The sequence below is a fragment of the Acidovorax sp. AC410 genome, from assembly GCF_979253235.1.
Genome location: NZ_CEEDCG010000001.1, coordinates 5,813,157 through 5,867,385, shown reverse-complemented (window position 1 = coordinate 5,867,385; position 54,229 = coordinate 5,813,157). Strand labels below are relative to the sequence as shown.

Below are 54,229 nucleotides of genomic sequence, written 5' to 3'. Positions count from 1 at the left end.
GGCGGCCACGCATGCCAGGGCCCAGAGGGCGATGGCCAGTTGCACCACGTTGCCGCCGTAGCGCACCAGCAGCCTGTCGATCTTGCCCATCGTTTCCCCCTTTGTTATGTGTCTGTTTTCCGGGGTTGTACCTCTTTTTCGGGGAGCTGATGTGACTATTTTTAGAGTGTGCTCACCGCTTCCTGCCGCCGAAGACGCTGCCCAGCACGCCACGCAGGATTTCCTTGCCCAGCGAGGTGCCCATGGTGCGCACGGCCGACTTGGCCATGGTCTGCGCCAGGCCATCGCGCTTGCCGCCGCGCGGGCCGGTGGAGCCGAACAGCACGTCGTTCAGGCCGCCCAGCAGGCCGCCGCCTTCGTCGGCGGGCGCTGCCACGGCGCCGCCCTTGCCGGCAGGGGCCTGGGCGGTGCCGGCATCGGCCGTGCGGCCCTTGAGCTTTTCATAGGCCGATTCGCGGTCCACCACCTTTTCGTACACCCCCGCCACGAGCGAACTGGCCATCAGCGCCTGGCGCTGCTGCGGCGTGATGGGGCCGAGCTGGCTGCCCGGGGGCAGCACAAACACGCGCTCGGTCACGCTCGGACGGCCCTTGGCGTCGAGAAAACTGATCAGTGCCTCGCCCACGGCCAGTTCGGTGATGGCGGTCTCGATGTCCAGGCCCGGCTTTTGCCGCATGGTGGTGGCCGTGGCCTTTACGGCCTTCTGGTCGCGCGGCGTGAAGGCGCGCAGCGCATGCTGCACGCGGTTGCCCAGTTGGGCCAGCACGCTGTCGGGGATGTCCAGCGGGTTCTGCGTCACGAAATACACACCCACGCCCTTGGAGCGCACCAGGCGCACCACCAGTTCGATGCGCTCGACCAGCACCTTGGGCGCTTCGTTGAACAAGAGGTGGGCCTCGTCGAAGAAGAACACCAGCTTGGGCTGCTCGGGGTCGCCGATCTCGGGCAACTGCTCGAACAGCTCGGACAGCATCCACAACAGGAAAGTGGCATACAGGCGCGGCGAATTCATGAGCTTGTCGGCCGCCAGGATGTTGACCACGCCGTGGCCGTCCACCGTCTGCATGAAGTCCTGGATGTCGAGCATGGGCTCGCCGAAGAACTGCGTGCCGCCCTGCTGCTCGATCTGCAGCAGCCCGCGCTGGATGGCGCCCACGCTGGCCGCGCTCACGTTGCCGTACTCGGTCGTGAATTCCTTGCTGTTGTCTCCCACATACTGCAGCATGGCGCGCAGGTCCTTGAGGTCCAGCAGCAGCATGCCGTTGTCGTCGGCGATCTTGAACACCAGGTTGAGCACGCCCAACTGCGTCTCGTTGAGGTTGAGCATGCGCCCGAGCAGCAGCGGCCCCATGTCCGACACCGTGGCACGCACCGGGTGGCCCTGTTCGCCGAACACGTCCCAGAGCGTGGTGGGGCAGGCCAGGGGGGCGGGCAGGTCCAGCCCCCGCTCCTTGAGCGTGGCGGCCAGCTTCTCGCCGATCTTGCCGGGCTGGCTGGCGCCGGTGAGGTCGCCCTTCACGTCGGCCATGAACACCGGCACGCCGATGCGCGAGAAATTCTCGGCCAGCGTCTGCAGTGTCACCGTCTTGCCGGTGCCCGTGGCTCCCGTGATCAGCCCATGGCGGTTGGCCAGGCCCGGGAGCAGGTGGCATTCGGTGGTGTCGTGCTTGGCAATCAGGAGTGGTTCGGCCATGGTCGGTTCCCGCATCGTTGTGTGTACTGATTCGATAGCATAGAGGACAAAAGAGGGGGAGGTTCCGTGATGGTGATCTGCGAGCAGAAATGGAGTGCGCTTTTTCATGCCGTGCGGCAAAGGTGGGCAGGCCTGTTGGTCGTGAGCGTTTGCAGCTTTGCCTCCGGTGGAGTTGAGGCTGGTAGCCCTGGGCACCAGGGGCCGCGGCTGGACAGCATTGCGTATGTGCTGTCCAACCCCGAGATCGTCTTTGCTGCGGGGGACGGAGTTTTTAGGTCGACCGATGGTGGTGCCTCCTGGGTGGGGCTGAAGACTCCCGCCGCGGTGGGTGGGGTTGTGACCGATCCGCACCAGCCCGGACGGGTCGTTGCCGTTCCGCGCGGCATGACCCCTGGGGCTGGTGACTACCTGGAGTCGCTGGACAGTGGCGAGACTTGGTTGCACAAGAGCATCGTGCCAAGGTCACTGGATGTCCAGGGATTGGCCTCTCCCCGCTTGCTCATGCATCCGTCACGGCCCGGTGTGTGGCTCGCCTATGGCTATGGAATGGACAGGCTGTGGGTGACACAGAACGCCGGGACATCGTGGGAGGCCAGCCCCGATCTGGATCTTGCGCGGACAAGGGTCAACCTGGCCGTCACGCGGGAAGCGTTCTACGTACATTCATCCGTGGAGGTCTGGCGATCGGAAGATGGCAAGGACTGGGGCCCGACAGGATTCCCTGACGGCCAGGAGCTGTGGGCCATGAAGGCCCTGTCGGGGGATCGCGTGGCTGTGGCATCCCCCCAGGGTTGGTGGCTGAGGTCCGCTTCCGGCGTCTGGGGGCCTGGGCCTTCTTCCCCCAAGGGCCATTCTGCAAACCCGCTGCCTGCCGGGCAGACAGGCCCCCACCCGAGTGCCATGGGCCGCCATTGCGCGCCCGTGCAGTCACCTGCCGATGCTGCATACCTGATCGCGAACTGCTCGGTAGGCAGTTCCATGTCGATTCCGTTCAGTACCCGGTTGCATAGCTTTGATTCCGGTGCGAGCTGGTCGCGTATCGGCGGGGAGGGGCTGCCCGACAGTTGGTATCCGAGCGTGATTGCGCCGCATCCGCGCGATTCGAGGATATTGCTCATGGCCTGGGCATCGGGCCGTGTCTTCCGTTCGCACGACCATGGCGCGACGTGGGTGGCTTCGGATGCGGGAGTGCGCATTCCGCGTTCCGTGGAGTACATGGATGAGGGGTCCATCGACGCGATCCCGGCGCTGGAGTACCCGCGTGAGACCCGGATCAACCAGGCGGTCATTGCCGACGACCTGGCAGCCGTTCGGCAACTTGCGGCGGCTGGCGCCGATCTGAACGAGCGCGGGCCTGCAGGGCTTTCGGCGATGGAATGGGCGCTCATGCTCGGAGCGCATGTGGACAGACCCAGGCGAGGGGACACGATGTACTGGGCGCTGCGCGGGCTGGGTGCGGCCGTGCCTTCCCAAGAGCATGCCAATGCCAAAATCGTATGGCGGGCCGTGGAACATGGGCAATTCGGCCGTGTCCTGGAGGAACTGCTCCGATCTGGCTGGCGGCTGACCGCGAAGCTGGGGAAGGAGCCGGACACATTGTTGGGTGATCAGGCGCAGCATCGCTGCCGCAATGTCTGGGAAGGGGCGGGTCCCAAGCCTTGTTCCTCCATGTTGGCAGGGCGGCCCCTGGAGGCCTGGATCGATTTGCATCTGTCACGGGTGCCGCCTGGAGAAAGTGCGCAACTGGTACTGGATCTGGCCGCTCTGGGTCAGATGCCCCTGGCCGAGCGGGTGGCGTCCGTGGATGCCGGGCGCTACCGTGCTGGCAGCGACGTCGTGCGGCTGATGCAGGAGCTTCCCACCCAGGCATCTTCGCTGCGCCGCCAGATTCTTGTTGCCTACCGAGGGCGTTATGGCGATGTGGGCGTTGGGGGGGCACTGTACCGGGGGCTGAAAGACGAATACCGAACCGGAGACTGGGTGCCCGATGTGCTGCGGCATGATCGCAGCACCATCGATCCGAAGAACGCCGAGATCCTCGTTCATGCGTTGCTGGGTTCGCTGAACCGGCCCGACTGGGTGAAGGCGATCTGGGCCGGCAAGGCGGGACCCCGGCTCACCGGCGAGGGCCGGCAGGCAGTTCTGGCTTCGGTGGTGCTCAGTTGTGATGGAGCCCTGGTGGCTGCGGCCGCAAAGGCAGGATTGCCCTTGGCCCGTACCCACTTCGATACCGGTGAAAGCCCGATGAGGGCTGCGCTCGGGAAATGCACCGAATGGGATCCCGCCTGGCTGGACCCGCACCTGGATCAGTTGCACCGAGCGGGTTTGCGCTTGCGTGCCTATGAACTTTGGGATCTCTCGCCCGACGAGGCGGCGGCTTTGCGCCGGTTCCCGGGACGGGCTGACTACCGGAGCCTGGGGGCCTGCGTGGTGGCAAGGCCCGAGGAACCGGCTGCGCAGGCTGCAGCCCCCGGCGCTGCGTGGGCTCCCCTGGGTCTGTCGTTGCCAGATGGTCCCCGGCGTTCGGACGAGTCGGTTCGGTGCCTCCCGGTGGGCTCCGGTGCGGGGGTGGGGCTGCAACTGGCGCCGCAGCCGCCAAGCGGGCATGCCGTGGTCCAGGAGGTCATCGCCGGCTATCCTGCGGACCTGTCCGGTATCCGCCCAGGCGACAGGATCGCTGCTGTGGACGGCATTTCCACCCAGGGAATGCCGGTACGCCAGGTCCTCCTGCGTCTCAAGGGACAAGCCGGCTCGAAGGTGGCCCTGGCGGTCATCCGGGAGGGTGGTCGGCGTACGACTCACAGGGTGTTTCGGCAAACCCTGCCCGACAAGCCGCCGATGGCCATTGCCGAAAAGTAAAATCACTCCCAACAGACTCCATCAATACAAAAAGGACTTCCCGTGGCAGGACACAGTAAATGGGCGAATATCCAGCACCGCAAGGGGCGGCAGGATGAAAAACGCGGCAAGATCTGGACCCGCATCATTCGCGAAATCACCGTGGCGGCCCGTTCGGGCGGCGGGGACCTGTCTGCCAACCCCCGCCTGCGCCTGGCGGTGGACAAGGCCAAGGCGGCCAACCTGCCGGCCGACCGCATCAAATACAACATCGACAAGGCCACAGGCAACGCCGAGGGCCTGACCTACGAGGAAATCCGCTACGAAGGCTATGGCATTGGTGGTGTGGCCATCATGATCGACACCATGACCGACAACCGTGTGCGCACGGTGGCCGAGGTGCGCCATGCGTTCAGCAAGCACGGCGGCAGCATGGGCACCGAGGGTTCGGTGGTGTTCCAGTTCAAGCACTGCGGCCAGCTGATCTTTGCGCCGGGTACCGACGAGGACAAGGTCATGGAGGTGGCGCTGGAAGCCGGCGCCGAGGACGTGCTGACCGATGAGGACGGCGCCATCGAGGTGCTCACGGCTCCGGCCGATTTCGAGGCCGTGAAGAATGCGCTGGAAGCCGCCGGCCTGACCCCCGAGGTGTCCGAAGTCACCATGCGCGCTGAAAACACCATCGAGCTGGAGGGCGAGGACGCCGTGCGGATGCAAAAATTGCTCGATATCCTGGAAGACCTGGACGATGCCCAGGAGATCTACCACAACGCTGCGCTCTGAAACGCTGCCACGATTGAATTCACAACACTGTCTCTGTAACGGTGCCCGGCACCCCGCGCAGACAGGTTCTAATAGGCTGGTATGAAGGTTCTTGTAATTGGTGGCGGCGGCCGTGAACACGCAATGGCCTGGAAGCTCAGCCAGTCTCCCAAAGTCACGAAGGTGTATGTGGCGCCCGGCAACGGCGGCACAGCCCTGAACTCCAAGCTGGAGAACGTGGCCATCACCGACGTGCGCGAGCTGCGCGTCTGGGCGCTGGCCGAGAAGATCGGCCTGACGGTGGTGGGCCCTGAGGCGCCGCTGGCCGCTGGCGTGGTCGATGAATTCCGCGCGCACGGCCTGCGCGTGTTCGGCCCCACGCAGGCGGCAGCGCAGCTTGAAAGCTCCAAGGCCTTCTCCAAGGCCTTCATGCGCCGCCACGGCATCCCCACGGCGGACTACGACACCTTCACCGATCCGGTGGCGGCCCACGCCTTCGTGGACCGCCTGGGTGCGCCCATCGTCATCAAGGCCGATGGCCTGGCGGCTGGCAAGGGTGTGGTCGTGGCCATGACGCTCAAGGAAGCCCACGATGCCGTGGACTTCATGCTGGTGGACAACAAGTACGGCGTGACCCACAACGAGGGGGGCGCCCGGGTGGTGATCGAGGCCTTCCTCGAAGGCGAGGAAGCCTCCTTCATCGTGCTGTGCGATGGCAAGAACGTGCTGGCCCTGGCCACCAGCCAGGACCACAAGCGCCTCAAGGACGGCGATGAAGGTCCCAACACCGGCGGCATGGGTGCGTATTCGCCCGCGCCCGTGGTCACGGCCGACGTGCATGCCCGCGCCATGCGCGAGATCATCCTGCCCACCATCCGCGGCATGGAAAAGGACGGCATCCCCTACACCGGATTCCTGTATGCCGGGCTGATGATCGACGCCAAGGGCCAGCCCAAGACGCTCGAATTCAACTGCCGCATGGGCGACCCCGAGACCCAACCCATCCTGATGCGCCTGAAAAGCGACCTGGCCGACGTGCTGGGTGCCGGCGTGGACGGCAAGCTCGACCAGATCGAGCTGCAATGGGACCGCCGCACCGCGCTGGGCGTGGTGATGGCCGCCCACGGCTACCCCGAGAACCCGCGCAAGGGCGACACCATCACCGGCCTGCCGGCCGATGCGGACGATGCCGTGGCCTTCCATGCGGGCACGGCCCTGCAGGACGGCGTGGTCAGTGTCACCGGCGGCCGCGTGCTGTGCGTGACGGTGCTGGCCGACAGCGTCAAGCAGGCACAGCAGCGCGCCTACGATGTGGCGCGGGGCATCCAGTTCGACGGCGCCCAGTACCGCCGCGACATCGGCTTTCGCGCTGTCAAGGCCTGATGTCCTCAGGCCATTCGCTGAACGCCGCCGACACGGTGGCGCGGGTGCGCAGCTACCTGCAGGGGCTGCAACTGCGCATCACCGATGCGCTGGAGGCGGTGGAAGGCGAGGGCGGGGCCTGCTTCCTGGCCGATGCCTGGCGCAAGGAGCCCGGCGAGACGCTGCAGGGCGATGGTGTGACGCGCATCCTCGAAGGCGGGCGCGTGTTCGAGCGCGCGGGCTGCGGTTTCTCGCATGTGCGCGGGCCGCTGCTGCCGCCATCGGCCACCCAGCACCGGCCCGAGCTGGCGGGCGCGCCGTTCGAGGCCATGGGCGTGTCGCTGGTGTTCCACCCGCGCAATCCCTATGTGCCCACGGTACACATGAACGTGCGCATGATCGCCGCAGGCCACCCCGGCCAGCACCCGACCTGCTGGTTCGGCGGGGGCATGGACCTCACGCCGTACTACGGTTTCGAAGAGGATGCGGTGCATTTTCACCGCAGCTGCCGCGATGCGCTCGCGCCCTTTGGCGATGACAAGTACCCGCGCTTCAAGCAGTGGTGCGACGAGTACTTCTTCCTCAAGCACCGCAGTGAGCAGCGCGGCGTGGGCGGCGTGTTCTTCGACGACTTCTCCGAGCTGGGCTTCGAGCAGAGCCTGGCCATGACGCAATCGGTGGGCGATGCCTTCCTGTCCGCCTACCTGCCCATTGTCGAGAAGCGCCAGGGCATGCCCCATGGTGAACGCGAGCGTGAATTTCAGCTGTACCGCCGGGGCCGTTATGTGGAGTTCAACCTGGTGTGGGACCGGGGCACGCATTTCGGCCTGCAATCGGGCGGGCGCACCGAGTCCATCCTGCTGTCCATGCCGCCCCTGGTGTCGTGGTCGTACCAGCGCCAGGAGGGTGCCGATTCGCCCGAGGCCGCACTGGCAGAGCGCTTCCTGGTGCGGCGCGACTGGCTCGCGGATACGCACTGAAACGGCCATTGTCCGCAAAAAGCTATAATTTCAATAGCTGCACGCGCTTTTGGCGCCAGCAGCGAAGGGCTCCAACGCCCTTTATCGCCTGAGCGCCACCGCGCAACACCCGAGGCCCAGCCCACTGGCTGCACGCCCGGTTGCGCGCTATATTGATTCCATTCCTCATAAATCACCGCCTGATGACCACCTCCACCAAATCGGAAACCGCCGCCAAGAAAGACGTCACCAAACTCCAGCGCGCCATCGTCGATGGCCTGGAAGACGTCAAGGCGCAAGACATCCAGGTCTTCAACACCGAGCATCTCTCGCCGCTGTTTGAACGGGTCATCGTGGCATCGGGTACCTCCAACCGCCAGACCAAGGCGCTGGCCGCCAGCGTGCGCGATGCGGTGAAGGAAGCCGGTTTTTCCAAGCCGCGCATCGAAGGCGAAGACAACGGCGAATGGATCATCGTGGATTGCGGCGCTGCCGTGGCGCACATCATGCAGCCTGCCATCCGCCAGTACTACCGCCTGGAAGAGCTGTGGGGCGAGATCCCCGTGCGCCTGAAGCTCGGCGCTGCCAAGCCGGTATCGTCGGCCGCCACCGAGCTGGCCGAGAAGAAGTCGGCCCAGAAGGCCGCGAAGTCCGATGCCAAGTCGGCCGCCAAGAGCGGTACCTCGGCGCGCCCCGCGGCCAAGAAGGCGGCGGCACCTGCCAAGTCGGCAGCCCGCCCCGCCGCCAAGTCGGCAGGCAGGCCCGCACCTGCGGCGGCCAAGCCAGCAGCCAAGGCCCCCGCCAAGGCACCGAGCCGCGCACCCGCAAAGTCCGGCGCTGCCGCCAAGGCCGCACCGGCAAAGACGCCTGCAGCCAAGAAGCCCGCAGCTACCAAGGCCCCGATCAAGACCATCGTGGTCAAGCCATCGGTGCCGCGCAGCAAGGCCAATGCCGAGGCCGCCAAGCCCGCTTCGCGCGGTGGTGCACGGCCAGCGGCCAAAGCCCCCGCCAAGAGGGCGCCCGGGCGCAAGTGAGGCGATGGAGTCGGGCTTCGGCCCGCCTCCCGCAACAATCTCCTGGCGCCTGAATTGCCATGAAACTGCTGATCGTGGCCGTGGGCCAGCGAGTGCCCGACTGGGCGCAGACCGCCTACGACGACTATGCCAAGCGCTTCCCGTTCGAGATCAAGGTCGAGCTCAAGGCAGTGAAGACCGAGCCGCGCGGCTCCAAGACCCTGGAGACCTTGTACGCCGCCGAGCGTGAGCGCATCGAGGCCGCCATCCCGCGCGGCACCCGCATCGTGGCGCTCGACGAGCGCGGCACGAACCTCACCACCAAGGCCCTGGCCGAGCGGCTCAAGGGCTGGCAGTTGGGCGGGGACGACGTGGCCCTGGTCATCGGCGGGCCCGACGGGCTCGACCCGGCCTTTCGCCAGGCGGCGCACGAGCGCATACGCCTGTCCGACCTGACCCTGCCGCACGCCATGGTGCGCGTGCTGCTCATCGAGCAGCTGTACCGTGCCTGGTCCGTGAATGCGGGCCACCCCTACCATCGGGAATGATGCCCCGGGCGTGATTTGCTACCGATAGCGTAGCAAGGGATGATAGGAATTCGCGGTTCTACTGCACGTTCTTGGTTATCCTTGATCCCACCATGCCGGACTTCATCTACCTCGCCTCCCAAAGCCCCCGCCGCCGCCAGTTGCTTGACCAGCTGGGCGTGCGCCATGAACTGCTCGTGCCCAATGTGGACGGCGACATGGGCGAGGATGCCGAGGCCATCGAGGAGGTGCGACCCGGCGAAGTGCCTACGGCCTACGTGCAGCGCGTGACCGGGCTCAAGCTCGATGCGGCCATGGCGCGCCGCGCGCGCCGGGGCTTGCCCGAGGCCCCCATCCTGTGCTCCGACACCACGGTGGCCCTGGGCCGCGCCATCTACGGCAAGCCCGACGATGCCGCGCATGCCGGGCGCATGCTGACCGAACTGGCCGGCCGCACACACCGTGTGCTCACGGCCGTGGCGCTGCAGATGGGCACTCGGCGCGTGGCGGCGCTGTCGGTCTCGCGCGTCACCTTCGCGGCGCTCACGCCGCAGCAGGTCGAGGACTACGTGAACACCGGCGAGCCCCTGGGCAAGGCCGGTGCCTATGGCGTGCAGGGCCGCGCCGCAGCCTTCATTCCCCAACTGAGCGGCAGCTATTCGGGCATCATGGGCCTGCCCATGTACGAGACGGCGCAGCTATTGCGCGCCGCCGGGTTCCCTGTTTGAAGAACAACAAGCGTTGACGACCATGCAACAAGACATCCTCATCAACTGGTCGCCGCAGGAGACACGCGTCGCCATCGTGGAGCACGGCGCCGTGCAGGAGCTGCACATCGAGCGCACGCTGGAGCGCGGCCTGGTGGGCAACGTCTACCTGGGCAAGGTCTCGCGCGTGCTGCCGGGCATGCAGTCGGCCTTCATCGACATCGGCCTGGAGCGCGCCGCCTTTTTGCATGTGGCCGATGTCTGGCAGCGCCAGCCCGATGGCGAGCCACCCGCATTCGCGCGCAAGGGCGAGCCGCAGGTGCCCATCGAAAAGCAGGTGTTCGAGGGCCAGTCGCTCATGGTGCAGGTCATTAAGGACCCCATCGGCACCAAGGGCGCGCGCCTGTCTACGCAGATCAGCATTGCCGGGCGCCTGCTGGTGTTTTTGCCGCAGGACGACCATGTGGGCGTGTCGCAGAAGATCCCCTCGGCCGAGCGCGATGCGCTGCGCGCCCGCCTGCAGGCCCTGGTGGGCGACAAGGCCTCGGGCGGCGGCGGCGGCTTCATCCTGCGCACCAATGGCGAGGATTCGACCGATGCCGAGCTGGCCGAGGACATCGCCTACCTGCGCAAGACCTGGGCACGCATCAAGGAGGCATCGCTGCGGCTGCCGCCCATGTCGCTGCTGCACCAGGACCTCGACCTGCTGCAGCGCGTGCTGCGCGACCTGGTGGGCGACCACACGCAGACCATCCGCCTCGATTCGCTGGAGCAGTACCAGCGCCTGCGCGCCTTCGGGCAGGAATTCATGCCCGCGGCAGCGCCCAAGCTGCAGCACTACAAGGGCGAGCGCCCCATCTTCGACCTGTACTCCATCGACGAAGAGGTGGCCAAGGCCCTGGGCCGGCGCGTGGACCTCAAATCGGGCGGCTACCTCATCGTCGACCAGACCGAGGCGCTCACCACCATCGACGTGAACACCGGCGGCTACGTGGGCGCGCGCAACTTCGACGACACCATCTTCAAGACCAACCTGGAGGCCGCCCAGGCCATTGCCCGCCAGCTGCGCCTGCGCAACCTGGGCGGCATCATCATCGTGGACTTCATCGACATGGTGCAGGGCGGCCACCAGGAGGCCGTGCTCTCCGAGTTCAAGAAGCAGCTCGGGCGCGACCGCGTGAAAACCATGGCCGGCGGCTTTTCGCAACTGGGCCTGGTGGAGATGACGCGCAAGCGCACCCGTGAATCCCTGGCCCACATGCTGTGCGAGCCCTGCGAGGCCTGCCAGGGCAAGGGCAGCGTGAAGACCGCGCGCAGCGTGTGCTACGACATCCTGCGCGAGATCCTGCGCGAAGCGCGCCAGTTCAACCCGCGCGAGTTCCGCGTGGTCGCCTCGGCGCGCGTGGTGGAGCTGTTCCTCGACGAGGAAAGCCAGCACCTGGCGGGCCTGTCGGACTTCATCGGCAAGCCGATCTCGCTGCAGTCCGAAAGCGCGATGGGGCAGGAGCAGTACGACATCGTGCTGCTGTGAGACTCAAAGGGGTGCTGCCCTGACCCCAGCCGCCCTGCCACTGGCGTGTCGGTATCCTGGTCACATAGGCTTTTTCACCGTTCAAACACAACATTCCCGGAGGGACTTCATGGTAGCGATGCGCGTAGGAATTTTGGGACTTGCCCTCTGTTTGACCGCATGTGCCAATCGACCGGCGAGCATCCAGCCATCGTTTGTTTCCCATGAGCGCTTCATCGCGCTGGAGTGCCCCGCAATCGGGGACCGCCTGGTGGCTGCGCGCAGCGATCTGTGGCGCTACTCGCAGATGCAGGAGCAGAAGGCCAACAACGACGCCGTGGGTGTGTTCTTGCTGGGCGTGCCTTTCAGCAAGATGTCCGGAGACCATGAAGCCGATGTCGCACGCGCCAAGGGCGAGATCGAGGCGCTGGAGACCGCGCAGATCAAGAACCGGTGCGGCACTTCTGCCGCTACCCGCATCCAAGCGGCGCCAGCACCACAAGCTCCTGTGGCAGGTCCGCCATCCTCAGTTCAAACCCAGCTCGAAGCCCTGCGGCGCATGCACGCCGATGGCTTGATCACCCAGCAGGAATACGACGCCAAGCGCAAGAAAGTCCTGGACGGACTTTGACTTCACCAGGTGGCCAAAGCCTGCCTGCCTACATCTCGTCGACGATCTTCTTTCGCTTGCCTTCGTACTCTTCGGGGGTGATGAGTTTGCTGTCGAGCAAGGATTTCAGTTGGCGCAGGCGTGATTCAGCTGAGTTGGGTGCCGCATTGGCGCCCGCTGCAACGGACTGCGGACTGGCGGGCACTGGCTGCGCTCCAGCGGAAGCGATTGCGAATGCGGGGAGGTCGGGCAATTTCCCCTGGGCAGTTGATCGGGTGACCATTGCGGAGAGCGAAGTGACAGCTTCGCGCCCCCAGGCTTCTGCTGCGGATTTTGCATCCCGACCACCCGCAAAGTAGGCATTCAATTTGAAAAAATCGCCGAAGCGGTACTTGGTATAAAACACGCGAATCATCGGATCTGGGAATACGTGCCCGCTGTCATAGGCCCAGCGCACCAGTTCTTGGAAAGGCTTTTCCGTTGAAACGTGAAAAGAGCCAGCTGACTGGGCGGCGATGACAAAGCACTCCGGCATGTCCGTAGTCTGATTCAAGGTGCTCTTGACCAAGAATGATGTGATGCCCTTACATGGGTCGTCGGGCCACCGGCTGACATTCAAACTCGAAGCGGGGGCGCTGAAGATCACAGCCGCGGACACTGTTTTTTCTTGCGTCTGCACAGCTACCAGTGTCTGGAGTTGTGGGTTTATGCCTGTACTCGTGCCTATGAACTCCGAAGTCTTTGCAGCCAGGGACCACTGGCCACTCGGAAGCTGCATCGACAATTTGCCGATGGTCAATGTGCGATCTTCAATGGTTTGCCCCACAACGGCTCTTTTGAAATCGATTGCATGCGCGGCGGAAAAATGAGCCGCCAGGACAATGGCAGCACCGAAGGCAAGACAGGGCTTTTTCATGCAGAGAAGTCTACCGTCAGATTCAGCGGCAGGCTCCCGGCATCGAAGGGCGATTTCTGTGCGGCCATGCTTGAGCGCCCCTTCCTCCGCCTCGATGGCGACTACATCTCGTCGACGATCTTCTTTCGCTTGCCCTCGTATTCCTCGGGGGTGATCAGCTTGCTGTCCAGCAAGGACTTCAGCTGGCGCAGGCGGGCCTCGGCCGAAACTGGGGCGGCAGCGGCCGCGCCGCTGGCCATTGGTTGTGCGGCGACAGGTGGTGTGGCGCCTGAAAGGGACGCGAATGCTGGGAGCTCGGGCAACTGTCCCACGGCAGTGGCCCGGGTGATCATGGCGGTGAGCGACGAGGCCGCCTCGCGCCCCCAGGCCTCTGCGGCAGGTGCGGAGCCGGGGCCTCCCGCGAAGTGCGCGTTGAGCCTGAAGTAATCGCCCTTGTGGTACTTGGTGTGGTGCACCTGAACCATGGGAACGGGGAGCGCATAGCCGTTGTTGTGGGCCCAGCGTGCAACCTCCCTGTGGGTGTCTGACAAGGCTTCAAAAGCGCCTGCCTTCACGTTGGCAACGACAAAGCATTCGGGCATGGCCCAGGTCTGGTTCAACGTGCTTTTGACGATGTAGGATGTCACGTTCTTGCAAGGCTCATCGTTCCACTGGGTAACGGCATAGCTCCAAGCGGGCCCGCTGAACGAGATGACGGTGGAGATGGTCTTGTCCTGCACCTGCACCACTGCGAACCGGTGCAATGGTGGTGCAGGCATGTTGGGCTGTGATCCGCCACCCACTTGCGCCTTCGCGGCCAAAATCCAATCGCCGCTCGGGAGCTTCATCGACAGTTTTCCGGCGGTCAACGTGCGATCTGCAATGACCTGCCCTACGACCGCGTTCTTGAAATCGGTCGCATGCACGGTGGAAAATTGAGCCGTTAGGACGATGGCAGCGCCGATGGCAAGACAGGGCTTTTTCATGCAGGCAAGTCTACCGTCAGATTCCGCAAGGGCCTTCCCATGTTGGCGGGCATTTCCTGCACAACCATGACCGAGCGACTCTTCCTCCGCCTCGATGGCGACACCGTGCACGGGCCGGAAAGCACCGTGCCTGCCGATACGCTGCGCGTCTTTTCGGTGGGCGCGCGCCTGGCGCCCCATGTCTCCCAGATCCTGCGGTACCGTGAAACCTTTGCGGAGGGTGCCGAGGTGGCCGAGCGCGTGCTGCCCGATGGGGCCGTGCGCCTGGTGGTCCATCTGGGGGATGGCACGCCAGCAGGCCCGGCGGGTGGGCCGCAGGGCAGCGTGGCCATCGGTGCCGCCGCAGCACCCGTGCTGCTGCGCTGGCGCGGTGGCAGCCGCATGCACAGCATCTCGGTGGCGCTGCACCCTGGTGCCGCATCGGCCTTGCTCGGGGTGCCGGCCGGAGAGCTGCAGGGCATGGCGGTGCCGCTGGAGGCGCTGTGGGGCAGGGACTTCGCCGAATTGCGCGAACGCATGGTCGAGCAGCGGGACGATGGGACGCGGGTGGCCGTGCTGCGGGCTGCGCTGGCGCAACGTCTTGCGCGCGTGGAGTCTCCCGCCAACCCCTGTGCCCTGCAGGCTGCTGCGTTGTTGGCCGCGTCGGCTGGCCGGATGCGCCCCAGGGACGTGGCCCGTACCGTGGGTGTGGGTGAGCGGCGTCTGCAGCAGATTTTTGGTGCCGAGGTGGGCATGTCCCCCAAGGCCTGGAGCCGGCTGGCGCGACTGCATGCTTGCCTGCGCGCGCTGCGCGGCGGCCCGGCAGTGCCGCATTGGGCATCGCTGGCAGTCGATGGCGGTTTCTACGACCAGGCGCACCTGGCCAACGAGTTCCAGGCACTTTGCGGGCTCTCGCCCACCGAGTTCCTGCAGCGCCGCATTGCGCTTTCTTCCAAGACATAGACCGCTGGCGTCGGTACCGTGGCATCCATGGAAAGAAAAGGAGGACGTACCGCATGAACCCGACACACACCTCCCTCCGGGGAAAAATCGCCCTGGTGGCCGGCGCCACCCGGGGCGCCGGCCGCGGCATTGCCGTGCAACTCGGCGCCGCCGGTGCCACTGTCTACGTCACCGGCCGCAGCTCGGGCGCGCAGCGTTCGGAGATGGACCGGCCCGAGACCATCGAGGAAACCGCTGCACTCGTGGACCAGGCTGGCGGCAAGGGCATCGCCGTGCGGGTGGACCACCTGGTGCAGGACGAAGTGCGTGCATTGGTGGCCCGCATCGAGCGCGAGCAGGGTGCTCTGCATCTGCTGGTGAACGATATCTTCGGCGCCACGCACATCGAATGGAACAAGACCGTATGGGAGTCCGATCTGGACTACGGCCTGCGCACCCTGCGCCTGGCGGTGGACACGCATGCCATCACCAGCCACTTTGCCATCCCCTTGCTGCTCAAGTCACCGGGCGGCCTGGTGGTGGAGATCAACGACGGCACGGCCGAATACAACGGCACGCGCTACCGCAACTCCTTCTTCTACGACATCGCCAAGGCCGCCGTGCTGCGCATGGGCTTTGCGCTAGGCCATGAACTCGGGCCGCATGGCGCCACCGCCGTGTCGCTGTCGCCGGGCTGGATGCGCTCCGAGGCCATGCTGGAGGCCTTTGGCGTCACCGAGGCCACCTGGCGCGATGCGATCACCCGGGTGCCGGGCTTTGCGGTGGCGGAAAGCCCTGCCTATGTGGGCCGCGCCGTGGTGGCCCTGGCGCAGGACCCAGAGGTGGCGCGCTGGAATGGGCAGTCCCTGTCCAGTGGGCAACTGGCGCGGGTCTATGGCTTCACGGACCTGGACGGCAGCCAGCCCGATGCCTGGGGCCATATGCTGGCCGAGGAGGCGGCTGGCGTCCCCGTCGATGTGGCGGGCTACCGTTGAGGCGCGGGCATTGCCTGCAAATTCGTTATCCATTGCGCTGCGCGCCACCCGCGACGCATGAAACTGGCGCGCCCAAGGCCAGTGCCCCCGCGCAAGGGCCGCCCCGCCGCGCTGGGGGCGTCCCCCTCCCAGATTGCGAAGCAATATGAGAGAGGGGGAAGGCGCGAAGCGACTCAGGGGGTGCTTCATTTCACAGCTTGCGCAGCCGCTCCAGCGCCGCGCGCAGGGTGTCGTCCTTCTTGGCGAAGCAAAAGCGCACCACGCGCTGGTCGAAGCCGTCGCCGTAGAAGGCCGATAGCGGAATGGCCGCCACGCCGATCTCGCGCGTGAGCCATTGGCAGAAATCCGACTCGTTGAGGTCGCTCACGGCCGAGATGTCCACGCACTGGAAGTAGCTGCCCGTGCTGGGCAACAGTTTCAGGCGCGAGCCGGCCAGGCCTTCACGGAACAGGTCGCGCTTGGCCTGATAGAAGGCGGGCAACTGCAGGTAGGGGGCGGGGTCCTTGAGGTAGGTGGCCAGGCCGTACTGCACGGGGGTGTTCACCGTGAACACGTTGAACTGGTGGACCTTGCGGAGCTCGGCTGTCAGCGCGGCGGGCGCGGCCACGGTGCCCACTTTCCAGCCTGTGACGTGGAAGGTCTTGCCGAAGCTCGAGACGATGAAGGCGCGCGCCGCCAGGCCCGCGAAGCGCGCAGCGCTCTGGTGCTGGCCGCCGTCGAACACCATGTGCTCGTAGACCTCGTCGCTGATCAGCAGGATGTCGGTGGGGGCCAGCAGGTCCTGCAGCGCCAGCATGTCCTCGGCGCTCCAGACCGTGGCGCTGGGGTTGTGCGGGGTGTTGATCAGGATGGCGCGCGTGCGCGGCGTGATGGCCGCGCTGATCTTGCCGAAATCGGGCCGGAACGTGCCGGGCGTGAGCGGCACGCGCACCGCGCGGCCGCCGGCCAGCTCGATGTTGGGCACGTAGCTGTCGTAGCACGGGTCGAGCACGATGACCTCGTCACCCGGGTGCACGATGGCCAGGATGGTGGTGATGATGGCCTGCGTGGCGCCGGCGGTGATGGTGATCTCGCTCGCCGGATCGTAGCGCCGGCCATGCAGGGCCTCGATCTTGGCCGAGACGGCCTCGCGCAGCGCGGGCACGCCGGTCATGGGCGGGTACTGGTTGTGGCCGGCCTGCATGGCCGCAGTGACGGCATCGACCAATGCCGGGTCGCAGGCAAAGTCCGGAAAGCCCTGGCCCAGGTTCACCGCGTTGTGTTCGGCCGCCAGGGCCGACATCACGGTGAAGATGGTGGTACCCACCTGGGGCAGCTTGCTGGCAAGAACAGGGGTGCGTGCGGTGTCGGTCGCGAGGGTCATGGGACGGGGAGGAGAGGAGGGGGAGGAGGTCAATGTGCGAGGCTGGCGGCCTAGCCGCCATTGCGGCGGAAAATCACCACGTCGATGTCGCTCGGGGCGCCCCAGCGCACCAGCGGGTAGGCGGCCACGATGGCCAGCCAGATCAACGGCGCCAGCCAGCGCAGGCCCGATTTCACATAGGCGATGCGGGCATACAGGCCATCGAGGTGGACGCTTGCCAGGTGGGCCGAGTCGATCAGGGTCAGGCCGTGCCGCGCACTCAGCTGGGTGAGGTTGCGTGCGTGGAAGTAGTGCAGGTGGGGCGAAGGCATGCCCTTTTGCCACAGCCGGTCGAAGAAGGCGCCTGCCCCGAAGCGGTGCAGCAGCTTGCTGGCGCGGTAGAACACCCCGCGGCTGGAGGGCAGGTTCAGCACCAGCAGCCCACCCGGGGCCAGCCGGGAAATGCACTGCGCCAGCAGCGCATCGGAATGCGGGATGTGCTCGAACACGTCGTTGAAGACGATGGCGTCGAACTGCTCGTGCGCGGCCAGCACATCGGGAAAAAACCCTTCGCGCACCGGCACACCGCTGCGCTGCGCCTGCTCGCAGACCGCGTGGTCCGGCTCCAGCCCCAGCACGGTGAAGCCGCGGTCGGCAGCGGCTTTCACAAACCAGCCGTGGGCGGCACCCACGTCCAGCAAGCGCGCGCCGGCCGGCGTGATGTGGCGGCCCATGCGGTCCAGCAACTGGTGGAAGTTGGCCTCGCGCAAGGCCTTGAGGCCGGTATCGCGCTGGGCTTCATCGACCTTTTCGTGCGATCGGGCCTCGTTGATCGCGGGCGCCAGCTGCGCCGCTTCATAGCCGCACAGGGGGCATACCCAATGCCATTCCTCGAGGCCGGCGCGCAGCGCCTGGCCACAACAAACGCAAGGAACTGCCGCGGAGGAAAGAGCGCTCATCTGGCATCACACCTTTTCAAAGTTCGTAGTCGTTCACATGGCCGCTCATGGCGCGGGCGATCAGCTCGCGGCTCAGGCGGTCACTCAGCAATTCGGCGAATTTGTACACGAAATTGCGCAGATAGGCCCCGCGCTTGAAAGCCACGCGTGCCACGCTCTGGCCGAACAGGTGGCCCACCGGGCGCACCACCAGGTCGCCCACGGGGTCGTCGCGCATGGCCATCTCGGCCACGATGCCGATGCCCAGGCCCAGGCGCACATAGGTCTTGATCACGTCCGAGTCGATGGCTTCGAGCGCGATGCGCGGCTGCAGGCGGCGCGCGGCGAAGGCATGGTCGATCTTGCCGCGGCCGGTGAAGGAGGGGTGGTAGGTGATCAGCGGCTCGTGGGCGATGTCGTCCAGGCCGATGCGCTCCTTTTGTGCCAGCGGGTGGCCAGGGGGCAGCACCAGCACGTGCTCCCATTCATAGCAAGGCAGGGTGACCAGTTCGGGGTAGTCGGCCAGGGACTCGGTGGCCATGCCGATCTCGGCCACCTCGTCGATGATCATGCGCGCCACCTGGTCGGGCGTGGCCTGGTGCAGGCTGATGTTGACCTTGGGGTAGGCCTCGCGCAGGCGCGCCACGGGCACGGGCAGCACGTAGCGGGCCTGGGTGTGGGTGGTGGCAATGCTCAGCGTGCCATTGTCCTGGGCGCTGAACTGCTCGCCGATGCGCTTGAGGTTACCCACCTCGCGCATGATGACCTCGATGCTCTTGAGCACATGCTGGCCGGGCTCGGTGATGCGCTTGAGTCGTTTGCCGTGTCGCGCGAAGATGTCCACGCCCAACTCTTCTTCCAGTTCGATGATGGCCTTGGAGACACCCGGCTGCGAGGTGTGCAGGGCCTTGGCGGCTTCGGTCAGGTTCAGGTTGCGCCGGGCAGCCTCCTGGACAAAGCGGAATTGGTGCAGATTCATATCTGATATCGCCTAAAGAGTTGCATCATTATGCTGCAAGCATCTAAGAGATATCCAGCCGGGGCTGCAAAAACTCAGGTGGGAGGCAACTCGCAGGCGATTTCGGCCATGAGTGCCGTCATGCGCGGGTCTTCGCCAATGGCGGCCTGCACGCCGAACCGCACGCCGGGGTGGCTGGTGCGCAGTTGCTGCACCAGCAGGGGCAGGTCCTCGCGCGCATGCTTGCCGGTGCCCAGGAACATGGGCACCACAGTGACTTGGCGGGCGCCCTGCGCCACCAGCTGTGCCACGGCGTCGGGCAGGGCGGGGGCGCACAGCTCCAGGTAGGCGCAGGCCACGGGCCGGTCGGGATGCTGCGCGGCAATGCGCGCTGCCACGGCCTCCATGGGCGCGCGCCACAGTGGGTCGCGGGACCCGTGGGCGAACAGGACAATGGCGGACATGGTGCGCTACCGCCTGAGAACCAGCCAGCTGAAGGCGCCCAGCGATAGCAGGGAGTAGATCAACCCCGGCGCTGCCGCCGTGAGCCAGGGCGACCAGTTCTGCAGGTTGCCGGCATAGCCAAACACGTTGTTGAGCAGGAAGAAGCTGATGCCGGCCATGACGCCGCCGAACACATAGCCTGCGATGCCGCCCGAGCGAAAGTGCAGGTAGGCAAAGGGCAGGGCCAGCACCACCATCACCAGGCAGGACAGGGGGTAGAACACCTTGCGCCAGAACTCGATCTCGTAGCGCTGGGCCGACTGGCCATTGCTGTCCAGGTGGCGGATGTACTGGAACAGGTCCACCGTGGCCATGCGGTCGGGCTTGAGCAGCGAGGCCGCCACCATGTCGGCGCTGATGCGGGTGGGCCATTGCAGTGCGGGCACGTTCAGCCGGTCCACGCGGGCCTGGTCTTCGCCGCGCTGCAAAAAGCTGCTGCGCTGCACGTCGGTGAGCTCCCAGGCACCGCCATCGCCAAAGCGTCCCGATGCCGCGCGGGTCTGCGAGGCGAGCAGGCCCTTGGCGTCGAATTCGAAGATGCGGATGTCCAACATGCCGCCATCGGGCGTGAGGGCACGCACGTTGACCGCGTAGGAGTGGTCGTCCTGGCGCTCCTTGAGCCAGGCCCCGGTGGCGCCCGAGGTGAGGCGCCCCAGGTGGCGCACCTTGATCAGTTGCGCGGCCTTGTCGCTCAGGGGTGCGATGTAGTCGCCCACGGCAAAGGTCAGCACCACGAAGAACCCGCCCAGCGTGAGCAGCGTGCGCATGGCGCGCCAGGGCCCCATGCCGCTGGTGCGCATGATGGTGAATTCGGAGCTCTGCGCCAGGCGCGCCATCACGAAGATGGTGCCGATCAGCACCGTGATGGGCAGCAGCTCGTACAAATGGCTCGGGATGCTGAGCACCACGAACAGCATGGCGTGCGAGAGCTGGTAGCCCTGGGGGCCGGTACGGCCCACCCAGCGCAGCTCATCGACCAGGTCGAAGAAGAAGAACAGGGCCAGGAAGCCGATGGTGACGTAGGCCACCGCGAAGAAGGCTTCGCGGTGGATCAGGCGGCGTATGGTTTTCATGCGGGGCTCCGGCGCTGCCACAGGCGGCGCAGGCTCCAGTTGTTGTGGCGTGCGGTCAGCAGCAGCAGCGAGAAGGCCAGGGTGCCACCGTGCAGCATGAGCATGAAGCTGCCAAGGCCCAGGCGCCCGGCACCGACCCAACTGGTACCCAGCGTCATGAGGTTGTAGTAGACGATGAAGGCGAAGAGGGCGAACACCAGGCTGGTGCTGCGGCCTGCGCGCGGGTTGACGGTGGCCACGGCCAGGCCCAGCACCACGAAGTTCAGCGCCGCCAGGGCCAGGCCGACGCGCCAGCCCAGCTCGGCGCGGTAGGCGGGCAGGGGCTGCATCAGCAGCTCGTGGGTGGCGCGGGTCTTGACCGAGAGTTCCTCGGCGGATCCGGTGGGGGCCGAGCCGATGCGGGTGGAGTATTCCTCGAACTCGCTGATCTTGAGGCCCGGCTTGTCGTGCGTGGTCTCCAGGCGCTGGCCCTGGCTGAGCACGGCCATGCGCTCGCCGTTCTGCGTCTCCAGCCGGGCACTGCGCGCGGAGGTGACGGTCTCCTTCTTGCCCACGTTGGTGGCAATGAAGATGTTGTTGCCCACCATGTTGTCGGGGCTGTCCTTGTCGATGAAGAACACCCGGCTGCCGTTGGCCGACTCCTGGAATTCACCGGGGGCGATGCGGTCGATGTCGCTGCGCTGCTCGTAGCGCGTCTTGAGCTCCTGGATCTGGGTGTTGGCCCAGGGCCACACCAGCAGCGACAGCACGGCGATCACCAGCATGGAAGGCCAGGCAAAGCGCAGCAGCGGGCGCAGCAGGCTGATGAGCCCACGGCCGCTGGCGAACCAGATCACCATCTCGCTGTCGCGGTACATGCGCGAGAGCGTGCTGACCACGGCGACGAACAGGCTCAGCGTCAAAATGGTGGACAGCTGGCCCAGGACGGTGAAGCCCATGACCAGCATCACGTCGGACGGGCTCACGCTGCCGCGCGAGGCCTGGCCCAGCGTGCGGATGAGCATCATGGTCATCACCACGGTGACCAGCACCACCAGCGTGGCCCCGAAGCTGCGCGCCAGCTCCTTGCGGATGGATGAATCGAATAACATTGGCTCTAAGGAAAACACCGATTATGAACTTTGATCTGAAGACCCTTGAGTTGCCGGCAGCTGCCTCCGAGAAATGCGACCTGCTGGTCGTGTTGGTTCCGGAGGCCTTCAAGCCCGGGCGCGATGCCCTGTCCACGCTGGCGGCCCTGGCGCTCAAGCAAGGCGATTTTTCCGCCAAGCCCGGCAAGAGCCTGCCGCTGTACCAGGTGCCTGCCGTGGCCGCGCGCCGCGTGTTGCTGCTGGGTGTGGGCGACGGCTCGGCTCGCGCCGTGCGCCAGGCGCTCGGCGCGACCGCCTCCGCCCTCAAGGCCCCCCAGACCAAGCGCGTGGTGCTGTGCTTTGCCGGCAGCGCCCAGGCCGAGGCGGTGTGCGCCGCGGTGCAGGCCGTGGCCGACGCCAGCTATGTCTACACGACCACCAAGCCCAAGGCCGAGGCGCGCAGCCTCTCCCGCGTGGTCGTGGGCGTGCCCGACCCCTCCGAGGTGCGGGTGGCCTTCTACCAGGGCATCGCCCTTGTCGAAGGGGTGGAGTTTGCCCGTGAATGGGGCAACCGGCCCGCCAACCATGCCACGCCCACCTTGCTGGCGAATGCCGCCAAAACGCTGGCCAAGCAACCGCGCATCCAGTGCAAGGTGCATGGCCCGGCCGAGGTCGAGCGCCTGGGCATGGGATCCTTCATGGCCGTGGCCAAGGGCTCGGAAGAACCGCTGCGCTTCATCGAACTGCGCTACAGCGGTGGCACCAAGGACCAGGCCCCCGTGGTGCTGGTGGGCAAGGGCATCACCTTCGACACCGGTGGCATCTCCATCAAGCCCGCCGCCGAGATGGACGAGATGAAGTTCGACATGTGCGGTGCCGCCAGCGTGCTGGGCGTGTTCCGCGCACTGGGCGAGCTGCAGCCGGCCATCAATGTGGTGGGCCTGATCCCCGCCTGCGAGAACATGCCCGACGGCCGTGCCGTGAAGCCTGGCGATGTGGTGACCAGCATGAGCGGCCAGACCATCGAGGTGCTCAACACCGATGCCGAAGGCCGGCTGGTGCTGTGCGATGCGCTGACCTACGCCACGCGCTTCAAGCCGGCGGCGGTGGTGGACATTGCCACGCTCACGGGTGCCTGCGTGATCGCCCTGGGCGGCGTGCGCAGCGGCCTGTTCTCGAACAACGAAGGCCTGGCCCAGGCCCTGCAGGCGGCGGGCGAAGCGGCGCAGGACCCGTGCTGGCGCATGCCGCTGGACGATGACTACGCTGACGGCCTCAAGAGCAATTTTGCCGACATGGGCAACGTGGCCGGCCGTGCGGGCGGGGCCATCACGGCCGCCAAGTTTCTGCAGAAGTTCGTGGGCGACATGCCCTGGGCGCACCTGGACATTGCCGGCACCGCCTGGAAGGGTGGGGCGGCCAAGGGCTCCACGGGCCGCCCGGTCGGCCTGCTGGTGCAGTACCTGCTGGACCGGGAGGCAGAGGCCGCATCGGCGCCCAAGCCCGCCGCCAAGCGTGCCCGCGCCAAGGCCGCCTGATCCACGATGACTGAGGTCGCCTTCCATTTCAACGCGCCGGACAAGGTGGCCTATGCCTGCCGGTTTGCGCGCAAGGTGCTGCGCAGCGATGCGCGCCTGGTGATCGCCGGCCCGGCCCATGTGCTGGCGGCGCTGGACCGGCAGATGTGGAGCATGGCGCCGCAGGATTTCGTCGCGCACTGCACCGACGCTGCCGACGAGGACCTGCGCCTGGCCTCGCCGGTGCTGCTGACGTCGGACGTGCAGGGCGCGCCGCACCACGAGGTGCTGCTGAACCTGGGCGCCGAGGTGCCCGAAGGCTTTGGCCGCTTCGAAAAACTGATCGAGGTGGTCAGTGCCCACGATGAAGAGGACCGGGGGCAGGCGCGCTACCGCTGGCGCCACTATGCCTCGCGCGGCTACGCCATCGTGCGCCACGATCTGGTGCTGAAGGGCGCTTGATGGCCACCACGCCCCCCCGCACGCCGCCCCGTTTTGTACCCACGCTCACTGAAGTGGTGCAGGCGCCGGGCGCGGTACCGGTGCCTCTGGTGGCGAAGCCGCCAGCGGCGGTGTCTTCTCCCGCTCCCGCGCGCCCGCTTCCCCCGGCAGCAGTGCCCGTGGCCGCAGTTCCTGCGGCTGCAGTGGCCCAGCGCAGCGCTGCGCCGCAGGCCGCCCCGGCGGCGGCTTCGGCACGGGTGGCTGGTGCCACGCCCGCTGCCGCGTCGCCAGTGGCCCAGGCGGCCGGCCGCGCCCTGGAAGCCCTGGCTTTGCGCCGCGCGCAGATCGCAGCCGCAGCACCGCCCCCGGCATCCGTCGCTTCTGCCGCTTCCGTGGCCACGCCGGCTCCCGTGCCCGCAGTGCCTGCCGCATCCTTGTCCGCCAGGCCGGCTGCTGCAGTGCCTGCACCCGTGGCGGCAGCACCGCTTGCCGTGCCCGCCGTTGCCATGCCCGCAGCAGCCCCTGTGGCACCACATCGGGGGCACCAGGCCGCCGCGCGTGCACTGCCAGAGGGCATGGAGGAGTACATGGTGCACCGGGTCATGCAGCGGGTGGACGTGGCACTCGACCAGCGCCTGCGCGATGCCATCGCCACGGTGGTGCAGGAGCAGACGCGTTCAGTGCTTCCACGGCTGCGCGAGGAGATCGAATCCGTGGTTCGCCACGCGGTCTACGAGGCGGTGGCCGATGAGCTTGCAGGCAGCCATGCCGCGCCGACAAAGGGATGACAGGGTATTCCCCTGTGGTTTCTCCCTCATTTAATCGTGTTCCCTAATGATCTGGCCCGTAAATTGCGATATGTTCGCCTGCGTTGAGACACAAGACTAATTCTCAGCGTTTATCTTTACTGGAGATTGATATGCAATTGAAGTTGAAACTGACCGTGGTTGCTGCTATCGCGGCTGCTGCTGGTGTGGCCTCTGCACAAGAGCAGGTGGTCAAGATCGGCCACGTGGCTCCGGTTTCCGGCGCCCAAGCCCACTACGGCAAGGACAACGAAAATGGCGCCCGCATGGCCATTGAAGAGCTGAACGCACAAGGTGTGACGATTGGCGGCAAGAAGATCAAGTTCGAGCTGCAGGCAGAAGACGATGCAGCCGATCCGAAGCAAGGCACGGCCGCTGCACAGAAGCTGTGCGACGCCAAGGTTGCCGGCGTGGTCGGTCACCTCAACTCCGGTACCACCATCCCCGCTTCCAAGGTCTACAACGACTGCGGCATCCCCCACGTGACCGGCGCGGCCACGAACCCCAACCTGACCAAGCCAGGCTACAAGACCACGTTCCGCATCATCGCCAACGACAACGCCCTGGGCGCTGGCCTGGCTGCCTACGCCGTGGACACGCTGAAGCTCAAGACGGTCGCCATCATCGATGACCGTACCGCTTACGGCCAGGGCGTTGCCGACGTGTTCAAGAAGACCGCTTCCGCCAAGGGCATCAAGGTGGTGGACGAGCAGTTCACGACCGACAAGGCCACCGACTTCATGGCCATCCTGACCGCCATCAAGTCCAAGAACCCTGACGCCATCTTCTACGGCGGCATGGACCCCCAAGGTGGCCCGATGCTGCGCCAGATGGAACAGCTGGGCATGGGCAACGTGAAGTACTTCGGTGGTGACGGCATCTGCACGGCTGAAATCGCCAAGCTGGCCGCCGGCGCCAAGACCCTGGCCAACGTGATCTGCGCCGAAGGCGGCGCATCGCTGGCCAAGATGCCTGGCGGCACGGCCTGGAAGGCCAAGTACGACGCCAAGTACCCCAACCAGTTCCAGGTGTACAGCCCCTACACCTACGACGCCACGTTCCTGATCGTGGACGCCATGAAGCGCGCCAACTCGGTCGACCCCAAGGTCTACACCCCCGAGCTGCTCAAGTCCAGCTACAAGGGCGTGACCTCGACGATCGCCTTCGAACCCAACGGCGAAATGAAGAACCCTGCCATCACCCTGTACAACTACAAGGACGGCAAGAAGACCCCTCTGAACTAAGGGACGGACTTGCCTTCAACCGGCTAACGTTGTTGGGGAGCCTTGCCGTGCTACAGCACTGTCTGCGGCTCCCCGCCTAGTTATCCGGTCGAATGCAATCCCGTGCAGGAGCGCTGCCTTCGGGTGGTGCCCGCGGAATCAAAAAAGGCTTCCCTCGGGAAGCCTTTTTCGTTGGTGCCGCCGACGCTGCTTGCGTTGGCGGCAGGAGGGGGCGTCAGCGCCGCACCTGCAGCGAACCCGGGTTCACGATGTTGGTCGGCGTGCCCTTGATGAAGTTCACCACGTTGTCGAAGGCCGCACCAAAGTAGAGCTCGTAGCTGTCCTGCTCCACGTAGCCGATGTGCGGGGTGCAGATGCAGTTCTCAAGGCGCAGCAGGGCGTGGCCCTGCAGGATGGGCTCGCTCTCGAACACGTCCACCGCCGCCATGCCGGGGCGACCCCGGTTCAGCGCCGCAATCAGGGCATCGGACTCGACCAGTTCGGCGCGCGAGGTGTTCACGAACAGCGAGGTGGGCTTCATGCACGACAGGTCTTCAAGCGAGATGATGCCGCGCGTCTCGTCGTTCAGGCGCAGATGCACCGAGATCACGTCGCACTGCGAGAAGAATTCCTCGCGCGTGGTGGCGGCCTGGTAGCCATCGGTCAGGGCCTGGGCGCGCGATGCCTCGCGGCCCCAGACGCGCACGTTCATGCCGAAGGCCCGGCCATAGCCGGCCACGAGCTGGCCGATGCGGCCATAGCCCCAGATGCCCAGCGTCTTGCCGCGCAGCACCGTGCCCAGCCCGAAGTTGGGCGGCATGGACGCCGTCTTGAGGCCCGACTGCTGCCAGGCGCCGTGCTTGAGGTTGGAGATGTACTGGGGCAGCCGGCGCGTGGCGGCCATCACCAGGGCCCAGGTCAGCTCCGCAGGTGCCACCGGCGAGCCCACGCCCTCTGCCACGGCAATGCCGCGCTCGGTGCAGGCTGCCACGTCGATGTGGTTGCCGATCTTGCCGGTCTGGGCAATGAGTTTGAGGCGCGGCAGCTTTTCGACCAGCTGGCGGGTGATCTGGGTGCGCTCGCGCACCAGCACGATGATGTCGGCATCCTTGAGCCGTATCGACAGCTGGCCCAGGCCCTTGACGGTGTTGGTGTAGACCTTGGCGGTGTAGGCGTCGAGCCGGGTGGCGCAATGGAGCTTGCGCACTGCATCCTGGTAGTCGTCGAGGATCACGATGTTCATCCCGACATTGTGCCTTGGAGCGCTGCAGTCTTTGCGCCCCAAGGCCCATCGGGCGCACGGCATTTGCAACGCTGCGTGAATGCCGCATGTGCGAAGGCGCTGATCCGCGCGAATGCGGTGCCCCATCTGCGGCGGCGGGCCTGGTGCCGCCGCTTGCAGGACAGCTGGCCCGCTCGCCTGCCCGGCCGGGGTGCCCGGGTCAGTGTTGCAGCGCCTCGCGCGCGGCCATGCGGTCCAGCTCCGCGCACACATCGGCCATGCGCCCCGAGATCACGATGCGTCCGGCATCGGCGCCGGAGGCGGCTGTCCGCAGCACCCGCACCACGCGGCGTGCCTGGGCGTGGTTGCACACGGCCTCCGCTCCCTGGGCCGGGTTGGGCAAGCGGCTTCCCGCTGCCGCCAGTGGCGTCTCGTCGCGCGGCATGCGGGCTGCAGCCGCTGCCGGCCATGCTGGCGCCGGGGTGGCTGGCAGAGGTGCCTTGCAGGTGCGTGGCCGTGCCGCAGTGGTGTCGTGCCCGCCATGCGCGGCAGGCTGCAGCCAGCGCGTCAGCGCATGCAGGGGGTGGGAGAAGGCCGAGAAGGTCAAAGAAGCAATTCCCATGTGAAGACTCCGAAGGTCGGTGGTGAACACAGGCAGGATTGCGAGGGATGTGCATGGGCCCAGGGCTGACCAGTGGGTTGCAGAAAATCCCGCATCCCACCTGTCAAACGCCCGCCACCTGGGCCATGCACGTCGGGTCCTTTGCGGCATCCCTGCCTTGCGCAGGGGGTGCCGTGGACCCTTGGCGCTACATGAGCATGGTGTTGCGGATCAGGCCGACCGCCAGGCCTTCGATCTCGAAGGGCTCACCGGGCTGCACGGTGATCACGGGGTAGTCGGGGTTTTCGGGCAGCAGCTCGATGCCGGTGGCCGTGCGGCGCAGGCGCTTGACGGTGACGTCGTCGCCCAGGCGGGCCACGATGATCTGGCCATTGCGCGCCTCGCGCGTGGACTGCACGGCCAGCAGGTCGCCGTCCATGATGCCGGCGTCGCGCATGGACATGCCGCGCACCTTGAGCAGGTAATCGGGCTTGTGCTGGAACAGGCTGTTTTCCACGCTGTAGGTCTGGTCGACATGCTCCTGCGCGAGAATGGGTGAGCCCGCTGCGACCCGGCCGATCAGCGGCAGCATCAGCTGCGACAGGCCGGGAATGGGCAGGCTGAACTGGGTGCCACGCGCTGCGTTGATGGAGCGCACGGTCTCGCCGCGTAGGCGGATGCCCCGCGAGGTGCCGCTGACCAGTTCGATCACGCCCTTGCGGGCCAGGGCCTGCAGGTGCTCTTCTGCCGCATTGGCCGACTTGAAGCCCAGCTCGGTCGCGATTTCGGCGCGGGTAGGGGGGGCGCCGGTGCGTGCAATGGCGGTCTGGATCAGGTCCAGAATCTGTTGCTGGCGGGCGGTGAGCTTGGGGTTGTCGAGCATGGTGGTTTCCAGTGTGTGCCGGTACAGTGGCAAATAACTGTTTTTTAATCCAGTAGCTGTATTTTTCACCAGTTTTTCGGAGTATGCAAGTGAGTGCGCAAAAAATTGTGGTTCTGGGTACGGGCGGCACCATTGCCGGCACCGCTGCGCAGGCGGGGGACAACATTGGCTACACGGCCGCACAGGTGGGGGTGGGCGAGCTGCTGGCGGCGGTTCCCGGGCTCGAAACAGTGGCTGGCGGGGCCCTGGTGGTCGAGCAGGTGGCCCAGATCGACAGCAAGGACATGGAGATGGGTGTGTGGCGCGCCCTGGCGCAGCGCTGCGCCGAATGCATGGACGACCCTGCCGTGCGCGCTATCGTCATCACCCATGGCACCGACACCATCGAAGAGACGGCCTGGTTCCTGCACTCCGTGCTCCATGCCTCGAAGCCCGTGGTGCTGACCTGTGCCATGCGCCCATCGACCGCGCTGGTGCCCGATGGCCCGCAGAACCTGCTCGACGCCGTGGCCGTGGCGGCCACCGCCGGTGCGCACGGCGTGGTGGTGGTGGCTGCCGGCACCATCCACGGCGCGCAGCGCGTGCAGAAGGTGCATCCTTACCGGGTGGACCCGTTCAGTTCCGGTGACGCCGGGCCCTTGGGGTGGGTGGAGGAGGGCGTGGCCCGCCTGGTGCAGGCATGGCCCCAGGCGCCAGACGGCACGGCTGCCGCAGCCACTGCCGCCCTGCCGGCCGACGCCCCCTGGCCGTGGGTGGAACTGGTGGCGAGCCATGCGGGCGCCAGTGGCCGTGCGGTGGATGCCTTGGTGCGCGAGGGCGTGCAGGGGCTGGTGGTGGCCTGCACGGGCAACGGCACCATCCACCATGCGCTCGGCGCCGCGCTGGCGCGTGCGCAGGCGGTTGGGGTGCGTGTGGTGCGCTCCACGCGCTGCGCCGAAGGACAGTTGCTGCCCACGGCAGGAGACGCCTTTGCGGCCGCGCCCGGCCTGTCGCCCGTGAAGGCCCGCATCACGCTGATGCTTGAGCTGTTGCACTGATCACCACGCCAGGAAGCCCTTTATGTTTGCTGCCCTTCGCTCCCATGTATGGGCCTACCCGGCGCTGGAGGTGGTACACATCGTGGGCATTGCGCTGCTGCTGGGCAACCTGGTGCTGCTGGAGTTGCGGGTGTTCGGCTGGGGCGCGGCGCTGCCGCCGCGGGACCTGGCGCGCCTGAGCCTGTCGCTGGCGCTGTGCGGCTTTGGCATGGCGGCCCTGTCGGGCCTGGTGATGTTTGCCACGCAGCCCCAGGAATTGCTCGCCAACCGGGCCTTCACCCTGAAGATGCTGTTGTTGATGCTTGCCGGCTGCAACGCGGCGTGGTTTCATGGGCGTGGTTCGCTGGCGCGGCTCGATGGGCTTGCGCGGGCGCAGATGCTGCTGTCCACCCTCATCTGGCTGGCCATCGTCGCCTGCGGTCGCTGGATCGCTTACTTGTAGCCCCCTGAGTCGCTTCGCGCCTCGGTGCAGCCGCCAGAGGCGGCAGCCCTTCGGCGCCGTCCAAGCCCGCGCAGGCGGGCTTGGAGCCGCGGCCCTCAGCCCCTCAGGGGGACGCCACCGGTGGCCTGGCAAAGCCAGTTCCACGGTGGCACTGGCTTGGGCCATGCCAGAGCCACGGGTCCTGTTCTGTGCGTAGCGCTGTTGAAGCGCAGATAACCATCCCAAAGGAGAAGTCCCATGCCACTACGACGTCGCCAACTTCTGTTCACCGGCTTTGCAATGCCCCTGGTACCCCTTGCGGCCCATGCCCACCACGGCTGGAGCAGCTTCGACGCGGATCGCCCGATCTACCTCGAAGGCACGGTGCGCAAGGTGCGCTGGCAGAACCCGCATGCCGAGCTGGAGCTGGAGCTGCCCGCCAACCTGGCATTGCCGCCCAACCTGGCGCAGCGCGCCTTGCCCGCGCAGACGGCTCCGGTCGATGGCAAGTCCTTGCTGGCCCGTGCCGTGCTGCCCACGCGCAAGGACCGCAAGTGGGAGATCGAGCTTGCGCCGCTGACGCGCATGCAGGCCTGGCAGGTGGCCGAGATCAAGCCGGGCACAGCGATCTCGGTACTGGGCTTCACGCTGCGCGAGGAGAAGGGGGAGGCGGTGCTGCGGGTCGAGTACCTGTTCGTGGATGGCAAGGTCTACGGGTTGCGCTCAAGCCCGGCTTGATCTCTAGTGGCCCGACGGGTGGGCGCCGGGATCATCGAATAGTGCACGTTTCGTTTCCTTGATGTGCCTGGCTGCGTGCGGCGTGGGGGTTTCCCGCCACTATCATCCGGCACATTACTTTGCAGGAGTCGTTATGCGCTGTTTCTCCCTTTCTCTCGCTGCCGCTGCCGTGGTCCTGGCCACCTTGCCCGCACAGGCCCTGGAGTTGCCCAAGCGCAAGCCGGGGCTGTGGGAGCTCAAGGCGACTTCCGGTGAGGGTGCGCCCCCTACCGTCATGCAGCAGTGCACGGATGAAGCATTCGAGGCACAGATGCAGAAGACGGCCCTGGAAACGTCCAAGACCATGTGCAGCAAGAACGACATGAAGCGCGACGGAAACACCATCACGGGCAATGCTGAATGCAAGATGGGGTCGGTCAACATCACCTCCCGTACCGTCACCACGGGTGATTTCACTAGCAACTACAAGGTCGTGGTGAACAACACCTACAGCCCACCAATGATGGGTAAAACCAATGACACCACCGTGTTGGAGGCGCGCTGGCTGGGGGCCTGCGCCGCTGGCCAGAAGCCAGGTGCTATGACGATGCCGAACATGCCCGTGGCCCCCAAGTCCAAGTAATCGCCTTCCGATCAAGCTGGCCCCAGCGGGTCAGAAACAACAAAGCCGGGCATTGCCCGGCTTTGTTGTTGGTGCCGCTGAAAATCAGCGGGACAGTTGGTCAGCTGGCGAGGGCCGCAAAGGCCCGCTGCGTGATGTCGTCCACGCTGCCCATGCCGCTGATGGCATGGTACTGGGGGGCGGCGGCCGGGTCGGCCTTGGCCCACTGGCTGTAGTAGTCCACCAGGGGGCGGGTCTGGTCGCTGTAGACCTGCAGGCGCTTCTTGACGGTCTCTTCCTTGTCGTCGTCGCGCTGGATCAGGTCTTCGCCGGTCACATCGTCCTTGCCTTCCACCTTGGGGGGGTTGAACTTGACGTGGTAGGTGCGGCCGCTGGCGGGGTGCGAGCGGCGGCCGCTCATGCGTTCGATGATGGCCTCGAAAGGCACGTCGATCTCCAGCACGTGGTCGAGCTTCACGCCCGCGGCCTTCATGGCATCGGCCTGGGGGATGGTGCGGGGGAAGCCGTCGAACAGGAAGCCCTTGGCGCAGTCGGGCTGGGCAATGCGTTCCTTGACGAGGTTGATGATCAGGTCGTCGCTGACCAGGGCGCCCGACTTCATGATCGCATCGGCCTGCAGGCCCAGCGGCGTACCTGCCTTCACGGCTGCGCGCAGCATGTCTCCGGTGGAGATCTGCGGAATGCCGTACTTCTGGCAGATGAACGTGGCTTGCGTGCCCTTTCCGGCGCCAGGCGCGCCCAACAGAATCAGTCTCATGAAGGTCCTCGAAGGTTAGAAATCGGCTGGCACTGCTGGCAGGGGCGCAGCACGCGCCGGCGCAGAGGTCACCGCCGCGGCAGCAAAAAAAGACCGCAGTGCTCCACGAATGGGCAGGGGGCTGCGGGGTGGTGTGCTGCTACGTCAGTGCTCGCGCAGGCGCTTGTGGGGCCCGGGATGCAATGCTCTCGTTGCGTCGAGGATAGCATGTGACCGCCTTGCACTGGCTTACACGCGCGATATGACGTGCGTATAAATGCGTAGGATGGGGCAGCGCCGCACCACATCAGTGCATTTGGCGGCCCCGCAGTCCCTTGCGCGTCAGGCCAGCAGAGCGCGTACGCGCTCCAGGTCCTGCAGAGTGTCCACGCCCGGGCCGGGTGCGGTGTCCGTGACATGCACGGCAATGCGGTGGCCGTGCCACAGCGCGCGCAGTTGCTCCAGCGCTTCCATGATCTCGGTCGGGGCCTGCGGCAGGGTGGGAAAGGCGCGCAGAAAGCCTGCACGGTAGCTGTAGATGCCGATGTGGCGCAGCGGGGCAAAGCCGGCGGGCACGGTGGCCGGGCCATTTTCCCACCAGGCTGTGCCCGCATGGTCGCGGGCCCACGGGATGGGGGCGCGGCTGAAGTAGTGCGCCAGGCCCCGGGCATCGAGCACGACTTTCACCACATTCGGGTTTTCATAGTCGGCCAGGGTGTGGATGGCGTGGGCCGCCGTGCCCATGCTGGCCTCGGGCCGCGCCGGCAGCAGCGCGGCCACGGCATCGATGAGGCCGGGGTCCATCAGCGGCTCGTCGCCCTGCACGTTGACGACGATGTCGTCGCCCGCCAGGCCCAGTTGCTCGCAGGCCTCGGCCAGGCGGTCGCTGCCACTGGCATGGTCGGTGCGGGTCAGGATGGCCGGCACGCCGTGTGCCTGGCAGGCCTGCAGCACGCGCGCGTCATCGGCCGCCACCACCACGCGGGCGGCGCCACTCAGCGCGGCGCGCTGCGCCACGCGCACCACCATGGGCAGGCCGGCAATGTCCGCCAGAGGCTTGTCCGGCAGGCGGCTCGAAGCCATGCGTGCCGGAATCACCACGGTGAAGGCTTGAGGGGCGGCCACCGGGGTCACGCCTCGATTTCTTCGTCGGTCAGCGTGCGCGCCTCGTTTTCGAGCAGCACGGGGATGCCGTCGCGCACTGGGTAGGCCAGGCGCGCGCTGCGCGAGACGAGCTCCTGGTGCTCGCGGTCAAAGGTCAGTGGGCCCTTGGTGACGGGGCAGACCAGCAGTTCAAGCAGTTTGGGGTCCATGGCGGCAGCTTTCCGGGAGAAACGGGGTTCGGTCAAGAATCAAGGGGCGATGATAGCGAGGGCCTGGGCAGCAGTGCCGCCAGCCGGGCATCCACCGCGGCGAAAAATGCCGGGTCCAGGCCCACCTCCAATGGCACGGCCAGGGCATCGGGGCGCAGTGGCCAGAGTTTCACGGCGTCCTTGGCCGTACACAGCAGGGGCAGCTGTCCGCCCTGCGTTGCGCCATCCCCATCGCTCCAGCCGGTGAAATCGTGGTGGTCCGGCAGGGCTGTGGTGCGCGCCAGGGTCAGCCCCTGGGCCCGCAGCATGGCAAAGAAGTCCCCGGGCCGGGCAATTGCCGCCACGGCATGCACGGGCTGGCCGCGCAGCGATGGCAGGGGCAGGCGGCTGCCATCGGCGTGCAGGGCGTGGTCGGCCAGGCCACGCCGCAATGCAAACGCGGGTGCCGGGCCGGCAGGGGCTGGGGCGGTATCGGGGTGCAGCACCCAGTCCACCGCACGCGGCCAGGGCTCGCGCAGCGGCCCGGCAGGCAGCAGAAAGCCGTTGCCCACGCCCTGGTCGTTGAAGACGCAGACCTCCAGGTCGCGCTGCAGCGCCAGGTGCTGCAGGCCGTCGTCGCAGATGAGCACGTCGGTACCCGGGTAGCGCGCCAGCAGCGCGCGCGCGGCGGTGGTGCGCTGGCGGTCCACGAACACCGGCACGCCGCAGCTGCGCGCGATCAGGGCGGGCTCATCGCCGACCTCGCTGGCCGGGCTGTCGGCCAGCACCTCGCGGCAATCGGTGGTGCTGCGGCCATAGCCGCGCGAGATGACCCCCGGCCTGAGCCCCCGGGCCTTTAGGTGTTCCACCAGGGCCATCACCACGGGGGTCTTGCCAGCGCCGCCGGCAATCACGTTGCCCACCACGATGGTCGTTCGCCCGGGGTGTTCGGAGCGCAGGGTGCCGTGGCGGTAAAGGGTCCGGCGCAACCGCACCAGGAGGCTGTAGGGCAGGGACACTGGCCACAGGGCCCAGGCGACGAGGCCCCGGGATTGCCAGGCCCGTACCAGGCCGGCAGAAGGGGGCGGCGGCTGCGGCCCGGCGGCAGCCATGTCCGCTAGCGGCCGCCGTTGCCTGCGCGCGCGCCAGCCGACGACTGGGTGGCGAACGTGATCTGCGTGAGGCCCACGCGGCGCGCAGCCTCCATCACCGTCACCACGGCCTGGTGGGGCGACATCGCATCGGCGCTGATGATGACCACGCTGTCCTTGCCGATGGCGGCGGCGGCTTCGCGCAGGGCGCGGGCCACGGCGTCGACGCTCTTGCCGTCCACGCCGGTCTTGTTGACCGCATAGCGGCCATCCGCCGCCACTGCCACCACGACCTCCTTGGGGTGGTCGCGCTGCTGCTCGGTGTCGGCCACGGGCAGGGTCAGCTGCAGTTCGGTGAACTTGCTGTAGGTGGTGGTCAGCATCAAGAAGATGAGGATCACCAGCAGCACGTCGATGAACGGGATCAGGTTGATCTCGGGTTCTTCCTTGGTGCGGGGGCGGAAGTTCATGGCCGCCCCGTCACTTCTTGTGGCGCAGGATGTGGCGCACGAACTGCTCGGATGCCAGTTCCAGGGTCAGCAGGTAGGCGTCCACGCGGCCGCGGAAATAGCGCCAGAAGATCAGCGCCGGAATCGCCACGATCAGGCCGAAGGCCGTGTTGTACAGGGCGATCGAGATGCCGTGCGCCAGCCGGGCCGGGTTGCCCCCGCCCATGGCCTGGCCCACGCCGCCGCTGCCGACCTGGGAGCCGAAGATCTCGATCATGCCGATGACGGTGCCCAGCAGCCCGAGCAGAGGCGCTGCCGAGGCGATGGTGGCCAGGGCGGCCAGGTATTTTTCGAGCCGGTGGGCCACGGAGCGGCCCGTGCCTTCCATGGCCGCACGCAGGTCGGCCTCGCTGCACTGCGGGTTGCTGTTGAGAGTGCGCAGGCCACTGGCCAGCACCTCGCCCAGGGCCGAGTTCTGGGCCAACTGGTTCACCACGTCGGGCGTGGGCAGGCTTTTCGACGAGACGGTGATGGCTTCATCGAGCAGCTTGGGGGGGGCTACACGGGCCGTCTTGAGGGCCACGAAGCGTTCGATGACCAGGGCCATTCCGAGGATGGAACACAGGATCAGCGGCCAGATGGGCCAGCCTGCGGCTTGTATGATGGACAGCAAATCTCTCTCCGCGCAGTGAGGGGCAATCGGTGATTATGGCCCAGCTTTTTGACCGCCCATGGTCACAAACCGTTACCTTGCCGTGTCCATTCCGTGACCGAATCGTCACCCACAAAATCTGTGGATAACTTTGTGGGCAACCGGGCTGTCCAGGCCCGCAAAGTGGCTTGGCGCCGTGCTTGCAACAGATTGATGAAAAATTGCGCAGTGAAAAATCCTTATAAATCAATGACTTGCACGTGTTTGTGTGGCGTTCGAGGCGAGAATGCTTCTCAGGCAATGTGGGGCGCTGCATCGCCGTTTCTGTGGAAGACTCGGTCTGCCAATGGGGCGCCAATGGCCGCCGTTGCTCATGTTTGAACGTACAAACCCCATGGTGGCGCCCCGCGTATGGGAAGTTGGCGCGCTGTGCCGCGCCATTGCTGATGCGCTGGAGGCGCGCTTCAATCCTGTCGCGGTGCGCGGCGAGATCACGGGCTTCTCGCGCGCATCCAGCGGGCATTGTTATTTCTCGGTGAAGGACGCCCAGGGCCAGTTGCGTTGCGCCATGTTCCGCCGCGCCGCCAGCCTGCTTGACTTTTCGCCGCGCGATGGTGAATTGGTGGAGGTGCGTGGCAAGCTCGGCGTGTACGAGGCCCGCGGCGATCTGCAGTTCATTGTGGAAAGCATGCAACGCGCGGGGCAGGGCGCGCTGTTCGAGCAGTTCCTGCGCCTGAAGGCCCAGCTCGAGGCCGAAGGCCTGTTCGATGCGGCCCGCAAGCGGCCACTGCCTGTGCAGCCGCGCGGCATCGGCCTGGTCACATCGCTGGGCGCTGCCGCACTGCACGACGTGGTGACGGCACTGCGCCGCCGGGTGCCCCATGTTCCCGTGGTGCTGGCGCCGGCCCAGGTGCAGGGCGCGGCGGCGCCGCAGTCCATCGTTTCGGCATTGAACCGGCTGTACCGGCTGGCAGAGCAGGGGCCGTCGGTCGGCCAGCCGCACATCGACACCATCCTGCTGGTGCGCGGTGGTGGTTCCATCGAGGACCTGTGGGCCTTCAACGACGAGCACTTGGCCCGCACCATCGTGCAAAGCCCGGTGCCGCTGGTCAGCGGCGTGGGGCACGAGACCGACTTCACCATCGCCGACTTCTGTGCCGACCTGCGCGCACCCACGCCCACCGCCGCAGCCGAACTGGTGGCCCAGCCGCGCGAGGTGTGGCTCGGTGCCCTGGAACTGATCGAAGGGCGCATTGCCGACGGGCTGCAGCGCCAGCTGGACGCCCGCCACCAGCGCCTGGACCAGGCCGCAGCCCGCCTGGGCCGCCCCTCGGGCCTGGTTGCGCGCGAACAGATGCAGATGGCGCGCATGGCCCAGCGCATGCGCCACGCCGTGCTGCTGCGCCTGCAACGCATGGAGCAGGCCCAGCAAGCAGCCGCAGCCGCCTTGCCGGTACAGGTGCAGCGCCGCATCGACAGCCTGCGCGAACGGGTGGACCGCGCCGCGCTGCGCCTGGAGCTGCTGGACCCACGCCTGGTACTGCAGCGCGGCTATGCGCTGCTGGCCGATGCGGATGGCCGCGCGGTGACGAGCGTGCGCCAGGTGCATCCAGGCGACGCGCTGCGTGCCACACTGGCCGATGGTGTCGTGGATGTCACCGCCGCGTCGCAGGCGCGTTTGCTGTAGGACAATTGCTGCATTGTCATGGACGGCGACGAATCGTTGCACCCTTCGCTGCACAGGTCACACGTTCTTCCTACAATGCCCGTTCACCCGCAGGAACGCCGCGTGAACCCCATCGCGCAGCGGGCCCACCACAATTCAAACCACCACGAGGAAAACACCATGGAACACACCCTTCCCCCGCTGCCCTACGCCATCGACGCCCTGGCTCCGAACTACAGCCAGGAAACGCTGGAGTACCACCACGGCAAGCACCACAATGCCTACGTGGTGAACCTCAACAACCTGCAAAAGGGCACCGAATTCGAGACGATGACCCTTGAGGAAATCATCAAGAAGTCCAGCGGCGGCATCTACAACAACGCCGCCCAGATCTGGAACCACACCTTCTTCTGGAACTGCATGGCCCCCGCCGGCGGCGGCGAGCCATCGGGCGCGCTGGCCGCGGCCATCACCGCCAAGTGGGGCAGCTACGCCGCCTTCAAGGAAGCCTTCGTCAAGAGCGCCGTGGGCAACTTCGGTTCGGGCTGGACCTGGCTGGTGAAGAAGGCCGACGGCAGCGTCGACATCGTGAACACCGGCGCCGCCGGCACGCCCCTGACCACCGCCGACAAGGCCCTGCTGACGGTGGACGTGTGGGAACACGCGTACTACATCGACTACCGCAACATGCGCCCGAAGTTCGTCGAGACCTTCCTGGACAAGCTGGTCAACTGGAAGTTCGCCGAAGCCAACTTCGCCTGATTGCCTGGGTGCAATCCATCTGCCTGTTCAGCGGGCAGAAAAGAAAAACGGCCCTCGGGCCGTTTTTTCATGGGCGCAGGCCACTCACTTCTTCGCGAAGGGGGCGCCGCCGAGCTTGAAGCCGGCCTTGATGCCCTTCTTGGCAAACCAGCCCTGGTTCATCTCCAGCACAAAGCGCACGGGCTTCTTGGAGCAATGCGAATCGAGGGTCTGCGGCTTCATGTCCTCAAGGTTGACAATGGTGCCGTCGTCCGCGACAAAGGCGGCCGTCAGCGGCAGCAGCGTGTTCTTCATCCAGAAGCACTGCTGGCTGGGCTGCTCGAAGACGAACAGCATGCCTTCGTGCTGGGGCATCTCGGGCCGGTTCATCAGGCCGATCTGGCGCTCCAGCGGCGCCAGCGCCACCTGGGCGTCGATGCGGTGCATGCCGGCAGAGAGTTCCACGCGCTGCAGGTTCAATTGGGGGCCTTCCTGGGCGCGGGCGGTGGGTGCCAGGGCGGCGAGCGATGTTGCCAGCACGGCAGCCAGAAGGAAGGGGCGGCGAAATGATGGGGTGGAAGTGGCGGGGCTCAGGCTGGGCATGGACAGGGTTCTTTCGATGGGAAAGACAACGGGCACCAGAAACAAAATCGCCCGCGGTTGCGGGCGATTTTGAAGCAAACCGGAAGGGTGGGGGTCAGAGATCCGCACAAACCCCCAGGCGCATCAGGCAGCCGCCTTCTTGGCGTGCTTCTTGGTCTTCTTTTGTGCCACTTTCTTGGACTGCTTGTGCGCAGGTGCCGCCTTGGCCGTGGGGGCAGGGGCTGCCGCGGGAGCAGCTGCTGGGGCGGGTGCGGCAGCAGGGGCGGCTGGAGCCTGTGCGAAAGATGCACCGGCAGAGAACAGACCAGCCATCAGGACAGCGAGGAGTTTTTTCATATATGCCATTTCCTAGACGAACTATCGGGTTGAGGGCTTCGCAAAAAATTCACGAAGCTCCACCTGCAACGATAGCAGCCTGCACACGGTTGACAGGGGTTTCCGGCATTTTTTTGTCTATAGAATCTTTGCGGTTGGCGGCACTTCCCCGTGCCCGCCCTCTTGTGTTTCAGATATCCAACGGAGACCACTGCCCATGACCAGCTACCAGCACATCAAGGTGCCTGCCCAAGGGCAGAAAATCACCGTCAATGCCGACATGTCCCTGAACGTGCCGGACGAGCCGATCATCCCTTTCATCGAAGGCGATGGCACGGGCCTGGACATCACGCCGGTCATGATCAAGGTGGTCGATGCCGCCGTGGCCAAGGCCTATGGCGGCAAGAAGAAGATCCAGTGGATGGAGGTCTATGCGGGCGAGAAGTCCACCAAGGTCTACGGCCCCGACGTGTGGCTGCCCGAAGAGACGCTGGCCGTGTTGCGTGAGTACGTGGTCTCCATCAAGGGGCCCCTCACCACGCCCGTGGGCGGCGGCATCCGCTCGCTCAACGTGGCCCTGCGCCAGGAGCTCGACCTGTATGTCTGCCTGCGCCCCGTGCAGTACTTCAAGGGCGTGCCCTCGCCCCTGAAAGAGCCCGAGAAGACCAACATGGTCATCTTCCGTGAGAACTCGGAAGACATCTACGCCGGCATCGAATTCGAAGCCGAATCCGACAAGGCCAAGAAGCTCATCAAGTTCCTGCAGGAGGAGATGGGCGTCAAGAAGATCCGCTTCCCCAACACCTCGGGCCTGGGCGTCAAGCCCGTCTCGCGCGAGGGCACCGAGCGCCTGGTGCGCAAGGCCATCCAGTACGCCATCGACAACGACAAGCCCAGCGTGACCATCGTTCACAAGGGCAACATCATGAAGTTCACCGAGGGCGGGTTCCGCGACTGGGCCTATGCCCTGGCGCAAAAGGAATTCGGCGCCGAGCTGATCGACGGCGGCCCCTGGTGCAAGTTCAAGAACCCCAAGACGGGCAAGGACATCACCATCAAGGACAGCATCGCCGATGCCTTCCTGCAGCAGATTTTGCTGCGCCCCGCGGAGTACTCCGTGGTGGCCACGCTCAACCTCAACGGCGACTACATCTCCGACGCGCTGGCCGCGCAGGTCGGCGGCATCGGCATCGCGCCGGGCGCCAACATGTCCGACTCGGTGGCCTGCTTCGAGGCCACCCACGGCACGGCCCCCAAGTACGCCGGCAAGGACTATGTGAACCCCGGCTCCGAGATCCTCTCTGCCGAGATGATGCTGCGCCACATGGGCTGGATCGAGGCGGCCAACCTGATCATCAGCTCGCTCGAAAAGTCGATTGCGTCGAAGAAGGTCACGTACGACTTCGCGCGCCTGATGGACGGAGCCACGCAGGTGAGCTGCTCGGGCTTTGGACAGGTCATGATCGACCACATGTGATCGTGTTTTGCCGGGTTCCTCGAGGACCTGGAAAGCCGGCCCGTCACCAACGTGGTGGCGGGCTTTTTTTGTGGCCTGTCCGGCGCCACCGGTGCCAGGCGCTACGCCACCGGCAGGCTCGCCACCACCCGGTTGCGCCCCAGGCGTTTGCCTTCGTACAGCGCCTTGTCGACGCGGTCGATCATGGTGTCCAGGGATTCCCCATACCGGGCCGTCGCCACGCCGAAGGTGGCGGTGATGTGGATGTGGACGCCATCCGCTGCCAGCGGGGCGCCGTCCAGGGCGCTGCGCATGCGTTCGGCGCAGGCCATGGCGGCGACCTCATTGGTCTGGGGCAACAGCAGCAGCAATTCTTCACCGCCCCAGCGGCAGTGCACATCGCCCGCCCTCGCGCATTGCCGCAACAGTTCTGCCGCGTGCTTGAGCGCCTCGTCGCCGACATCGTGTCCATGGAGGTCGTTGATGGACTTGAAATGGTCCAGGTCGGCCATGATCACGGCGAAGTCATGCCGGTGCCGTGACATTCCCTCCTGCATGGCCTGGCTGGCTTCGTAGGCAAAGCGCCGGTTGAACATGCCCGTCAGCGGGTCGCGCACCACCAGTTCCTGCAGGCGCGACTGCTGCAGGCCTACGAGGTGAAAGTAGCTCGACATCAGCGCTGCGATGGCCAGGCCGATGCCTGCCAGATTCAAAGCCATCAGTGCTGCCGCCGCCTGCCGGCCTTTGGCGGGATCGGCGGCGAGGCTGGCCCCCAGGCGGGGTGCCCACCACTCGATGGCCACCACGGCGGTGATCAGTGCGGCGGCGATCCACCATTTGGTGCGGGCACGGATGCGGCCACTGACCATGGCCACGGAAACGAGGGCAAAGAGGACAAGGTGAAAGCCCGCGTCCGCGCCGACCTGCACGGACAGGTGGATGGTGTTGGCAATGCTTGCCCCGGCCATGCCGATGGTGGCCGCCAGGAACAAGGGAAAAGGCTTTTCCGGTGCAAAGCAGGGGCGCAGCACCAGGGCCAGCACGCCCACGGCGGCGCTGGACCACCACAGCGGTATGCCATGCCAGAGCATCACGCCCGTATGCGCCGCGCAGATGGCACCGATCATGAGTGCCCCCACGCTGACGATGCGCCGAAACAGGGTGCGGATCGTACGGGTATCGAACTGATCGTGGGGAACGGTGCCAACCATGCGTTCGTTATCCCACAGGCGGCAGGCCGAGGCCAGATGAAAACCCCGCAGCGGGCCCGCGGTTCAAAGTTGATGACATTCCCACAGGGATGGCCGGCTCCGGTTGCGGGGCAAGGCGGCCCGGGTGCTGCTGCCCTGTCGAAACGGGTTGGGGGATGCCCTGGGTGCCGCAGTTCAATCCCTGCTCCCGTTCACTCCGCGCTGGCAGTGCCCAGTGTGGCCAGGGCTTCGGCGTCCAGCGTGAGCTGGCTGGCCTTCACCAGGTCCTGCAGCTGCGCCAGCGAGGTGGCGCTGGCGATCGGTGCCGTGATGCCCGGCTGCACGATCTGCCAGGCCACGGCGACCTGGCCCGGCGTGGCGCCCAGGCGCGCGGCCACGGTGTCCAGCGCGGCCAGGATGCGCAGTCCGCGTTCGTTGAGGTATTTGGCCGTGGTGTTCTTGCCCCGTGCGCTCTTGGCGGCATCGGCCTCGGTGCGGTACTTGCCGGTCAGGAAGCCTGCGGCCAGCGCGTAGAAGTTGATCACGCCCACGTTGTGCTCCACGCACAGCGGCTGCAATTCCTTCTCGAACACGGCGCGGTCGTACAGATTGAACAGCGGCTGCAGGCTTTCGTAGCGGGCCAGGCCCAGGCGTTCGCTGGTTGCAAGGGAATCTGCCAGGCGCGCCGCCGTGAAGTTGGAGGCGCCGATGGCGCGCACCTTGCCGGCCTTGATGAGGTCGCTGTAGGCGCCCAGCGTGTCCGCCAGGGGCACCGTGGCGTCGTCGTCGTGCGACTGGTAGAGGTCTATGTGGTCGGTCTTCAGGCGCGTGAGCGAGGCGTCCACCGCCTGGCGGATGTACTCGGGGCGCAGGCCCACCTTGCCGTCGCCCATGTCCTTGCCCACCTTGGTGGCCAGCACGATGCGGTTGCGCTTGCCGTTCTGCTTGAACCAGCGGCCGATCACCGATTCGGACTCGCCGCCCGTGTGGCCCGGTGCCCAGCGCGAATACACGTCGGCCGTGTCGACGAAGTTGAAGCCGGCGTCCACCCAGGCATCGAGCAGCCGGAACGAAGTGGCCTCGTCGGCCGTCCAGCCGAAGACGTTGCCGCCAAAACACAGAGGGGAAACTTGCAGGCCCGAGCGGCCAAGGGGACGAAGGTTCATGGAATGGGGTTCCTGGGATGGGGATGCGGGGGACTGTTCGGAAGCATTGTTGCTGCTTTTTTTGAGTCCTGCTGGGGACAGCGCCCTTCGTGCGTGCGATGGGGGCAGGCCTGTGCGTGATGTTGTTCACGGCGGTGGCGTCTGCCAGCCTGTCGGCCTATGGACTTCGGTGCTGTGCAAGGAGGACACTTCGCCCAGCCTGCAGGGAACCCGTGCCTTGCAGGCGCCAGAGGCTGTCTACACGGGGATATCTGGCAAGCCGGGGTACGCAGAGCTCCTGGTCTACGCCTTCACCGGAGAAACCATGATGCGATCATCAATCAGGCGCTTTGCAGCGCTGGCACTCGGCGTATCGGTTGCCGCCAGCGCCCAGGCGCAACTGTCGGTACGTCCCTCCAGCCGCGACGCGGCGCGGCAATGGCTTGAAAGCTCGTTCCCAGCCCTTTTTCCGCCCGGTGCCGGGCAGGACGGGATGGCCGGGCCCTATGCCTACCGGTTCTACCCTTCGGTAGGCAATGCCTTTGCCTTCAGCGATGGCCGGTTTCTCGTGGCCAGCCAGACCCAGACCGCAGGGCAGATCGTGGACCTGACGGCGGCCATGTGCCAGCTCAACGCCGCGCTGTGCGAGACCACGTCCGTGCCTCCCCCCGGCTCGGGCACCGGCGCCGCGTCGGATTGCTTCAACCCGGTGCTGCTGCAGCAGGGCACGACCTACCGCTGGGACTGGCAGTCCAGCGACGGCGCCGTGCAGTTCAGCACCGAGGGGCGCATCAATGGCCCGGCCAGTTTTGCAGGGCAGACGGGCGTGATCGAAACCGAGCGCACCGTGTCGGTGGGCCGGGCCGGGGCGCCCCCATTCACCTCCCGCGTGCGGGAGTACGAAAGCGTGGAGAACACGCCGCAGGGGCCCGTGCTGCTGCGCTACGGAAGCATCGTGCTCATGGACGTGCCCTTGGCGGGTACCCGAACCACGATCGTGAACACCCCGGTGAACCGGATCCGCGATTTTTCGTTGGCCGTGAACGAGAGCTACACCTTGAACGAGGTGCGGCAAACCACCATGGAAATACCCGGATTGCCAACCCAGACGAGCACCGTCCGCGAAGCGCAGACCTTTACCTACCGAGGCCAGGAAAGCGTCACAGTACCGGCCGGTACCTATACGGCCTGCAAGTTCGAATGGACCAATGGCGCGCGCGTGTCGGCAGGGTGGACGGCCAAGGGCAGCGGCCTGCCCCTGGTGATCACCGGCGACGATGGCGCGGGCAACCCCATCACGCTGTACATCAAGTCCAGCTCGCACATCAACGGTCACCCCATATAACCCAGGGCGCCGAGCAGTGCACCGCCACCCAGCATCCACAGCAGGTGCAGGCGTGTCTTCCACACCAGCAGCATGGTCACCACCGTGGCCAGCCACAGCGGCCAGGCGGTGGCCAGGCCGCCATGGGCCTGGGCCAGCACCCAGGTGGTGGCCAGCAGCAGGCCGATCACCACCGGCACCATGCCCTGCTTGAAGGCGCGCACGCCGCGCCGTTCGCGGTTGCGGTGGCCCCAGCGCGTGGCCAGCCAGGTCAGCAGGCTGCTGGGCAGCATCACGCCCAGCATGCACAGCCCCATGCCCAGGGCGCCCAGGGCCCAGCCCAGCGGGCCGGCGCCGCCCGCGTTCAGGCCCACGTTCCAGCCCAGCAGGGCGATGAAGAGCACGTTGGGCCCGGGCGCGGCCTGGGCGATGGCAATCGAGGCGTTGAACTGCGGGTCGGCCAGCCAGGCCTGCTTTTCGACCAGGAAGCGGTGCATGTCGGGCGCGGTGGCAATCGCGCCGCCCACGGCCAGCAGCGACAGCGACATGTAGTACAGGAACAGCTGCAGCCAGTCGGCCCAGCCCAGGCTGATGGTGGCGCCGGTCATGGGGCGAGCTTTCGCCAGGTGAGCAGGCAGGCCGTGCCACCCAGGAGGGGCAGTGTCCACACCAGCGGCCAGCGCAGCACGGCCATGGCCACCACCGTGAGCACCGTGACCACCGAGCACACGATGGGCCCGAGCGGGTGGGTGCGCAGCGTGGCCGAGAGCTTGAGGCCCGTGCCCGCGATCAGCCCGGCCGCCACCGCGCCCATGCCACGCAGGGCGCCGGCCACAGCTGGGTGGCTGGCGAACTGGGCATACACCACGGCCAGCGACAGCACCAGCATGAGCGGAAACAGCAGCATGCCGGCCAGCGCTGCCAGCGCACCGCGCCAGCCGAAGTAGCGATCGCCGATGGTGATGGACAGGTTGACCACGTTGGGGCCGGGCATGATCTGGGCCACGGCCCATTCCTCAACGAACTCCTCGTTCGTCATCCAGCGTTTGCGCTCCACCAGCTCGCGCTGCACCACGGCCAGCACGCCGCCAAAGCCCTGCAGCGCCAGCCAGGTGAAGGACCAGAACAGGTCGGTGCAGTTGCGCGGGGCGGGGCGCGGCTCTGCCGGTAGTGGCTGGATGGGGGAGGGCGGGGTGGCAGGGGCCATGGAAAGCTGGGCAGGGGCAGGGCGCCATCGCGGCGCTACCCCGTGATGTTAAACGTCTCGCAGATGGGTATGCTGGCGCCTTCCCGCATCCTGAACCATTCCCGACATGAAACTCATCCGTTACGGACAACCCGGCGCCGAGCGCCCCGGCCTGCTCGACGCCCAAGGCGTGCTGCGCGACCTGTCGATGCTGCTGACCGACCTGGGTCCCGCCCAGCTCAACCCGCGCACCCTTGCAGCCCTGGCCGCCATCGACGCCACCCGCCTGCCGGCCGTGGAAGGCGCGCCGCGGCTGGGCAGCCCCGTGGGCGGCGTGGGCAAGATCGTCTGCGTGGGCCTGAACTACGCCGATCATGCGGCCGAGGCCGGCATGCAGGCACCGGCCGAGCCGGTGCTGTTCATGAAGGCCGTTACCTCGCTGAGCGGCCCGAACGACGAGCTGCGCATTCCCCCCGGTTCGCAGAAGACCGACTGGGAGGTGGAGCTGGGCATGGTCATCGGCACACGCGCCAGCCATGTGGACGAGGCAGCTGCACTGCAGCACGTGGCGGGCTATGTGCTGGCCAACGACGTGTCCGAGCGCTCCTGGCAGATCGAGCGCGGCGGCCAGTGGGTCAAGGGCAAGAGCTATGACAGCTTCGCGCCCATCGGCCCCTGGCTGGTGACGCCCGACGAGGTGGCCGATCCGCATGCGCTGGACCTGTGGCTGGAGGTGAACGGCCAGCGCGTGCAGAACGGCAACACGCGCAACTTCATTTTCGGCCTGCCCAAGGTGATTGCGTACATCAGCCAGTTCATGACGCTGGAGCCCGGCGACATCGTGCTCACCGGCACGCCCGCCGGCGTGGGCCTGGGCCAGAAGCCCGCGCCCTGGTTCCTCAAGCCCGGCGATGTGGTGCGCCTGGGCGCCACGGGGTTGGGCGAGCAACGGCAGGTCTGCACGGGCGGCTGATGCGCGCCGGGTAGTAGGGCGGGCACAACGCGCAGGGTAGATGCGCTTGCCGCAGGCGAAGCCGGGCGTGGATACTCTGGCCTGTGCCGTCCGCCCCTTCCCACCATGCCTCGACCGTGCTCACCCGCCTGCGCAACCGCTTTGGCCGCCGCACGCTGTATGCCGTGCTGTGTGCCCTGCTGTGTGCGCTGGCCTTCTTCGAGGTGACCTCCTGGCACAAGCTCGATGCCCTCGACAACCGGGTGGGGGATGCGCTGCTGCGCTGGCATGCGGACAGCCGCACGCCGCCGGATGACATTGTGGTGGTCGACATCGATCAGTTCTCGCTGGTCGATCCGCAGATGCTCGACGTTGCCGGCAAATGGGTGTGGCCCCGGGTGATCCATGCGGAAATGATTTCGGCGCTGGCGGCCCAGCAGCCAAGGGCCATCGTTCTTGATCTGATCCTGACGCAGGCCGATCGCTTCCGACCCGAGAACGATGCGGAGCTGGCCAAGGCGCTGGCGTTCGAGCATGCGTTCATCCCCATGGTGCTGATGGAAGACACCGAGCAGAAGGCGCCGCTCACCATGGCGCCGCCTGCCATGGGCATACGCCCCCTGGCGAATGCCAACCCCGACGCCGCCTACGGCATCGAAGGCCCCCTCTCTCTGCCGGCGGAGGTCTGGCGCACCGGCTACATCAACTTCGTCAAGGACCGTGACGGCATAGGCCGCCGCACCGAGATCGGCCGCGAAACCCAGGGCTGGTGGATTCCGCACATGATCGGCCGGGTGGCCGATGCGCTGCAACTGCCGCAACCCAAGAAGCCGGGCTTCCGGCTGAACTGGTACGGCACGGACTTCACGCGCATTTCCTATGCCAAGGCCTACCTAGCCACCCAAACGGGTGATCGCAAGCTGCCGTTCGATGCGCGCGGCAAGATCATCGTGATCGGAGCCACGGCCAGCGGCATCCTGGACTTCGTGCCCACGCCCATGGATGCCACCACGCCAGGGCCTTTCGTGCTGGCGACGGGGCTGGCCAACCTGCAGAACAACGAGTGGCTGCGTGAGGCTCCCGACTGGGTGAATCCATCCCTGGTGATGTTGCTGGTCTGCGGGCTGGCCCTGGCTTTCGTGGTGCGTGTATCACCCACTTGGGTGGTCATGGGCTATGGGGCTCTCACTGCGGCTGCCATCGGGGGCAGCGTCTTGGCATTGCAGGAGGCCCAGGTGTACTGGATGCCGGTGTCCTCCCTGGTGCTGGGCGCCGTGGCACTGCTGGCCTTTGGGTTGCTCTCCTCGCGGCTGGAGATGGGGCAACGGCGCCACGTGCAGGCCATGTTCTCGCGCTTCGTGGACCCGCGCATCGTGCAGGATCTTTCCGAGGCGGCCCAGGTGGCCGAGGCCGAGGTCTCGGCCAGCCGCGAGATCACGCTGCTGTTCTCGGACATCCGGGGCTTCACCAGCCTGTCGGAGCACCGCAAGCCCGAGGAGATCGTGAACATCCTCAACCGCTACTTCGAGATGCAGGTGGAGGTGATCTTTCGCTACCAGGGCACGCTCGACAAGTTCATCGGCGATGCCATCATGGCCTTCTGGGGGGCGCCCATCGCCCAGCCCAACCATGCCGTGCTGGCGGTGGAGGCGGCGCTAGGCATGGCCGACGCGCTGCAGCGCTTTGCCGACGACATGGCGCGCGAAGACCCCACCGCCAAATTCGACATCGGCATCGGCGTGCACACGGGTTCAGCCGTGGTCGGATTCCTGGGCACTTCACGCCGGCTGGACTACACCGCAATCGGCGATGCCGTCAACCTGTGCAGCCGCATCGAAGGTTGCACAAAAGGCATAGCCCGGGTTTTGGTTTCCGAGTCGACAAGAGCACAATGTGGGGAAACATTTGTTTTCATTGACCGCGGCGATTTCGAGGTGAAAGGCCGCGACCAGGCGGTGCGGCTTTTCGAGCCGCAGCGCAGGTCCAGTGGAGGGGCGCCGGAATGATCTGGCGCGTAGGTATCGTCATAGAGAGGAGAAGGAAAGTGAACACATCATTCGTGGGCCTGTTGAAGGGCCTGCTCATTGCGCTGCTGCTGGGGCTGGGCCTCGGCGCTCACGCCCAACAGTTGGAAGTCACCGTGGCCACCGAGTTGCGCGCGACGCCGGCGCTGGACGGCAAGGTCCTGGTCAAGCTGGCCAAGGGCAACAAGCTCGAACAGACCTCGGCACAGGAGGGCTGGGTCAAGGTCAAGTTCGGTCGCACGGAAGGCTGGGTGCGCGTGACCCATGTGAAATCCCTGGAAGCTGCGGCCCCGGCCGCGTCCGCCCCCGCCAGTTCGGGCACCAACCTTGCGAGCATGTTCTCGGCGCCGAGCAACCGCCCCACGGCGACCACGGGCACCCGAGGCCTCACCAAGGAACAGATCGCCAATGCGCAGCCCGCCCCGGCTGAAATGGAACAACTCGAGAAGTACGCCATCAACATGGGCCAGGCCGAGCAGTTTGCGCGCAGCGGCAAGGTTGTGGCGCAGAAGATTGACGCTTACACCGGAGCAGAAAAATGAAACTCCAACGCTTGAAGGCCGCCGCGCTGGTGCTGGCTGCGGTCGTATTGCTGACCGGTTGTGAAACCATGCCGCAGGCTGGCGGCTCCGGAGGCTTGAATGTTCTGTCGTCCGCCCTGGGCGGAGGTTCCGGCGGCGGTTCGCGGGTCGGGGGCATCATGGATGTCGTCCAGGGCGCTTCCGCTGCATTCAAGGACTATTCGCCAGAAGAGCAGCGTGCCATGGGCAATGACTTCGCGTCAGTGCTCCTGGGTGCGCGCCCTTTGCTGAAAGACGCGGCCGTACAGCGCTACGTGAACCAGGTGGGCTGGTGGGTCGCCGCGCAGGCTGAGAAGCCCAAGGACAAGGACGGCAAGGACATCCAGTTCGCCTGGCGCTTTGGCGTGATCGACTCCGATGCCGTGAACGCCTACGCCACACCCGGCGGCTTCGTGTTCGTCACCGTTGGCCTGATGCGCCAGCTCAAGTCCGAGTCGGAACTGGCCGGTGTGCTGGGCCACGAGATCGCCCACGTGACGCGCGGCCACTACCTGGCCGCCATCAAGAAGGGCGGCTTTGCCCAGGCCGCTGGCGGCGTGGTGCAGGCCCGCTCGGGCAATGCCATGGTGAGCTCCGCCATGGTGGGCCTGGTGCGCAACCTGTACACCAAGGGTCTGGACCAGTCGGACGAGTTCGATGCCGACCGCCAGGGCGTGCTCTACGCCGCCCGGGCCGGCTACGCACCCATTGGTCTGCCCACGGTGCTGAACATGTATGCGGCCACGGGCTCTGGTTCCAACCAGGCGTATGAAGTGCTGTTCTCGACCCATCCGGCCCCCAAGGACCGCCTGGAGAAACTGCAGCCCTTCATGTCCAGCAAGTTTGGCTCGGCCGCAAACGTGAGCAACGAAGCCCGCTACGAAGCCATCAAGCGCCAGCTGCGCTGATGCTTCCAGGGCGGTGATTCCGCCCATGGCAAAAGCCCCTGCCGTGCATTGCAAGGCAGGGGTTTTTCATTTCGGGAGGCGCAGCCGCTCAACCCATCTTGCCCTTGAACCTATTCCCCGCATCGCGCCACCCCGCCTGCTCGGGGGACTTGACCTGGAAGGCCTTGATGTCGGCCTGGCTCTCGAATTTCACCTTGAAGATCTTGAAGCTGGCCTGGGTGGCGTAGTCGACGAAGTACCAGGTGGCATCCCCGTGGGCCTGGGGCTCATAGGCGGCCTCGTACCAGCACAGGTCGGCCTGGCTCTCGTGCGCCACTTCGCAGACGGTCGCATCGGCCTGGTGTTCGTACTTGGTGACCAGAATCTTCGCCATGGGGAGTTCCTCTTCATGCACTGGGGACGGGGCCAAAGGCCGCGCAGGCGGCAATGCCTTGTGTCGCCAGTGCAAGGTTATCCAAAAAACCGTGAAAAATTCCACAGAACCGACAGGCGTCACATCTGGACACCTTGTCGGTGGATTTCCGTCTTTTTCAGCGCACCGAAGTGGCTACTCCACCTGTGCCGTCTCCACGAAGATCAGCTCGCACGAGTTGGCGCCCGAATCCGAGCGGGTGAGCGAGCTGGTCCAGCGCCAGCCGCCGGGGTGCGTGACTTCCACCAACTGGCCGGTGATGCGGATGAAGTGGCCCTTGCGCGCCTTTTTGAGCGCCCGCTCGACGGCCGCGTTGGCCGGGATCAGGTGCATGTTGGCCGATGACTCGATGATCTCCTGCAGGGGGATCGGCGGCTGGTTGGACCAGGAATAGCGGTACCAGCGCCCGCCCTGGGTGATGTTCAAGGGTTCGTACACGGCCGGCTCGGCCATGCGCCGCCAGCCCAGGGCCAGGTCCACGGGGGACAGATCGGCTTCGCGTCCAAAGGAGTAGTCTTCGCGCCCCAGCACCCGGGCGCGTATGGCGAACTGGGCGAGCGGCTTGACCTGGTATCCCTGCAAGGCGAACGGGGCGGTGCTGGTGGAGGTCTGCTGCGGCACGTCGGCAAACACCTGCTGCGTGGTCGACTGGCCCTGCAGCCGCTTGTCCACCCGGCCCACGCGCAGCTTTTCGACGGCGAAAAAGCCGATGAGCAAAATGATCGCCAGCAGGACAACGGTCTTGAGTCTCATGGAAGGTTCTTGCGGCGGCCAATGCAGAAGGTGTGCGGAAATAAATGTAACGCGAGGCTGCACATTTTGCGCAATTGGCTGACAGGGCGCGCGTGCCTGGCCCTCCACACTGCAGCCATCGCTCGCCACAAAGGCCCATCGCCATGCCATTTTCCTTCTCCCCGACATCGCGTCCCTGGCCGGCGCTGCTCACCGGCACGGTGCTGGCGGCCAGCCTGGCCGCCTGCGGTGACACCGCCATCCTCTCGCCCGAGCAGGGCATGGGCAAGTCACCCACCTTGCCGGCGCCCAACAAATCGCTGATTCCCACGCTGCACATCGCCCCCGCCAAAGGCTGGCCCGAAGGCACCATGCCCACCGCCAGCCTGCCGGGCCTGTCGGTCACGCCGCTGGCCACCGGCCTGGACCATCCGCGCTGGGTGCTGGTGCTGCCCAATGGCGACGTGCTGGTGGCCGAGAGCCAGGCGCCGCCCAAGGGCGAGGGCGCGCCGTCGGGCGGCGTGTTTGGCGCCGTCCGGGGCTGGGTCATGAAGACCGTGATGGGCAAGGCCGGCTCGGGCAAACGCCCCTCGGCCAACCGCATCACGCTGCTGCGCGACGCCGATGGCGACGGCAAGGCCGAAACCAGGAACGTGTTCCTGCAGAACCTGAACTCGCCGTTCGGCATGGCCCTGGTGGGCAATGAACTGTATGTGGCCAATGCCGATGCGGTCGTGCGCTTCCCGTATGAAGCCGGGCAGACCAGCATCACCGCCGCAGGCACCAAGCTGGTAGACCTGCCCGGAGGCCCCATCAACCACCACTGGACCAAGAACCTCATCGCCAGCGCAGACGGCAGCAAGCTCTACGTCACCGTGGGCTCCAACAGCAACGTCGGCGAGAACGGCATGCAGGCCGAAGAGGGCCGTGCCGCCATCTGGGAGGTGGACCGCGCCAGCGGCAGCCACCGCATCTTTGCCAGCGGCCTGCGCAACCCCAACGGCCTGGGCTGGGCGCCGGGCAGCGGCGCGCTGTGGACGGTGGTCAACGAGCGCGACGAGATCGGCAGCGATCTGGTGCCCGACTACCTCACCTCGGTGAAGGATGGCGCCTTCTACGGCTGGCCCTACAGCTACTACGGCCAGCATGTGGACGAACGCGTGCAGCCGCCCCGGCCCGACCTGGTGGCCAAGGCCGTGGTGCCCGACTATGCCCTGGGCTCGCACGTCGCGCCGCTGGGCCTGGCATTTGCACAAGGGCCAGCCCTGGCGCCGCAACTGGCCAGCGGCGCCTTCGTGGGCGAGCATGGCTCGTGGAACCGCAAGCCGCGCAGTGGCTACAAGGTGGTGTTCGTGCCCTTTGCCGATGGCCAGCCTGCAGGCCTGCCCATCGATGTGCTTGCGGGCTTCGTGAGCCCGGACGGAGATGCCTATGGCCGCCCGGTGGGCGTGGCCATGGATGCGCGCGGGGGCTTGCTGGTGGCCGATGATGTGGGCAACGCCGTCTGGCGCGTGGGGGCTGCCGCGCCCAGGTAGCGCGGCATTCAGCGCATGCCCACCGCTTGCAGTGCCTTCTGCAGCGTGATCCGGAAGACGGTGTGCTGGTAGGGGTCGGCAATGACCACCGCGTGGGTGGCCCGGCCGTCGCTGAGCGTGAAACCGTTGGTGTACGCGCTGATGTTGACCAGTGCGTCGAGAGCCAGGGCAAAGGACTTGTGGTCGCCCGCGAAGATGACGCGCTCGTCAGTCACTACCAGCTCCCCGGTAGCGACGATGAGGGCCTCGTTCACTGCCATGCTGGTGGCATTGCCGCGGTGGTTGGTGCCCACGCCAAACAGTTGCGGGTGGCTGGTGCCCGTGGTCTCGGTTTCGTAGCCCACGGTGTGGACTTCTCGCAGCCCGGCCTCGACCGCTGCATAGGCGACTTCTCCGGGCCTCACCAAGGCCTGGCGCGGAACCATGGGCGTCAGGGGCTGTTCCTGCAGCCGTGCCAGGGCTTGCTGCTCTCGGGCTTTGCGCATCTTGATGCCGCGCGCGCTCACCACCAGAAAGAAGCCCAGGGCACCCGCGATGCCCCAACAGAGGGCCACGCCGATCACGGCCTGCAAAAGCGTGGCACTGGGGGAATCTCTCCCTGCAGCCACAGCCGCATCCAGTTGAACGGCACCAGCGCAAGGATCACCACGATGACCCACGAAACCATTCTGCCGATGCCCATTGCGCTCCCTCGCTCCGTTGTTGCTGGTCAAGGCATGAAGTCTACCGGCGCGCGCTGGCGCCCCGGATTGATCAGGCCTCCACCGAATCGACCAGCTCGGTGGGGAATTCGCCGGGCATCACCACCTCCAGCATCTCCACATCCTCGCTGTGCCCCAGTTCGCGGTGGCGTATGCCGGGTGGCTGGTACACGCAGGAGCCGGCTTCGAGCCGCACCACGCCCTGGCCCTCGTATTCGAACTCGATCCAGCCCTTGAGGATGTAGACGAGCTGGAAGCTCGTGCGGTGCAGGTGCGGCTGGCTGGAGAACTCGGCCCCGCCCGCCGCACGGATCACGTGGGCCACCACGCGCCCTTCGGTCGCGCTTTTGATGCCCAGGTCGCGGTACTCGAAGAACGAGCGCAGCCCGCGCTCGAAGGCGGCGTGGGCGGCGTGCGTGGCCACGAAGGTGGAGGCTGGATTGGCTGGGGTGTTGTCCATGGCGAGGTGTCTCCGTGTTTTTTCAAAGCCAGGTGTCGTGGGTCGGCACCTCGGCGGGGAACATGTTGATGTACTGCACCAGGCGTGGGCGGGTTCCGCGGTTGGGGCTGGCACCATGCGGCAGGGCCTGGTGCCAGATCACGAGGTCGCCCGCACCCGCGCCGATGGGCGTGGCGCCCAGGGCCTGGAAATCCTGGCGGCGTGGATCGGCCCCGGGTGGCAGGCGGGCCAGCCAGTCGCCCACCGTTCGGTGCAAGCCGGGCACCACGGTGAGCGCGCCCTGTTCGGGCGGGGTGTCGGTGAGGTACAGGATGCCCTGGGTGCAAAAGGGGATGGGCTGGGCCAGGCTCACATCCCAGTGCAGCCCCTGGGCGCCATAGACATGGCCCGGGCGCTCGGGCACGTTGAAGCCGCAGCGGTCGGTGCTGCGCCACAGATCGGCCGTGCCCCACAGCTGGGCAAAGGCCTTGTGGATGCGCAGCGACCGTCGGTTGCGCTCGAAGGCCGGGTGCTGGAACAACTGCAGCATGATGTTGCGCGGTGCATGGGGGTACCAGGACTCCGGATCGTCCGGTGTGGCGCGCACCGCATCCCAGACCACCTGCGCGGCAGCCGCGCTGTCGTCGGCCGGCACGGCCTGGCGCACGACCACGTAGCCATGTTCTTCCCAGTGCGCCAGGTCGGCGGCATCGAGCACGGGCGGCATGGCGTCGATCCGGGCATGCAGGTCCACGATGACATCGGGCGGTGGGCCGCCATCGACCAGGGCCTGGATGCGTGCCACGGTGGCGGCATCGGGTGCGCCCGCCGTGCGCACGATCCAGTCCTCGAAGCTGGCGAAGTCCGGGGCCTCGTGCAGCACGTACTGCATGCTCTGCTCCAGCCCCACGCCCAGTGCGGCGAGCACGAGCTGGGTGCGGTGGGC

At 66.4% G+C, this 54,229-nt stretch carries 58 protein-coding genes (2 of these 58 only partly in view); 28 read left to right on the top strand and 30 right to left on the bottom strand.

The genetic code is table 11. The features are described from left to right. Positions 1 to 90, bottom strand: partial view of a glycine-rich domain-containing protein gene (locus tag AC0IZS_RS27230; protein ID WP_471638538.1) — the 5' portion only. 729 nt of this gene lie to the left of the window's left edge; only the first 90 of its 819 coding nucleotides appear in the window; the start codon lies at positions 88 to 90; the stop codon falls past the left edge of the window. A gap of 82 nt (positions 91 to 172) precedes the next feature. Beyond that, positions 173 to 1,693 carry a helicase HerA-like C-terminal domain-containing protein gene (locus AC0IZS_RS27225; protein ID WP_471638537.1) on the bottom strand — a complete coding sequence of 507 codons (1,521 nt, stop codon included), beginning with the start codon at positions 1,691 to 1,693 and terminating at the stop codon, positions 173 to 175. Between the two features lie 225 nt (positions 1,694 to 1,918). Here AC0IZS_RS27225 and AC0IZS_RS27220 point away from each other — a divergent pair, with 225 nt between their 5' ends. The 9 genes from AC0IZS_RS27220 to AC0IZS_RS27180 all read left to right on the top strand — a co-directional run bounded on the left by AC0IZS_RS27220 (position 1,919) and on the right by AC0IZS_RS27180 (position 12,002). Continuing rightward, positions 1,919 to 4,552, top strand: a complete 2,634-nt coding sequence (locus AC0IZS_RS27220) for a PDZ domain-containing protein (protein ID WP_471638536.1) — start codon at positions 1,919 to 1,921, stop codon at positions 4,550 to 4,552. Between the two features lie 42 nt (positions 4,553 to 4,594). Continuing rightward, a complete protein-coding gene (locus tag AC0IZS_RS27215; RefSeq protein ID WP_471638535.1) occupies positions 4,595 to 5,314 on the top strand; it encodes a YebC/PmpR family DNA-binding transcriptional regulator in 720 nt (239 codons plus the stop codon). An 81-nt stretch (positions 5,315 to 5,395) separates the two neighbouring features. Next, a complete protein-coding gene (gene purD, locus AC0IZS_RS27210) occupies positions 5,396 to 6,676 on the top strand; it encodes a phosphoribosylamine--glycine ligase (protein WP_471638534.1) in 1,281 nt (426 codons plus the stop codon). After that, entirely contained in the window at positions 6,676 to 7,635 is a 960-nt protein-coding gene (gene hemF, locus AC0IZS_RS27205) for an oxygen-dependent coproporphyrinogen oxidase (protein ID WP_471638533.1), read from the top strand. Before purD ends, hemF begins: the two co-directional genes overlap by 1 nt. A 182-nt stretch (positions 7,636 to 7,817) precedes the next feature. After that, a complete protein-coding gene (gene rsfS / locus AC0IZS_RS27200; RefSeq protein WP_471638532.1) occupies positions 7,818 to 8,648 on the top strand; it encodes a ribosome silencing factor in 831 nt (276 codons plus the stop codon). A 59-nt stretch (positions 8,649 to 8,707) separates the two neighbouring features. Then, entirely contained in the window at positions 8,708 to 9,175 is a 468-nt protein-coding gene (gene rlmH, locus AC0IZS_RS27195) for a 23S rRNA (pseudouridine(1915)-N(3))-methyltransferase RlmH (RefSeq protein ID WP_471638531.1), read from the top strand. A gap of 92 nt (positions 9,176 to 9,267) precedes the next feature. Continuing rightward, a complete protein-coding gene (locus tag AC0IZS_RS27190; protein ID WP_471638530.1) occupies positions 9,268 to 9,882 on the top strand; it encodes a Maf family protein in 615 nt (204 codons plus the stop codon). Between the two features lie 22 nt (positions 9,883 to 9,904). After that, on the top strand, positions 9,905 to 11,392 hold the full coding sequence (rng, locus tag AC0IZS_RS27185) for a ribonuclease G (RefSeq protein WP_471638529.1): 1,488 nt from the start codon (positions 9,905 to 9,907) through the stop codon (positions 11,390 to 11,392). A 109-nt stretch (positions 11,393 to 11,501) separates the two neighbouring features. Beyond that, complete coding sequence (locus AC0IZS_RS27180) at positions 11,502 to 12,002, top strand: SHOCT domain-containing protein (protein ID WP_471638528.1); 501 nt, start codon at positions 11,502 to 11,504, stop codon at positions 12,000 to 12,002. Between the two features lie 28 nt (positions 12,003 to 12,030). Here AC0IZS_RS27180 and AC0IZS_RS27175 read toward each other — a convergent pair whose 3' ends face one another. Further along, positions 12,031 to 12,897: an SHOCT domain-containing protein gene (locus AC0IZS_RS27175; RefSeq protein WP_471638527.1), complete on the bottom strand. Its 867-nt coding sequence runs from the start codon at positions 12,895 to 12,897 to the stop codon at positions 12,031 to 12,033. Between the two features lie 101 nt (positions 12,898 to 12,998). Beyond that, positions 12,999 to 13,862, bottom strand: coding sequence for an SHOCT domain-containing protein (locus AC0IZS_RS27170; protein ID WP_471638526.1), 864 nt, complete (start codon positions 13,860 to 13,862; stop codon positions 12,999 to 13,001). A 66-nt stretch (positions 13,863 to 13,928) separates the two neighbouring features. Here AC0IZS_RS27170 and AC0IZS_RS27165 point away from each other — a divergent pair, with 66 nt between their 5' ends. Beyond that, positions 13,929 to 14,804 (top strand): AraC family transcriptional regulator, encoded by an 876-nt coding sequence (locus tag AC0IZS_RS27165; RefSeq protein WP_471638525.1) that lies wholly within the window; start codon positions 13,929 to 13,931, stop codon positions 14,802 to 14,804. Between the two features lie 53 nt (positions 14,805 to 14,857). Next, positions 14,858 to 15,778, top strand: coding sequence for an SDR family oxidoreductase (locus tag AC0IZS_RS27160; RefSeq protein WP_471638524.1), 921 nt, complete (start codon positions 14,858 to 14,860; stop codon positions 15,776 to 15,778). Positions 15,779 to 15,968: 190 nt separating this feature from the next. Here the strand turns inward: AC0IZS_RS27160 and AC0IZS_RS27155 are convergent, their stop codons facing one another. The 6 genes from AC0IZS_RS27155 to lptF all read right to left on the bottom strand — a co-directional run bounded on the left by AC0IZS_RS27155 (position 15,969) and on the right by lptF (position 21,684). Continuing rightward, positions 15,969 to 17,141: a pyridoxal phosphate-dependent aminotransferase gene (locus AC0IZS_RS27155; protein ID WP_471638523.1), complete on the bottom strand. Its 1,173-nt coding sequence runs from the start codon at positions 17,139 to 17,141 to the stop codon at positions 15,969 to 15,971. Positions 17,142 to 17,191: 50 nt separating this feature from the next. Next, positions 17,192 to 18,079 (bottom strand): class I SAM-dependent methyltransferase, encoded by an 888-nt coding sequence (locus AC0IZS_RS27150; protein ID WP_471638522.1) that lies wholly within the window; start codon positions 18,077 to 18,079, stop codon positions 17,192 to 17,194. 16 nt (positions 18,080 to 18,095) lie between these two features. Beyond that, positions 18,096 to 19,037: a CysB family HTH-type transcriptional regulator gene (locus AC0IZS_RS27145; RefSeq protein WP_471638521.1), complete on the bottom strand. Its 942-nt coding sequence runs from the start codon at positions 19,035 to 19,037 to the stop codon at positions 18,096 to 18,098. Between the two features lie 74 nt (positions 19,038 to 19,111). Next, the gene (locus AC0IZS_RS27140) at positions 19,112 to 19,480 is read right to left on the bottom strand and encodes a sirohydrochlorin chelatase (protein ID WP_471638520.1); all 369 of its coding nucleotides are present in this window, start codon (positions 19,478 to 19,480) and stop codon (positions 19,112 to 19,114) included. A gap of 6 nt (positions 19,481 to 19,486) precedes the next feature. Continuing rightward, the gene (lptG, locus tag AC0IZS_RS27135; RefSeq protein WP_471638519.1) at positions 19,487 to 20,593 is read right to left on the bottom strand and encodes an LPS export ABC transporter permease LptG; all 1,107 of its coding nucleotides are present in this window, start codon (positions 20,591 to 20,593) and stop codon (positions 19,487 to 19,489) included. Next, positions 20,590 to 21,684, bottom strand: coding sequence for an LPS export ABC transporter permease LptF (lptF, locus tag AC0IZS_RS27130; protein WP_471638518.1), 1,095 nt, complete (start codon positions 21,682 to 21,684; stop codon positions 20,590 to 20,592). Before lptF ends, lptG begins: the two co-directional genes overlap by 4 nt. A 23-nt stretch (positions 21,685 to 21,707) precedes the next feature. On the opposite strand from lptF, the gene AC0IZS_RS27125 reads away from it, so the two are divergent. The 4 genes from AC0IZS_RS27125 to AC0IZS_RS27110 all read left to right on the top strand — a co-directional run bounded on the left by AC0IZS_RS27125 (position 21,708) and on the right by AC0IZS_RS27110 (position 25,671). Further along, positions 21,708 to 23,201 carry a leucyl aminopeptidase gene (locus AC0IZS_RS27125; protein WP_471638517.1) on the top strand — a complete coding sequence of 498 codons (1,494 nt, stop codon included), beginning with the start codon at positions 21,708 to 21,710 and terminating at the stop codon, positions 23,199 to 23,201. A gap of 6 nt (positions 23,202 to 23,207) precedes the next feature. Next, positions 23,208 to 23,642: a DNA polymerase III subunit chi gene (locus tag AC0IZS_RS27120; protein WP_471638516.1), complete on the top strand. Its 435-nt coding sequence runs from the start codon at positions 23,208 to 23,210 to the stop codon at positions 23,640 to 23,642. Next, positions 23,642 to 24,409 (top strand): hypothetical protein, encoded by a 768-nt coding sequence (locus AC0IZS_RS27115; RefSeq protein ID WP_471638515.1) that lies wholly within the window; start codon positions 23,642 to 23,644, stop codon positions 24,407 to 24,409. Before AC0IZS_RS27120 ends, AC0IZS_RS27115 begins: the two co-directional genes overlap by 1 nt. Positions 24,410 to 24,540: 131 nt before the next feature. Continuing rightward, positions 24,541 to 25,671: a branched-chain amino acid ABC transporter substrate-binding protein gene (locus tag AC0IZS_RS27110; protein WP_179680469.1), complete on the top strand. Its 1,131-nt coding sequence runs from the start codon at positions 24,541 to 24,543 to the stop codon at positions 25,669 to 25,671. 214 nt (positions 25,672 to 25,885) lie between these two features. Here the strand turns inward: AC0IZS_RS27110 and AC0IZS_RS27105 are convergent, their stop codons facing one another. The 3 genes from AC0IZS_RS27105 to lexA all read right to left on the bottom strand — a co-directional run bounded on the left by AC0IZS_RS27105 (position 25,886) and on the right by lexA (position 28,356). Beyond that, positions 25,886 to 26,893 (bottom strand): D-2-hydroxyacid dehydrogenase family protein, encoded by a 1,008-nt coding sequence (locus tag AC0IZS_RS27105; RefSeq protein WP_007858757.1) that lies wholly within the window; start codon positions 26,891 to 26,893, stop codon positions 25,886 to 25,888. Positions 26,894 to 27,092: 199 nt separating this feature from the next. Further along, positions 27,093 to 27,494 carry a hypothetical protein gene (locus AC0IZS_RS27100; protein WP_471638514.1) on the bottom strand — a complete coding sequence of 134 codons (402 nt, stop codon included), beginning with the start codon at positions 27,492 to 27,494 and terminating at the stop codon, positions 27,093 to 27,095. A gap of 187 nt (positions 27,495 to 27,681) precedes the next feature. Further along, on the bottom strand, positions 27,682 to 28,356 hold the full coding sequence (gene lexA / locus AC0IZS_RS27095; protein WP_057203161.1) for a transcriptional repressor LexA: 675 nt from the start codon (positions 28,354 to 28,356) through the stop codon (positions 27,682 to 27,684). A gap of 83 nt (positions 28,357 to 28,439) precedes the next feature. Between lexA and AC0IZS_RS27090 the strand changes: the two genes are divergently transcribed. The 4 genes from AC0IZS_RS27090 to AC0IZS_RS27075 all read left to right on the top strand — a co-directional run bounded on the left by AC0IZS_RS27090 (position 28,440) and on the right by AC0IZS_RS27075 (position 31,174). Continuing rightward, positions 28,440 to 29,393 (top strand): asparaginase, encoded by a 954-nt coding sequence (locus AC0IZS_RS27090; RefSeq protein WP_471638513.1) that lies wholly within the window; start codon positions 28,440 to 28,442, stop codon positions 29,391 to 29,393. A gap of 22 nt (positions 29,394 to 29,415) precedes the next feature. Further along, positions 29,416 to 29,835: a hypothetical protein gene (locus AC0IZS_RS27085; RefSeq protein WP_471638512.1), complete on the top strand. Its 420-nt coding sequence runs from the start codon at positions 29,416 to 29,418 to the stop codon at positions 29,833 to 29,835. A gap of 237 nt (positions 29,836 to 30,072) precedes the next feature. Continuing rightward, positions 30,073 to 30,552 (top strand): DUF6152 family protein, encoded by a 480-nt coding sequence (locus tag AC0IZS_RS27080; protein ID WP_471638511.1) that lies wholly within the window; start codon positions 30,073 to 30,075, stop codon positions 30,550 to 30,552. A 133-nt stretch (positions 30,553 to 30,685) separates the two neighbouring features. After that, positions 30,686 to 31,174, top strand: a complete 489-nt coding sequence (locus tag AC0IZS_RS27075; protein ID WP_471638510.1) for a DUF3617 domain-containing protein — start codon at positions 30,686 to 30,688, stop codon at positions 31,172 to 31,174. Positions 31,175 to 31,274: 100 nt separating this feature from the next. Here AC0IZS_RS27075 and adk read toward each other — a convergent pair whose 3' ends face one another. From adk to AC0IZS_RS27045, 6 genes are all read right to left on the bottom strand, one after another. After that, a complete protein-coding gene (gene adk, locus AC0IZS_RS27070; RefSeq protein ID WP_471638509.1) occupies positions 31,275 to 31,931 on the bottom strand; it encodes an adenylate kinase in 657 nt (218 codons plus the stop codon). Positions 31,932 to 32,252: 321 nt separating this feature from the next. After that, positions 32,253 to 33,035: a 3-deoxy-manno-octulosonate cytidylyltransferase gene (gene kdsB / locus AC0IZS_RS27065; protein ID WP_471638508.1), complete on the bottom strand. Its 783-nt coding sequence runs from the start codon at positions 33,033 to 33,035 to the stop codon at positions 32,253 to 32,255. A 5-nt stretch (positions 33,036 to 33,040) separates the two neighbouring features. Continuing rightward, positions 33,041 to 33,223, bottom strand: coding sequence for a Trm112 family protein (locus AC0IZS_RS27060; protein ID WP_057203154.1), 183 nt, complete (start codon positions 33,221 to 33,223; stop codon positions 33,041 to 33,043). A gap of 32 nt (positions 33,224 to 33,255) precedes the next feature. Continuing rightward, a complete protein-coding gene (gene lpxK, locus AC0IZS_RS27055) occupies positions 33,256 to 34,314 on the bottom strand; it encodes a tetraacyldisaccharide 4'-kinase (protein ID WP_471638507.1) in 1,059 nt (352 codons plus the stop codon). Positions 34,315 to 34,319: 5 nt separating this feature from the next. After that, positions 34,320 to 34,763, bottom strand: a complete 444-nt coding sequence (locus tag AC0IZS_RS27050; RefSeq protein WP_471638506.1) for an ExbD/TolR family protein — start codon at positions 34,761 to 34,763, stop codon at positions 34,320 to 34,322. A gap of 10 nt (positions 34,764 to 34,773) precedes the next feature. Continuing rightward, positions 34,774 to 35,415: a MotA/TolQ/ExbB proton channel family protein gene (locus AC0IZS_RS27045; protein WP_471638505.1), complete on the bottom strand. Its 642-nt coding sequence runs from the start codon at positions 35,413 to 35,415 to the stop codon at positions 34,774 to 34,776. Positions 35,416 to 35,767: 352 nt separating this feature from the next. Here AC0IZS_RS27045 and xseA point away from each other — a divergent pair, with 352 nt between their 5' ends. Then, entirely contained in the window at positions 35,768 to 37,081 is a 1,314-nt protein-coding gene (gene xseA, locus AC0IZS_RS27040) for an exodeoxyribonuclease VII large subunit (protein WP_471638504.1), read from the top strand. Between the two features lie 159 nt (positions 37,082 to 37,240). Then, positions 37,241 to 37,822 carry a superoxide dismutase gene (locus AC0IZS_RS27035; protein WP_322592304.1) on the top strand — a complete coding sequence of 194 codons (582 nt, stop codon included), beginning with the start codon at positions 37,241 to 37,243 and terminating at the stop codon, positions 37,820 to 37,822. Between the two features lie 84 nt (positions 37,823 to 37,906). Here the strand turns inward: AC0IZS_RS27035 and AC0IZS_RS27030 are convergent, their stop codons facing one another. Both AC0IZS_RS27030 and AC0IZS_RS27025 read right to left on the bottom strand, forming a co-directional pair. Further along, positions 37,907 to 38,404, bottom strand: coding sequence for a DUF192 domain-containing protein (locus tag AC0IZS_RS27030; protein ID WP_471638503.1), 498 nt, complete (start codon positions 38,402 to 38,404; stop codon positions 37,907 to 37,909). Positions 38,405 to 38,527: 123 nt separating this feature from the next. Then, on the bottom strand, positions 38,528 to 38,740 hold the full coding sequence (locus tag AC0IZS_RS27025) for a hypothetical protein (protein ID WP_471638502.1): 213 nt from the start codon (positions 38,738 to 38,740) through the stop codon (positions 38,528 to 38,530). A 196-nt stretch (positions 38,741 to 38,936) separates the two neighbouring features. Here AC0IZS_RS27025 and icd point away from each other — a divergent pair, with 196 nt between their 5' ends. Then, a complete protein-coding gene (gene icd, locus AC0IZS_RS27020) occupies positions 38,937 to 40,196 on the top strand; it encodes an NADP-dependent isocitrate dehydrogenase (RefSeq protein WP_471638501.1) in 1,260 nt (419 codons plus the stop codon). Between the two features lie 101 nt (positions 40,197 to 40,297). Here the strand turns inward: icd and AC0IZS_RS27015 are convergent, their stop codons facing one another. Then, positions 40,298 to 41,386, bottom strand: a complete 1,089-nt coding sequence (locus AC0IZS_RS27015) for a GGDEF domain-containing protein (RefSeq protein ID WP_471638500.1) — start codon at positions 41,384 to 41,386, stop codon at positions 40,298 to 40,300. Between the two features lie 191 nt (positions 41,387 to 41,577). Beyond that, on the bottom strand, positions 41,578 to 42,531 hold the full coding sequence (locus AC0IZS_RS27010; protein ID WP_471638499.1) for an aldo/keto reductase: 954 nt from the start codon (positions 42,529 to 42,531) through the stop codon (positions 41,578 to 41,580). A gap of 307 nt (positions 42,532 to 42,838) precedes the next feature. On the opposite strand from AC0IZS_RS27010, the gene AC0IZS_RS27005 reads away from it, so the two are divergent. Beyond that, the gene (locus AC0IZS_RS27005; protein ID WP_471638498.1) at positions 42,839 to 43,855 is read left to right on the top strand and encodes a hypothetical protein; all 1,017 of its coding nucleotides are present in this window, start codon (positions 42,839 to 42,841) and stop codon (positions 43,853 to 43,855) included. Here AC0IZS_RS27005 and AC0IZS_RS27000 read toward each other — a convergent pair. Both AC0IZS_RS27000 and AC0IZS_RS26995 read right to left on the bottom strand, forming a co-directional pair. Next, a complete protein-coding gene (locus AC0IZS_RS27000) occupies positions 43,843 to 44,442 on the bottom strand; it encodes a chromate transporter (RefSeq protein ID WP_471638497.1) in 600 nt (199 codons plus the stop codon). The genes AC0IZS_RS27005 and AC0IZS_RS27000 overlap by 13 nt on opposite strands. Further along, on the bottom strand, positions 44,439 to 45,041 hold the full coding sequence (locus AC0IZS_RS26995) for a chromate transporter (RefSeq protein WP_471638496.1): 603 nt from the start codon (positions 45,039 to 45,041) through the stop codon (positions 44,439 to 44,441). The genes AC0IZS_RS27000 and AC0IZS_RS26995 overlap by 4 nt, the downstream gene beginning before the upstream one ends. A gap of 106 nt (positions 45,042 to 45,147) precedes the next feature. Between AC0IZS_RS26995 and AC0IZS_RS26990 the strand changes: the two genes are divergently transcribed. The 4 genes from AC0IZS_RS26990 to AC0IZS_RS26975 all read left to right on the top strand — a co-directional run bounded on the left by AC0IZS_RS26990 (position 45,148) and on the right by AC0IZS_RS26975 (position 49,464). Further along, positions 45,148 to 45,993, top strand: coding sequence for a fumarylacetoacetate hydrolase family protein (locus AC0IZS_RS26990; protein WP_471638495.1), 846 nt, complete (start codon positions 45,148 to 45,150; stop codon positions 45,991 to 45,993). 116 nt (positions 45,994 to 46,109) lie between these two features. Further along, positions 46,110 to 47,978, top strand: a complete 1,869-nt coding sequence (locus AC0IZS_RS26985) for a CHASE2 domain-containing protein (protein ID WP_471638494.1) — start codon at positions 46,110 to 46,112, stop codon at positions 47,976 to 47,978. Positions 47,979 to 48,016: 38 nt separating this feature from the next. After that, entirely contained in the window at positions 48,017 to 48,538 is a 522-nt protein-coding gene (locus tag AC0IZS_RS26980) for an SH3 domain-containing protein (RefSeq protein WP_471638493.1), read from the top strand. Further along, positions 48,535 to 49,464: a M48 family metalloprotease gene (locus AC0IZS_RS26975; RefSeq protein ID WP_471638492.1), complete on the top strand. Its 930-nt coding sequence runs from the start codon at positions 48,535 to 48,537 to the stop codon at positions 49,462 to 49,464. Before AC0IZS_RS26980 ends, AC0IZS_RS26975 begins: the two co-directional genes overlap by 4 nt. 88 nt (positions 49,465 to 49,552) lie before the next feature. Here AC0IZS_RS26975 and AC0IZS_RS26970 read toward each other — a convergent pair whose 3' ends face one another. Together AC0IZS_RS26970 and AC0IZS_RS26965 are read right to left on the bottom strand one after the other, a co-directional pair. Further along, complete coding sequence (locus AC0IZS_RS26970) at positions 49,553 to 49,837, bottom strand: 7(1) septoil knot domain-containing protein (protein WP_471638491.1); 285 nt, start codon at positions 49,835 to 49,837, stop codon at positions 49,553 to 49,555. Positions 49,838 to 50,011: 174 nt separating this feature from the next. After that, positions 50,012 to 50,629 (bottom strand): hypothetical protein, encoded by a 618-nt coding sequence (locus tag AC0IZS_RS26965; RefSeq protein WP_471638490.1) that lies wholly within the window; start codon positions 50,627 to 50,629, stop codon positions 50,012 to 50,014. 143 nt (positions 50,630 to 50,772) lie between these two features. Here AC0IZS_RS26965 and AC0IZS_RS26960 point away from each other — a divergent pair, with 143 nt between their 5' ends. Continuing rightward, positions 50,773 to 52,143: a PQQ-dependent sugar dehydrogenase gene (locus AC0IZS_RS26960; protein WP_471638489.1), complete on the top strand. Its 1,371-nt coding sequence runs from the start codon at positions 50,773 to 50,775 to the stop codon at positions 52,141 to 52,143. Positions 52,144 to 52,151: 8 nt separating this feature from the next. Here the strand turns inward: AC0IZS_RS26960 and AC0IZS_RS26955 are convergent, their stop codons facing one another. The 3 genes from AC0IZS_RS26955 to AC0IZS_RS26945 all read right to left on the bottom strand — a co-directional run. After that, entirely contained in the window at positions 52,152 to 52,697 is a 546-nt protein-coding gene (locus AC0IZS_RS26955; RefSeq protein ID WP_471638488.1) for a hypothetical protein, read from the bottom strand. A 199-nt stretch (positions 52,698 to 52,896) separates the two neighbouring features. Beyond that, positions 52,897 to 53,304: a cupin domain-containing protein gene (locus AC0IZS_RS26950; RefSeq protein ID WP_471638487.1), complete on the bottom strand. Its 408-nt coding sequence runs from the start codon at positions 53,302 to 53,304 to the stop codon at positions 52,897 to 52,899. A gap of 22 nt (positions 53,305 to 53,326) precedes the next feature. After that, positions 53,327 to 54,229: the 3' portion of a phytanoyl-CoA dioxygenase family protein gene (locus AC0IZS_RS26945; RefSeq protein WP_471638486.1), read on the bottom strand. The gene runs 138 nt beyond the window's last position; only the last 903 of its 1,041 coding nucleotides appear in the window; its start codon lies beyond the right edge, outside the window; the stop codon is at positions 53,327 to 53,329.

Bases quoted from the DNA above. Each gene is read 5' to 3' on its own strand.
- AC0IZS_RS27225 (WP_471638537.1), bottom strand. From the start codon at position 1,693: ATGGCCGAACCACTCCTGATTGCCAAGCACGACACCACCGAATGCCAC.
- purD (WP_471638534.1), top strand. From the start codon at position 5,396: ATGAAGGTTCTTGTAATTGGTGGCGGCGGCCGTGAACACGCAATGGCC.
- hemF (WP_471638533.1), top strand. From the start codon at position 6,676: ATGTCCTCAGGCCATTCGCTGAACGCCGCCGACACGGTGGCGCGGGTG.
- rsfS (WP_471638532.1), top strand. From the start codon at position 7,818: ATGACCACCTCCACCAAATCGGAAACCGCCGCCAAGAAAGACGTCACC.
- rlmH (WP_471638531.1), top strand. From the start codon at position 8,708: ATGAAACTGCTGATCGTGGCCGTGGGCCAGCGAGTGCCCGACTGGGCG.
- AC0IZS_RS27190 (WP_471638530.1), top strand. From the start codon at position 9,268: ATGCCGGACTTCATCTACCTCGCCTCCCAAAGCCCCCGCCGCCGCCAG.
- rng (WP_471638529.1), top strand. From the start codon at position 9,905: ATGCAACAAGACATCCTCATCAACTGGTCGCCGCAGGAGACACGCGTC.
- AC0IZS_RS27180 (WP_471638528.1), top strand. From the start codon at position 11,502: ATGGTAGCGATGCGCGTAGGAATTTTGGGACTTGCCCTCTGTTTGACC.
- AC0IZS_RS27175 (WP_471638527.1), bottom strand. From the start codon at position 12,897: ATGAAAAAGCCCTGTCTTGCCTTCGGTGCTGCCATTGTCCTGGCGGCT.
- AC0IZS_RS27170 (WP_471638526.1), bottom strand. From the start codon at position 13,862: ATGAAAAAGCCCTGTCTTGCCATCGGCGCTGCCATCGTCCTAACGGCT.
- AC0IZS_RS27165 (WP_471638525.1), top strand. From the start codon at position 13,929: ATGACCGAGCGACTCTTCCTCCGCCTCGATGGCGACACCGTGCACGGG.
- AC0IZS_RS27160 (WP_471638524.1), top strand. From the start codon at position 14,858: ATGAACCCGACACACACCTCCCTCCGGGGAAAAATCGCCCTGGTGGCC.
- AC0IZS_RS27155 (WP_471638523.1), bottom strand. From the start codon at position 17,141: ATGACCCTCGCGACCGACACCGCACGCACCCCTGTTCTTGCCAGCAAG.
- AC0IZS_RS27150 (WP_471638522.1), bottom strand. From the start codon at position 18,079: ATGAGCGCTCTTTCCTCCGCGGCAGTTCCTTGCGTTTGTTGTGGCCAG.
- AC0IZS_RS27145 (WP_471638521.1), bottom strand. From the start codon at position 19,037: ATGAATCTGCACCAATTCCGCTTTGTCCAGGAGGCTGCCCGGCGCAAC.
- AC0IZS_RS27140 (WP_471638520.1), bottom strand. From the start codon at position 19,480: ATGTCCGCCATTGTCCTGTTCGCCCACGGGTCCCGCGACCCACTGTGG.
- lptG (WP_471638519.1), bottom strand. From the start codon at position 20,593: ATGAAAACCATACGCCGCCTGATCCACCGCGAAGCCTTCTTCGCGGTG.
- lptF (WP_471638518.1), bottom strand. From the start codon at position 21,684: ATGTTATTCGATTCATCCATCCGCAAGGAGCTGGCGCGCAGCTTCGGG.
- AC0IZS_RS27125 (WP_471638517.1), top strand. From the start codon at position 21,708: ATGAACTTTGATCTGAAGACCCTTGAGTTGCCGGCAGCTGCCTCCGAG.
- AC0IZS_RS27120 (WP_471638516.1), top strand. From the start codon at position 23,208: ATGACTGAGGTCGCCTTCCATTTCAACGCGCCGGACAAGGTGGCCTAT.
- AC0IZS_RS27115 (WP_471638515.1), top strand. From the start codon at position 23,642: ATGGCCACCACGCCCCCCCGCACGCCGCCCCGTTTTGTACCCACGCTC.
- AC0IZS_RS27110 (WP_179680469.1), top strand. From the start codon at position 24,541: ATGCAATTGAAGTTGAAACTGACCGTGGTTGCTGCTATCGCGGCTGCT.
- AC0IZS_RS27105 (WP_007858757.1), bottom strand. From the start codon at position 26,893: ATGAACATCGTGATCCTCGACGACTACCAGGATGCAGTGCGCAAGCTC.
- AC0IZS_RS27100 (WP_471638514.1), bottom strand. From the start codon at position 27,494: ATGGGAATTGCTTCTTTGACCTTCTCGGCCTTCTCCCACCCCCTGCAT.
- lexA (WP_057203161.1), bottom strand. From the start codon at position 28,356: ATGCTCGACAACCCCAAGCTCACCGCCCGCCAGCAACAGATTCTGGAC.
- AC0IZS_RS27090 (WP_471638513.1), top strand. From the start codon at position 28,440: ATGCAAGTGAGTGCGCAAAAAATTGTGGTTCTGGGTACGGGCGGCACC.
- AC0IZS_RS27085 (WP_471638512.1), top strand. From the start codon at position 29,416: ATGTTTGCTGCCCTTCGCTCCCATGTATGGGCCTACCCGGCGCTGGAG.
- AC0IZS_RS27080 (WP_471638511.1), top strand. From the start codon at position 30,073: ATGCCACTACGACGTCGCCAACTTCTGTTCACCGGCTTTGCAATGCCC.
- AC0IZS_RS27075 (WP_471638510.1), top strand. From the start codon at position 30,686: ATGCGCTGTTTCTCCCTTTCTCTCGCTGCCGCTGCCGTGGTCCTGGCC.
- adk (WP_471638509.1), bottom strand. From the start codon at position 31,931: ATGAGACTGATTCTGTTGGGCGCGCCTGGCGCCGGAAAGGGCACGCAA.
- AC0IZS_RS27060 (WP_057203154.1), bottom strand. From the start codon at position 33,223: ATGGACCCCAAACTGCTTGAACTGCTGGTCTGCCCCGTCACCAAGGGC.
- lpxK (WP_471638507.1), bottom strand. From the start codon at position 34,314: ATGGCTGCCGCCGGGCCGCAGCCGCCGCCCCCTTCTGCCGGCCTGGTA.
- AC0IZS_RS27050 (WP_471638506.1), bottom strand. From the start codon at position 34,763: ATGAACTTCCGCCCCCGCACCAAGGAAGAACCCGAGATCAACCTGATC.
- xseA (WP_471638504.1), top strand. From the start codon at position 35,768: ATGTTTGAACGTACAAACCCCATGGTGGCGCCCCGCGTATGGGAAGTT.
- AC0IZS_RS27035 (WP_322592304.1), top strand. From the start codon at position 37,241: ATGGAACACACCCTTCCCCCGCTGCCCTACGCCATCGACGCCCTGGCT.
- AC0IZS_RS27030 (WP_471638503.1), bottom strand. From the start codon at position 38,404: ATGCCCAGCCTGAGCCCCGCCACTTCCACCCCATCATTTCGCCGCCCC.
- AC0IZS_RS27025 (WP_471638502.1), bottom strand. From the start codon at position 38,740: ATGAAAAAACTCCTCGCTGTCCTGATGGCTGGTCTGTTCTCTGCCGGT.
- icd (WP_471638501.1), top strand. From the start codon at position 38,937: ATGACCAGCTACCAGCACATCAAGGTGCCTGCCCAAGGGCAGAAAATC.
- AC0IZS_RS27015 (WP_471638500.1), bottom strand. From the start codon at position 41,386: ATGGTTGGCACCGTTCCCCACGATCAGTTCGATACCCGTACGATCCGC.
- AC0IZS_RS27010 (WP_471638499.1), bottom strand. From the start codon at position 42,531: ATGAACCTTCGTCCCCTTGGCCGCTCGGGCCTGCAAGTTTCCCCTCTG.
- AC0IZS_RS27005 (WP_471638498.1), top strand. From the start codon at position 42,839: ATGCGATCATCAATCAGGCGCTTTGCAGCGCTGGCACTCGGCGTATCG.
- AC0IZS_RS27000 (WP_471638497.1), bottom strand. From the start codon at position 44,442: ATGACCGGCGCCACCATCAGCCTGGGCTGGGCCGACTGGCTGCAGCTG.
- AC0IZS_RS26995 (WP_471638496.1), bottom strand. From the start codon at position 45,041: ATGGCCCCTGCCACCCCGCCCTCCCCCATCCAGCCACTACCGGCAGAG.
- AC0IZS_RS26990 (WP_471638495.1), top strand. From the start codon at position 45,148: ATGAAACTCATCCGTTACGGACAACCCGGCGCCGAGCGCCCCGGCCTG.
- AC0IZS_RS26975 (WP_471638492.1), top strand. From the start codon at position 48,535: ATGAAACTCCAACGCTTGAAGGCCGCCGCGCTGGTGCTGGCTGCGGTC.
- AC0IZS_RS26970 (WP_471638491.1), bottom strand. From the start codon at position 49,837: ATGGCGAAGATTCTGGTCACCAAGTACGAACACCAGGCCGATGCGACC.
- AC0IZS_RS26965 (WP_471638490.1), bottom strand. From the start codon at position 50,629: ATGAGACTCAAGACCGTTGTCCTGCTGGCGATCATTTTGCTCATCGGC.
- AC0IZS_RS26960 (WP_471638489.1), top strand. From the start codon at position 50,773: ATGCCATTTTCCTTCTCCCCGACATCGCGTCCCTGGCCGGCGCTGCTC.
- AC0IZS_RS26950 (WP_471638487.1), bottom strand. From the start codon at position 53,304: ATGGACAACACCCCAGCCAATCCAGCCTCCACCTTCGTGGCCACGCAC.